The organism is Arthrobacter sp. TWP1-1 (assembly GCF_049897845.1).
GTDB lineage: Bacteria > Actinomycetota > Actinomycetes > Actinomycetales > Micrococcaceae > Specibacter.
This window is the reverse complement of sequence record NZ_JAFCXC010000011.1, coordinates 81,048-128,640: the sequence shown is the minus strand read 5'-3', so window position 1 is coordinate 128,640 and position 47,593 is coordinate 81,048. Positions and strand designations below refer to the sequence as shown.

The following is a 47,593-nucleotide window of genomic DNA, read 5'->3' as shown; positions in this document are numbered from 1 at the left end:
CGAAACTCAACCGCCGGCCCCGCCCGACCCTCAACCTTGAGACGCCTGCCAACCGACTCAACCAGCTGCTGCAAACAGCAGCATAACCCCCGCGTTGCTACGACCACTTGACTTTGCCGCGTCAACATCGACGTCAACTGTACTTTCGCGGGATGGAAGCGTCAGGTTTCGCCAGGGCTGCCAGGCGTTCCCGTGTGGGGGTCCCGGCCGTGGGAACGTACATGACAAAGTGCAGATCCGGGACATCGGACGGCACCAAGCGGTGCTGGTCAAAGGTCAGCTCACCCACGCTGGGATGAACAAAGACTCGCTGCCGTGAAGAAAAGTTCAGCACCACGTGTTCGGCCCAAATACTGGCAAATTCCGCACTGGCCTCCTGCAATTTCTGCACGAGTGCCGTGTGCGCCGCCGAGCCCAGCCGCGGCCCGGCCTCGGCACGGAATTCCGCCACAAAGTTCCGGGAGGTGATGTCCCAATCGGGCAGCATCTGGCGCAATTGCGGATCGGTGAAGACCAACCAAAGCAGGTTGCGCTCGGCAGGAGCCACCTCGGCTATCCGCGAATACAAGTATTCGTAAGCAATGTTCCACCCTGCGATCCCCCAGTCCGGGGCCACTGCGAACGCCGGAAAATCCACCGCGTCCAGCAGCGCCTGCAAGTGCGGCGGGACAGATTCAATGGCGGCATGTCCGCTCACCGGCACGACAGCGTGACCGCCAAGCGCCAGCACATACGCCTGCTCGGCAGCGGTGAGCCGCATGACCCGGCCAATGGATTCAAGTACCTGGCGGGAGGCATTTATATCCCGCCCTTGTTCCAGCCACGTGTACCAAGTGACGCTGACGGCGGCGAAGGCCGCAATCTCCTCCCGCCGCAATCCCATGGTGCGGCTGCGCCCAATAGGAGGCAAGCCCTGTTCGGCCCGTACCAGCCCCGCGCGGCGATCACGGAGAAACTGGCCCAGCTCACGCCGTCGTTCTTCATTCATGCGAACAAATCTAGCACTGCCACTACTAGTATTAGCGCCGTCTTTCATCGCGGGCCCGAATGCTGGTTAACTAGCCTTATGCCTCCATTACGTTCACGCACAGTCACCCACGGCCGCAACATGGCAGGCGCACGCGCCCTCATGATGGCCTCCGGCGTTGCCAAGTCAGACATCGGCAAGCCGATCGTCGCCGTCGCCAACTCCTTCACCGAGTTCGTCCCCGGCCACACCCACCTCGCACCCGTGGGCCGCATCGTCTCCGACGCAATTCACAAGGCCGGCGCCATCGCCCGCGAATTCAACACCATCGCCGTGGATGACGGCATCGCCATGGGCCACGGTGGCATGCTCTACTCGCTGCCCTCCCGCGACCTGATCGCCGACTCCGTGGAGTACATGGTCAACGCACACTGCGCCGATGTGCTCGTGTGTATCTCCAACTGCGACAAGATCACCCCCGGCATGCTCATGGCCGCCCTGCGTCTGAACATCCCCACCGTGTTTGTGTCCGGTGGCCCCATGGAAGCCGGCCGCGTCACCATGACCGACGGTTCCATCCGCTCCTTGGACCTGGTCAACGCCATTTCCGACGCCGTGGATTCCTCGGTTTCGGATGCCGACATTGACCTCATCGAGGACAACGCCTGCCCCACCTGCGGTTCCTGCTCGGGCATGTTCACGGCCAACTCCATGAACTGCCTCACCGAAGCCATCGGCCTGTCCCTGCCCGGCAACGGCTCACTGCTCGCAACCCACACCGCGCGTAAGGACCTGTACGAGCGTGCCGGTGCCACCGCCGTCGCTCTTGCCAAGCGTTACTACGAGGACGACGACGCCTCCGTACTGCCGCGCTCGATCGCCTCCTTCGAAGCGTTCGACAACGCCATGGCCTTGGATATTGCCATGGGCGGCTCCACCAATACGATCCTGCACCTGCTCGCCGCAGCGCAGGAAGCCGGCCTGAAGTACGATCTGGACGACATTGACGCCAAGTCGCGCCAGGTTCCGTGCCTGGCCAAGGTTGCCCCGAACGTTGCAGGCAAGAAGACGTTCTACATGGAAGACGTGCACCGCGCCGGCGGCATCCCCGCCCTGCTGGGTGAGCTGAACCGTGGCGGCCTGCTCCACACCAACGTAAAGTCGGTCCACTCCGAGGGCCTCACGGATTGGCTCGACGACTGGGATATCCGCGGCGGCAAGGCCACGGACGAGGCTCACGCTCTGTGGACCGCTGCTCCCGGTGGCCAGCGCTCCTCCACCGCGTTCTCGCAGTCTGCCGAGTGGACCTCTCTGGACACCGACCCGGCAGAGGGCTGCCTGCGCGATGTTGAGCATGCCTTCTCCAAGGACGGCGGCTTGGGTGTGTTGCGCGGCAACATCGCGCTCGACGGAGCTGTGGTGAAGACCGCAGGTGTGGACGAGTCCATCTGGACGTTCGAGGGACCCGCCGTAGTCTGCGAATCCCAGGATGAGGCCGTTGAAAAGATCCTGTCGAAGATCGTCAAGGCCGGCGACGTGGTCGTTATTCGCTACGAGGGTCCCCGCGGTGGCCCGGGTATGCAGGAAATGCTCTACCCCACCTCGTTCCTGAAGGGACTGGGACTGGGCAAGGTCTGTGCGCTCATCACTGACGGCCGCTTCTCCGGCGGAACCTCCGGTCTCTCCATTGGCCACGTCTCCCCCGAGGCGGCTGCCGGCGGCACCATCGCCCTGGTCCAGGACGGGGACCGCATCCGCATCGACATCCCCAACCGTTCCATGGAACTCCTGGTCAGTGAAGCCGAGCTGGATGAGCGGCGCGAGCTGCTGGAGACCACCACTGGCTACCAGCCGGTGGGCCGTGTGCGCGAGGTGTCCGCAGCCTTGCGCGCTTACGCGTCCATGGCAACGAGCGCCGACAAAGGCGCTATCCGCCAGGTCCCGGCCGACGAGGTCCTGATGCGTGCGCCTCGGACTTCGGTGCCCGTGGCCTAACTGGCGGTTTTCCAGACCCGACGCTGATCCGTTCTGAAAATGCGCCCGTCCCCCAAAAATGCGCCCCGTAGAAGAGGCGCATTAATGGGGGGCGGGCGCATTTTCGTGTTGCCATGGTTCTAAGCCACCCGTTCTAGGCCACCCGTGTTCCCTTCGGTAGCTTTCCGGCGGGCGTGCGCAGGGCCCGCCAGCCCAGGCCGAGAATTCCGGCCGTCACGAGCAACTGCAAGACCAGCCCGAGGGGCCACAACGGCGCCTGCTTATCGAGGTACGGCGAGGACACCTTCCCGTTGGCGCACTGGTACGTCGCGTCGGGACCCGCCTGGACGTAGCGAGCTCCCTGGCTGATGGATTCAAACATCCCCGTCGAAGCGTACATCTGCTCCTGGTCGGTTCGGTCGGGATAGGGAATGGCATCTGCCACCACCACAAAGGGATTCATGCTCAACATCCACGCCACCCGCTCCGAGCGCTGTGCCGACTGCTCCCTTAGCGGCCCGTAGCAGGCGTACTCGTCGTTTTCATCCGTAATATCCGAGGGCAGGGACGGCGACGGATAGATCTCTGGCTCATCGACGCCTCCCTCCTTCTGATACATCTCGATGCCCTTGTAGTACGTCTCGTTTGCTTGGACGGTGCCATTGCTGAGCATCATGCCCAGCCCAAAGGCAATGAGCGTCCCAAACGTCAATGCGGCCACGGTCAAGTAGGTCACCACAATGGAAAACAGGGGCCGGTTGGCCAGCGCGGAAATCCCCACACCTAGGGCACACACAACACCTAGCTCCACGGCGAACATGAGCAGGGCAACCAGAATGTGCCACACGCCCAGACCACCCTGTGCAATCCCGAAGATCAGGAACGGAACGCTCACAACAAGGAACGCCAGAGCAGCAATCCATGAGGCAAGGAACTTTCCCCACAACATCTGTCCGGGCTGCAACAGGGTCACCTGCATAATGGCGAGGGTTCCCGCTGCACGATCCCCGCTGATGGCATTGGCCGAAAGCGCCGGCGCCACGAGCAAGCCAAAGAGCAGCACAAATGCCAAAACTGCCTCAAAGATCAGCGGCCCCGGGCCCGGCACAACCATGTCCGAGCCCATGCCACCATACTGATTTTGGTACCGGTACTGCGCGTTCCAGCTAAACCAGGTCAATGTGGTCACGAGCCCAATGAGCGCAAACCAGATGATCAGCATGATGTACCAGCCACGCGAACGCAGCCGCTGCCGCAGTTCCATGGCAACCACGGCAATGATGCCGGATGAATACTGGTTCACGGTCATGGCTGTTCCACCTTCATGCTCATGTAGGTCTCTTCCAAGGCTCCCGTGGCCGGTGCAAAGGAGCTTACGTCCACACCCGCCTGGACCAAGTCACGCAGCAGCCGTGCAGCGTCCGCCTCGGTCCCCACAGATACCGACACGGAGTCCCGGCGAGAAGTTCCAGCAGCAAATGCCACACCCAGGGTCTCCAATGCGCCCGCCAGCACGGCCGGATCAAGTGCCGCTATCGAATACCGCCGCCACTGCCCGGCCGCCTGGTCCACGGATTGGGCCAGTACCGAACGTCCTTGGTTGACGAACACGGCGCCGTCGGCAATTTCATCAAGTTCGGCCAAAACATGCGAGGAAACTAGCACCACTTTTCCGCGGCCAGCCAAGGTCCGCAGAATGCTGCGCAGCGCAACTCGCGACCCTGGGTCAAGTCCGGATGCGGGCTCATCCAGCAGCAGGACCTCGGGATCGTGGATCAGCGCCCTGGCCAAACTCAGCCGCTGCTGCTGCCCTCGAGAGAGCACCCGCGCTTTCTGATCAGCCAAGGAGGTCAGGTTCACCAGCTCCAGCAATTCCTGCACGCGGGCAGGAATCTGCGCTGCCGGCAGGTGGTAAAACTTGCCCATGGTGGTCAGGATTTCCCGTGCCGTCAAGGCATCCCAGACGCCCAAGGTGTCGGGCATCCAGCCGATCTTTGCCCGCGCCGCGGAGGGATTCGTCACCGGATCGATCCCCATGACACTGATGGTTCCCGCATCCGGGGCCAGCAGCGACGCCAACATAAGCAATAGCGTGGTCTTGCCGGCGCCATTGGGCCCAATCAGCGCCGTCACCTGCCCTGCCGGGGCGTGCAGATCCATATGTACGACGGCGTGGACCGAACCAAAGCTGCGGGAAAGTCCCGTGGCAGTCAGTCCGGGAGGTTGATCCTGGCGCGGTGAATCTTGCTCTGCTGGCTGGTGCTCAGTCATGGTTCCCTCCCGGATGGCCCGCATACACGGTCATGGCATCAGCCTAGGCCTCGCGGGGCACGAAGAACATCATCCTGCCGTCTGATATTCATTGCTTTTTGGTGACGGGCGTGGACGTCATTGACCAACATGTGGACACATCAATTCCCTGTTAACGCGCCACCACGCTAAACTTTCCTCAACTGCCTTCCGCGCTGATGATGCCGCACTGGCCCTGCGCGACGGCGCGGCACCGGCGCGAGCGGCAGCAAATTTCCTTTTCCTAGTGTTGCGTTAGGTAAGTCAATGAGTGTGCACCCATGAGTCTGATTGTTCAAAAATACGGCGGTTCCTCGGTATCTAACGCCGAGGGCATTCTGCGGGTTGCCCGCCGGGTTGTCAGGACCCAGGCAGCAGGCCACGAAGTGGTCGTGGTGGTTTCAGCCATGGGCGACACCACCGATGAACTGCTGGATCTGGCTGCACAGGTATCCGAGCACCCCCCGGCCCGCGAGCTAGACATGCTCATGACCGCCGGTGAGCGAATTTCCATGGCCCTGTTGGCCATGGGCATCAGCGCACAGGGCGGCGTGGCCCAGTCCTTCACGGGCAGCCAGGCCGGCATGATTACCGATGGTATCCATGGCAAGGCCCGCATCATCGATGTTGATCCGCACCGCGTACGCACGGCCCTGGACAAGGGCAAGGTTGCCATCGTTGCCGGATTCCAGGGCATGAGCCGCACAACGCATGAGATCACCACCATGGGCCGCGGCGGCTCAGACACCACTGCCGTTGCCTTGGCCGCAGCTCTGGACGCTGATGTGTGCGAGATTTACACCGACGTTGACGGCATTTATACAGCTGATCCGCGCGTCGTTCCGAACGCCCAGAAGATTGACAAGATCTCCAGTGAGGAAATGCTGGAGATGGCGGCCTCAGGCGCCAAGGTCTTGCACCTTCGTTGTGTGGAGTACGCTCGGCGTTTTGGACTGCCCATCCATGTGCGGTCATCCTTTAGCGACAATGAGGGAACCTGGGTCCTGCCCAGCCCCGATGACAAAATCAAGATCTCAGAAGGAGTTGCTTTGGAGCAGCCAATCATCTCCGGCGTGGCTCACGACCGGTCAGAAGCTAAAGTCACCGTTGTTGGTGTCCCCGACATCCCCGGTAAGGCTGCGATGATCTTCGGCATCATCGCCGGCGCACATTCAAACATTGACATGATTGTGCAGAACATTTCCACCAAGGGCTCCGGCAAGACGGACATCTCCTTCACGCTGCCCATGGTGGAGGGCGAAGATGCGCTCAATGCCCTGCGCGCCAAGCAGGACGACGTCGGCTTCGAGGACCTGATCTATGACGACCAGATCGGCAAGCTCTCGCTGATTGGTGCGGGCATGCGCTCGAACCCGGGCGTTTCCTACCGCTTCTTCCAGGCTCTGTCCGACGCCGGCGTGAACATCGATCTGATCTCCACCTCCGAGATCCGCATCTCCGTTGTGACCCGGGCAGATCTGCTGGACGTCGCCGTGCGCGCTGTCCACCGGGCCTTTGATCTGGATTCCGACGACGAGGCAACTGTTTACGGCGGCACCGGCCGCTAACGCGTTTGGGCGGCTACGCCCACATCACCTCCGATCGAAAAAGGCGGTACCGATTCCGGTACCGCCTTTTCTGCGTCTACTAGGCCTCGCTTTTACGCTCTGCGTAGTGATGGCCTTCTGAATCCGTGTGCTCGTCATAGTGAGAGAGCTGCTCTTGCCCGCTCTCCTCGAGGTCATCATGGTGATGCTCCACCGGAGCACTCATGTCACCTTGATCGGCAGGGCCAAAAACCTTCTGGGCCCGGTCGGTGGCGTGCATGAATTTGTCCAAGAACTTTTCACCGCTCGTCATCGTCAACTCCCCCTCTCCTGTCGAGTACCATCAAGTGTTCTGCGTCACTTAATTTTACTCCCGGGGTGCCATAAAGGCGCCGGGCATTCCAACAGTGGACTAGCGACGCGATTGGTCATTGGGGTCCCTAGGGACCAGATACGTGCTACCGTCGGCCCGCTTGACGGTGACAAATTCCTGCGCTGCCGCCTGCTGCTGGACAAGCAGGTCCTTATTTTCCGGAGTCATCTCGTGATCGAGGGGGCTACTGCTGGCCGGGCCAAAAATATAGCGCAAACGACCCGTGAGGCTCATCAATTTCTGGACGAAAGGCGTCTTGGCCATGGTTGGCTTTCCTTGCAGCGCGAGGGGTCGAAACAACCCGGTTGATAAGCGGAACACTATCCATAGTACCCTGTTAGTTAGTGCACTAACTAAACGAAAGGGTGTGTCCGTGAGCACCGCCGAGAACGATCTCCTGCTTGAACGGCAGCTGTGTTTTGGACTCAGCGTTGCTTCCCGCAGCGTCATCGCCGCCTATAAGCCCGTCCTGGCACCCATGCAGCTGACCCACCCGCAGTATCTGGTCATGCTCACGTTATGGGAGCAGGCCCCGCGTCGCGTCAAGGACATCGGCGCAGCCCTCTTGCTGGAATCGGCCACGCTCTCCCCGCTGCTCAAGCGCCTCGAAGCCCTCGGCTACATCACACGCGCCAAGGACGCCGCGGATGAGCGTGCGCTCTGCGTTGACCTCACCGCCGAGGGTGCGGCCCTTCGCCAGCAGGCCCTCGCGGTGCCCGGCACCATGATGGCCCGGCTGGGACTTGACCGCGAGGGCGCCATGGCCCTGCACCGCTCCATGATGGCCTTGATCGCCGCGGCTTCCCAAACGGACGACGGCGCAGGCGCAGCTACCAGCCCGGCTCATGGCAGACGGGAAATGGCGGATAATTAAGGACATGACGCCAGCGACTCCTCCACTCCTCGCCACCTTGGCCGAGGATGCTTGGCAGGGCCGGGCCGCCGCACACCGTGCCCGCGTGGACCGCTACGCCGCTCCATATCTTGCCCGACGTTCGGCCAACAAGAAGCACCCCGTCGAGGATTTTCTCTTCACCTACTACACGCAAAAACCCGGCCAGCTCTCACGATGGCACCCTGGTGCCGGCGTGGTGCTCGCCGGCGAAAGCGCCACCGAGCGTCTGGGCTGGAAGTTCTACCGGGAAGCCAGCGACGCGGAGCGCGAGGCGGCCGGGGCATCTGCGCAAGGTCCCGCCGTCGTGCTTGATCGGGAAAAGTTCTTGGAGCAACGCAAGGACGCCGTGGATTTTGCGGCCATCATCCTGGGCCGGACCCAGGCACGACCAGCGCAGTTTGGCTGTTTTGGGCTGCATGAATGGGCCATGGTCTACAAACAGGAGGCCAATGCGGTGCGGCACGAATACCTGGAATTGAGGCTCGGCTCCGGCGGCACGGACCAAGTCGTCGAGGAAAACCGGATCCGCTGCACGCACTTTGACGCCTACCGTTTTTACACTCCGCAGGCGACGGGCCTCAATGAGTTGCGCCCCACCCGGGAGAATCAGCGCGATCTGGAGCAACCGGGCTGCCTGCACGCCAATATGGACCTCTACAAGTGGGCGTACAAGCTATCGCCGGCGCTGCCGAGCGAGCTCGTCATGGATTGTTTTGAGCTGTCGTGGCGCATCCGGGCCATGGATATGCGCGCCTCGCCCTACGATCTGGCCGAGTGGGGTTACCCGCCGATTCAGATTGAGACCGCCGCCGGCAAGGCCGATTATGTGGGCCAGCAGAGAGCGTTCAGCGCGGAATCGACCGTGCTGCGTGGCCGGCTGCGTGCGGCCCTGGAAACCATCACCCGTGAGTAAGGGCGGCGGCCAACCGCGGAGCTAGGCGCTGTGCCATGATGGCGTATCCGGCCGTGTCCGGGTGCAGGGTGTCGGGAAGCCTGTCGAGTGCTTCCTGTTCGGTCAGCACCGTTGAGCCGTCGATGAGGTGGAGCGCGGTGTCTCCCTTGGCTTGCATGGCCGCAACAACGCTGGCGGTGGCCCGACGGTAGTCGACCAACGTCCAGCCCACCTCATTGACCTTTTGTTCGCGTGGCAGCGACAGCACCGGGGAAATGACCACAACAGGCACACCGGGGTGGGCGCGGCGAATCGTGGTGATAAAGCCCTGCAATGCTGGGCCATAGCTACGCTCGGAAAAGACAGCCGCGTTGTAGCTGTTGATGCCAACACACAGGGAGATGAGATCGGCCGGGGTTTGGGCAATCGTGTCCGCGGCGATCGGATCAAGCTGGCACTCGCCCGCAAGGCCAAGATTCGTCAGCCGCCAGCCATTCTCACGCGCAACGACCGCGGGCCACGTCTGGGTAGGACCGTCTGCCTGTTGGCAGTGCGTAATGGAACTGCCGTAGGTGATCCACCGAGGACCGTCCTCCCCCGCGGAGGTGACGAACTCGCCGTCGAGCGTTGCTTGTCCAATGGTGAAATCGCCAAAGTGGGGCAACCACAGCTGCACCAGCGAATTCTCCGCGAGCCCATCCAGCACCACCTCATGCCGGTGAATGCCGACGGCGGGCAGGCGGTGGGTTCGTTCGCCGTTAATCAGGACGTCATAAGGGGCACAATCCGCCGCGCCGTGACCCTCGAGCGTCAACGTTCCACCGTTGCTGCGCCATGCCGCGCGGATCCCCGCCGCCATGCGCGCACGGTTGGCTAGGTTGTCCGTAACGGGTGGCAAATACCCGTTTGGATCCAACCTGGAGAAGCTCTGCACACCATCTCCATCGATGTGTTGTGCGAACATTCCGGACCACTGGGCAGCAACTGAAACCATTGGGCAATCCTATCGAATTTTGGCCCCGCCCCAGCTTGGGCGGAGCAGAAGAAAACGAGGGGCCGCTTCCACCCAAGGTGAAAACAGCCCCTCGTTTGTACACGCTCGTTACGGTGTTACATGGAAGCTGCCGAAGGACAGGAACTGTCCATCCTTGTCAGAGACCACCAGGTTGTCCTTGCCATTCTTGGTTCCTGCCGGAACTGTGAAGGTGACATTGCCCTGCGCGTCGGCCAGGAACCAGCCGATGCGGGCGCTGTGTTCGTTCAGGTGAACGTAGGCCCATTCATTGGCCGTAAGGTTCTTGACCGTGACGGTGTCGCCGACCCTGTACTTGCCAGCCTTCAGGCCTAGGCTGATTGGGGCCTGCCCCGTCAACTCCAGAGGCTTGATGGACGGCTCAAAGTCAGGCATCGGAGGAAGCAAGGGCAGTTCAATGCCCTGCACGGCAACATCCGTGGACGCATCCTTGGCGCCGTTGGCGGCGGCGAGCGCAATGGAACGCTCCGCTACGGCACCTGCGGCAAGTTCCGCCGTCGTGAGTTCACGAGTTTCCGTGAAGTCTACCGAGGCACCGACGGCCAAGGTGCCGTGGTCGGTGCCGAGACCGGCAACACCGGTCAGGGTGACGTTGCCCGAGTTGGTGGCCGTAACGGTGGTGGTGACGGTGTCGCCGGTGCCGGCCAAACCGTTGCCGTCGACATCGTTCCATACAGCAGCCGCCGTTGCCGAAAGCTCGGGATTGCGAACCAGCAGGTCAACTTCGCTGCCCGTAATGGTGTAGTTGACCGTAGTTGCGCCCGTGCCAGCTACCTGCCACGTAGTGATCGGCACAAAGAAACCCTGCTGTGCCTCATCCGCGGTGACAACATGTTTCGGCGTGGTGCAGTTGTAGCCGCCCCAGACCGCGAGCGTTAGGAACCGGCAGTTGCCCCCACCGTCGGCCGGCACAAAGGGTTTCAGATTGCCGGTTTGCGGGACCACGGATTCAGGGATGTTTCCGGTGCTGGCCACTGTGAAGGCATACGGTACGGACTCCCCGGCCGCATAAGGGTTGGTCGACAGATTTCGGTTGGCATCGTAACGGTACCCGGCGATCGTGGCACCGACGATGCTCTCCGTTGCGCCACCGGTAATGGTGACTGGAACCGCCGCGTTCAACACATGGCCGTCCACGGTGACGCGTGCTGTGATGCTGGTTGCGCCTGCCTTGGCGTAAGCCGGAATGCCAACGGGAACAGAAAGCTGAGCCTGACCGTGAGCGGGGATGGTAGGAACCGTCACAGTGCCAAACTCCCAGCCTGACAGTGGAGCAAAGGTAGCTGTCCCACCAACAAGTGGTGCATCTGAGGTGTTTGAAACCGTCATGCTGGCAGAAACGGTAGCGCCATTGGCTCCAGTAAGTGCAGCGGTAGTGAGGGTGGCGTCGCAAAACGCGCCAATCCAGTCGGCGTTGAGATTGGCGAACGTCATCGTGTTGGAGTCGCCTTCATAGAACAGCCCGAACGTGCCATCGGAAAGCGCCGTGATGGTGGAGTAACTCATCGCCCCGGTCTTGAAAGTCTTACCGGCGCTCCATGTGGCGCCGTCGTCGCACGAGTAGCGGATGGCGCCATTGCTGCGAGACGAGCGGTTATTCGAGTTGGAGAATAGGAGCGCCTTGGCTGCGGCGGAGGACTCGGGCGCATCAGGGAACATTCGGGTCAGGCCCGCATTATTGGTGGGGTCCACGAGTGAGGAATCATAGCGAACAGGCCCGTATGTGAGGCCACCATCGGAGGAAATGGCCACCTTGCGGCCACCGCCGACGGCGTTGTCACGCGAATTGAGCATGACGCGTCCGTCAGAGAGCTCGACCACCTTGTTTTCATCCATCCGAGTGCCAACAAAGGCCCCGCGCTGCCAGGTTTTTCCGTGATCGTCGGAGTAAACGCTGTAGGCCTGAATGAGCGTACTGCCGTCGGCTTGCTTAACTTTGCCAGCATATTGCTGGATTAACCTGCCCTTGAACTGACCGTACTTGAGCTGAATACCTTCTCCAGAAGAGGCGAACATGCCGGCAACCCCGCCCACATTGGTTACACCGTTGACGGTATCCCCCACCGGCTTCGCGACATTGGTGACCAGCGGGCCAGCAAAGTTGGCAAAGGGTGACGACGCCGGGTAGCTCGCCTCGACCGGCAGCGCTGGTCCATGCTCCGGGTCGGTTGACCAGCTAATTCCACCATCGGTTGAGACAGAGACTTCGGTGCTGATGACCTGCCGGTTGGCATCGTCATTGCCGAAGATGCTGCCAACGAAGCCCTGTTCCTTGGAATAGACGTGGAAGTTGAAGACCGTGCCGGTTTCCTTGTCCACCACATAACTCGGATCGCTGAAACCGTAGCGCTGGACTCCGGTTGCCGCGACCTGGCCCCGCGCAATAAACGTCGGCGCGCCCCACGTCTTGCCGCCGTCGGTGCTGCGACGCTGCACAATCGAGTTTGCCGACGGAGAATCTGCACCATCGGGACGGCCATCGTAGGAGGCCAGCAGCACTCCATTGCCCAAGTCAGCCAGGGCGGGGATGCGATAGTTCTTGCCAAGAACCGGATCTATGGCGTTGTCACCGTTGCTGGCGAGTACCTGTTCCAAGTAGCTGGGTGCCGAGGTGGAAGTCGGTTGCTCCTGCGCGACGGCGGGAGCAACGGCGGGAGCGAGCAAGGCTGTAAGCAGCCCCGCGGTAAGCGCCCCTGCGGTGAGAGCAACTCTCCCGGATCTACGGCTTCTAAGGTGCGTGGACGTTTCGATGGAATTCATGCGTTCCTTTCAAACGGCCGGTACGGCCGGTAAATGGTGTGCGAATGACGTTTGGCGCCTGCCGGAGCAGCCGCATCAGACATGGGACAACCCATGACCCATATATGACGTGAATCACCCTACCGTGTTTCGACTCACATAAAAAGGGTTGGCAACACTTCTCTTGACGGCACCAACGACGGCGCTAATTACGGCATCAACGAGACGTGAACCACTAGAGTTCATGAGTTCGCTAACACTTACGTAGAATAGGAGAGCAAGCTCGCGGAGCGCCCATACGTACAGGTTTTCAGGTGGAACAGAACCTGGCCCACAACATGGCGTAAGACGGCACCTCCGCGGCCAACCCCTTTTACAACCAGGAGTTCCCGCGATGCCTCGGATCGTTGTCGACGTTATGCTCAAGCCCGAAATTCTGGACCCGCAGGGAAAAGCCATTGTTGGCGCACTTCCCCGCTTGGGCTTCACCGCATTCTCCGCTGTCCGCCAGGGCAAGCGCTTTGAACTGACGGTTGACGGCGAGGTGACCGACGAGATTCTGGCCCAGGCCCGCGAAGCCGCCGAGACCATGCTCTCCAACCCCGTCATCGAAGATGTAGTCAACGTCGAAGTTGTGGCGGACTAACCATGAGTGAAACTCCCTTGATTGGTGGTCTCACCCAGACTCCCGTTGATTCCCGCCTTGCGGGAGCTCGCATCGGCGTTGTCACCTTCCCGGGCACGCTCGATGACCGCGACGCAATCCGCGCTGTCCGCCTTTCCGGCGCCACCGCCGTCGAACTGTGGCATGCCGACACCGAACTTGCCGCAGTTGACGCAGTCATCATCCCCGGCGGATTCTCCTACGGTGACTACCTGCGCGCAGGTGCCATCTCCCGCTTCGCCCCGCTGATGTCCAAGATTGTTGACGCCGCGAACTCAGAGGCATTGCTGCCTGTTCTGGGTATTTGCAACGGTTTCCAGATCCTGACCGAGGCGCACCTGCTGCCCGGCTCCATGATCAAGAACGATCACCTGAAGTTCCTCTGCCGCGATCAGGTCCTGCGCGTTGAGAACAACAGCACCGTCTGGACCAACGCCTACTCGGCCGGTCAGGACATCACCATCCCGTTGAAGAACCAGGATGGCCAGTACATCGCCGACGAAAAGACGCTCGACGCCCTTGAGGCCGAGGGTCGCGTGGCTTTCCGCTACGTTGGCGGCAACCCGAACGGTTCACGCCGTGACATCGCTGGCATCTCCAACGCCGCCGGCAACGTGGTGGGCCTCATGCCGCACCCCGAGCACGCCGTCGAAACCGGTTACGGCCCCGGCCACACGGGCACCGACGGACTGGGTTTCTTCACCTCAGTTTTGAACACGCTTCTGGGAGGCAAATAAATGTCCGAGATCTCCGCTGACACCACCAAGAAGTTCAACATCGACACCGTTGCCAACGCCGCAGTGACTCCCGAGGTTGAACTGCCCTGGGCCGAGCTGGGCCTGAAGCAAAACGAGTTCGACGACGTCGTGAAGGTTTTGGGCCGACGCCCCACCGGCGCCGAGCTGGCCATGTACTCCGTCATGTGGAGCGAACACTGCTCCTACAAGTCCTCCAAGAACCACCTGCGCCAGTTCGGCGACAAGGTGACCGAGGAAATGAAGAAGGACATGCTGGTCGGCATCGGCGAAAACGCCGGCGTCACCAACTTGGGCGACGGCTGGGCCGTAACGTTCAAGATCGAATCCCACAATTCGCCGTCGTTCGTTGAGCCCTACCAGGGTGCAGCAACCGGCATTGGCGGCATCGTCCGCGACATCATCTCCATGGGCGCACGCCCCGTGGCCGTCATGGATCCGCTGCGTTTCGGTGCAATCGATCACCCCGACACCGCCCGCGTCATGCACGGTGCAGTGGCCGGCATTGGTGGTTACGGCAACTCGCTGGGCCTGCCGAACATCGGTGGCGAGATGGTCTTTGACTCTGTTTACCAGGGCAACCCCTTGGTCAACGCGTTGGCTGTTGGCGTCATGCGCCACGAGGACATCCGTCTGGCCAATGCTTCGGGCAAGGGCAACAAGGTTGTCTTGTTCGGCGCACGCACCGGCGGCGACGGCATTGGCGGCGCTTCGGTGCTGGCCAGTGAATCCTTCGATTCCACGAAGCCGTCCAAGCGCCCCGCCGTTCAGGTGGGCGATCCTTTCGCCGAAAAGGTACTCATCGAGTGCTGCCTGGAACTGTTCAAGGGTTCCCTTGTTGAAGGTATCCAGGACCTTGGTGCTGCGGGTATTTCCTGCGCCACCTCGGAGCTGGCCTCCAACGGCGACGGCGGCATGGAAGTTGAACTGACCTCCGTGCTGTTGCGCGATCCCACCCTGACCCCGGGCGAAATCCTGATGTCAGAGTCGCAAGAACGCATGATGGCGGTTGTGACGCCGGAGAACATGGCCGCGTTTGAAGCTGTCATGGAAAAGTGGGCCGTGGAGTACTCCTGGCTCGGCGAAGTCACCGGCACCGGCCGCCTGATCATCAAGTGGGAAGGCGAGGTCATTGTTGACGTCGACCCGCGCACCGTGGCCCACGACGGACCTGTCTACGACCGCCCGTTCGCCCGCCCCGAGTGGCAGGATGCCTTGCAGGCTGACACGTTTACTGGATCCGTCCAGGACGCGGGCCGCCCGGCTACCGCTGACGAGCTGAAAGCAGCAATGCTGGAACTCATCGCCTCCCCCAACATGTGCTCCAAGGACTGGATCACCAACCAGTACGACCGCTACGTTGGTGGCAACACCGCCATGGCATTCCCCGACGATTCCGGCGTTGTCCGAGTCGATGAGGAAACCGGCCTAGGCGTTGCCTTGGCCACCGACGCCAATGGCCGTTACACCTTCCTTGACCCGTACCACGGCGCACAGCTGGCCCTGGCCGAGGCTTACCGCAACGTCGCCACCTCCGGCGCCGTCCCCATGGCCGTCAGCGACTGCCTGAACTTCGGCTCCCCCGAGGATCCGGACGTCATGTGGCAGCTAGCCGAGTCCATCCGCGGCCTGTCCGACGCCTGCATGGTGCTGGGTATCCCGGTCACCGGCGGTAACGTCTCGCTGTACAACCAGACCGGTTCCACCCCCATCCACCCGACCCCTGTGGTTGCGGTTTTGGGTAAGTTCGACGACGTCGCTCGCCGCACGCCGTCGGGCTGGGCCGAGGACGGTCAGGCAATCTACCTGTTGGGCACCACGGCCGCTGAAATGGATGGTTCGGAGTGGGCCAACATGCGCGGCCACTTGGGCGGTCTGCCGCCGAAGGTTGATCTTGAGCTCGAGCGCGAATTGGGTGAAATCCTGATCAACGCTTCACGTGACGGCATGATCGATTCCGCTCACGACCTCTCCGAAGGTGGCCTTGCGGCTGCTCTCGTGGAATCAGCATTGCGATTCAACACCGGTGCCCGCGTGGCACTGGATGAGGTTGCCGCCCGCGATGGCGTTGACCTCTTCACCTTGCTGTTCTCCGAAACTCAAGGACGCGCCATTGTGGCAGTTCCCCGCAGCGAAGAGGTTCGCTTCAACGACATGTGCACGGCACGCCGTTTCCCGGTGTCCCGCATCGGTGTAGTTGACGCGGCCGGCGCAGCCCTGGATATCCAGGGTCTGTTCACCGCTCCGTTGGACGAGCTCCGCGAAGCACACGAAGGAACGCTGCCGAAGTACTTCGGCTAAGGCTTCCTGTTCCTCGACCCGTCAGGTAACGCCGCTAAGCCCTTTGGTTAGCGGCGTTACCTGACGGGTCGTCGTTTTAAAGGCGCCTAGAACCCGCCAGCCAGGGTGAACGGCGCAACATCAGCGGCCCCGGCCAACGCCGCATAGCCTGCAGGATTCAGATGGATCCTGTCCCCGCCGTCGAAGGCGGGAAGAATCCGTTCGGGGTCGGCGGGATCGGCGACCGACGCCGAGAAGTCTGCAACGCCGTCGTACTCGCCACTGCTGAGAATCCAATTGTTGACGGTGGTCCGGGTCAGTTCACGGGCGGTTGTGAATGATGCTGTGTCCTTGGTTGGCGTCATGGTTGCGCCATAGACTTTCAGGCCTGCAGCCCTTGCCTGCGCAATGATGTTTCGGTAGCCCTCGATGATTCGGTCACTGCTTGCACCATCGGGAATGTCATTAATTCCCTCGAAGAGGAACACGGACGTGACGCCCGGTACGGCGGCAACATCGTAGGCGAAGCGTGTGGTTGCGGCCATTCCACGGCTCTTGGCACCACCGGCTTCAAAGGTCACACGGTTGGAGCTGATACCGGCGTTGACCATGGCAATCGATTTATCGCGTGCGTTGATCTTGTCGGCCAGCTGGGCCGGCCAGTTGTTAAAGCCGTTGAGGCTTGAGCCATATCCATCCGTGATTGAATCGCCTAGCGCCACCATGGAACCCTTGGCCGTCGCGGAGATGACGTCGATGCTTTTAAGGAAGTAGTACTGCGATGAACCCTGGGTAAAGCTGGCATTGGAGGTGTCGGCGGCATGGTTCCCGTCTGCAATGCCATTCGAGACGTTGCCAAGGTTGTGGAAGGTGGACACCGGGATGGAACCGGCAACAAACACGCTGACCAGTAGCTTGGCATCCGTCTTTACCGGCACGTTCAGAGCATCACTGACCACCTCGCCGCCCACGGGAATGGTGACGGTGCTTTGCCCGCGAAACGTGAATTGGGACGGGGCGCCCGACGCCGAGAGTCCAGTCCCTTGGTAGGCCACAGTTGCCGAACCGACCACCAACGGCGTGGTCCCAAAACGATTGGAAAGCGTCACGCGTTGAGCGTTTCCGGCAGTGTTGGGGCGCACCACCATCCGAATGGTCTTGTCTTGCAGCGAAGGGCCACCGTCAGTCAGTGCTACGCCCCACGCGGCGACGCGCGCGATGCTATTGGCGGATAGGACCCAGCGCTGGGAGGCGGCAGAGCTGGTCTGCGCAGACACCACCTTGGCTCCAGCTGACGCATCGGCGACCCGCCCGGAGCTCGCGCTAACTAGTGCGTACCCATCCGGCCCGGCCACCAAATTCCAGTCTTGAGACGGAACGGCAGCACAATCCTCCTGGGTCAGCGGCGCCCCGGAGGCACCGGCGTCCTGCAGGCACAACCCGCTGTTGTTGTTGCGGAGCGTATAGACACCGGGTGACCTCTGCGCCACCCACCAAGACTGGCCGGCCGTGGCACGGGGTGCGTTCTGCACGATGCTGGTACCCGCCGTGATCGAAACCCCCTGAACATGTAGGTTCTTGGCACTTGCGGCATTGGTCAGAGAATAGGCGCCGGGGACGATCACTGCGGGCGCATTCACGGCAGCGGGCGTTGCTGCCTGGACTGGCTGGACATCTACGGGGGCGAACACCGCACCCGTCAACACGAGGGCGGATACGGCTAGGGCAGCGGACAGTTTATGCATCAATTTCTCCTGGTACGGGACAACAGATTGATCGAAAATATCTTCGCCCAGCCCCCAGTATCGTGACTTGCGTCACCAGACGATGCACTCATGTTATCCGTCACATCGACGGAAGTCCTATGTCCCATGAATTATGACGCGATATTCCTTGCGCGCAGCTAGAAACCGCCAGCCAAGGTGCGCGCCGCCTGCTGATAAGAGCGCGTCACTCCTGCTTGGGTCAATTTAGTCACGGGCGAGCCGAGCGTATAGATCAAGCCGGCCGGTTTACTGAACGCGAGCAGCCTAAAGTGGACGCCGCCATCGGGCATCAGCATGGCGATAAACGCCTCCTCGCCCAAGGCCGGATGCCCAGGCAAGGTACCGTAGCCAAAGCCAGCCATCTGCATCTCCCGCCCGTCGGGTCCGGCTAAGAGCGTTGGTTCCATGGCCCACACAACTTCGCACGGAACGGGGAGTCTGAGGTTGCCCACACCAAAGCCGCTCACAACGTGTGCACCAACGGCTGCCCGGGGCGGAGCCTTGACCTGTAGGCCGGCGAGGCGCTGAATCTTCCACGTCATGATGCCCTCGGCTAGAGCGTTGAATACGTCTTGGCCGTTTCCAACGTTCAGCGTCTTGTCTACATGGGCAAACCCTTTGGGCCACTGCTCCGGGTCAGCTGGCTTCTGGGCCGCATCCCGGGTCAGTCCCAGATACGGATAGTCCAGGCGGCCACGGCTAACTCTTGGCGACATACGCGCTCCACTCCAATGCTTCCTGCTGTTTCTTGGGCAGCCCCGCCACCACAAGATCGTACGAATCTTCCACCATTTCCAGCACCATTTGCCGCTCCACGCAGGAGGTGTCCACGGTGTTCCAATGGCGTTTATTTAGGTGGTAACCGCCGGTGATGCCAGGGTTGGCCACCCTCAGGGCCGGCGCCAACTCGGGATCGCATTTGAGGCTGACTCGCAGCGGCTCGGCCTCAAGATCCACGAGGGCGAAGACCTTGCCGGGGCGTTCCGTTCCACCGCTGGGCGCCTTGACCTTGAAAACGCTGGTCTCCGGCCCGAAAGGGAAGTCCTCATAGGAGCCGGGCATGGCTAACGCGGCAGCGCGAAGGTCTGCCGCCGTAATACTCACGTGGCACTGCGGACGTCGTAGTGCAACATGGCAAAGGGGCCATGCTGTTCGGCGCTGCGCAGCGACAGGCGATCCGAACCAACGGTGCGCGGCAACAGAGCCGCCCCAGAGCTAAGCGTGGCCGGGGCAAAGGTGACGACGAGTTCGTCCAAGGCGTTCAGGTCCAGGAACTGCCCGGCGAGGTCGCCGCCGCCAACAACCCACACGTCCAAGTCTCCGGAGGCTTCCTTGATTTCCTCGAGCACACCAGCCACAGGACCGTTAACAAAGCGCACGTCGGCTCCCTCGGGCACAGGCAGCGTCCGTGAGGAAAACACATAGGTGGGCTTATCGCCGTAGTACTGCTGCCATTTGACCGGTTCCGCTAGCAAGTTCTCGTGCTTGAGGACCCACTCATAGGTGGAAGAACCCTCCACGAAAACACCCATGGTCTCCATGAACGAGGCGATGTCCGGACCACCCTCACCTTTGACAGCAAAGAGCCAGTCGAGGGAATCGTGCTGATCTGCGAGATAGCCGTTGAGCGTTGAAGCCGTGTAGTAAACAATGCGCGTCATGACATCCACGCTACCCGTTACGCCGTCGCGAGGTAATCCTCCAACAGCACAACCTTCAACCCGGCAGCCTCCTGCGCTTTCAAGAAGGCCGCAAGATCCTGCGGGAATTCCGGGCGGAAGTGCATCAGGACGATCTCGCCCGGGCGCAGCCCGGCTCCCACCTGGTAGTCCATCCCACCCGCATTGGCCTTTGCTTCCCAATCCACGATGGCCTTGAGCCCGCACGCCGCAACGGCCTGCCGGGTCGCCTGCGTATAGGGGCCGCCGGGAGGTCGGAAGAAGACCGGACGCCGCCCATATTGCTGTTCGGCAAAGTCGGCCATGGAGCAAATCTCCGCCTTTTGCTCTTCGTAGCTCAGCTGAATAAACCCCAGATTGTGGGTCATCGTATGGTTCTCGATCAAGTGACCGGCCGCGGTGTACTTCAGGTAAAACGCAGGTTGGTCCGCAATGTACTTATGGGCCAGAAACAGCGAGGCCTTGATCCCGCTCTGCTCCAGCAGCGCCAAATCCGAGTCACGCTGCACGGCGCCGTCGTCAATGGTCAGGAACACGACCTTTTGCTCCGTTGGCACCTTGGTCAGCACCGGTGCCAACCCGTCCACGATGGGCGGCAGCACGTAATCGGGAATCAACCCCTCAAGGGTATCCACTCGCCCAGTGGCCGGATTCGTCGGGATGGCGCTGGGAACCAACGACGCCGGAGCCTGGGTTGGCGCGGTCGTTGCAGCCGCCGTCGCGGTTAAGTCCGTCGAGGTTGAGGCCGGACTTTGCCCAGCGGTGCCAACAACTGCGTCTCCGGCCGCATCAGGTGATGTTGTTGAGACCACCCACCACGTCCCGGCCACTACGAGCGCAACCACAAAGCTAAGGATCAAGAGGCCTATGCGGCGACCGTCGTGACGTGAAGGGGAAAAATGGCGTGGCATCTCTTCTTTTCTGGCTCGTGGCTTTTCTTGCTTGCAGCGCAAGAACGCGGCACGTCAAAGCTCGGGCTTAAAGGCCCAGTTTGGCGGATTCAATCTTGGGGCAGGTGTTCATGACAACATCGAGTCCGGCAAGCAACGCACGTTCCGCGGCGTCCTCATCAATAACCCCGAGCTGCAGCCAGACGGCCTTGGCGCCAATGGCTATGGCCTGGTCAACCACAGCTCCGACCCTGGCAGAATTTACAAAACAGTCCACCACGTCCACTGCTCCTGGGATCTCCGCCAGGGTCTTATAGCCTTTGGCGCCGTGAACATCGTCGCCCTTGAGGCTCACCGGAATGATCTCGTGGCCAAGACGTTGCTGGAGAAAAGCGGAGACATCCACCGCAGGTCGCAGAGGGTTGCCGGAAAGGCCCACAACGGCCCACCGCCCGGGAGTGGTCAGCAGGCGCCGGATGACCTGCGGATCATTTATTATTGCCATGTCTCGAGCCTAATCGCATGGCAGGCCGAATCCCCCTTCGACGCCGGGCTGTTACGCCCAGGTCATGCCGCTTGTGACTCCACCTTAGGCATCGACAAATGACGCGTCACTGCTGGGCCGGTCGTTGTCCCCCGAATCGGATTCCGGCTCCTCTTCCTCTTCCGCTTCATCGTCGAGGTCCACGTAATCATCGCTCGTCAACTCGTCCGTGTAGAGGGCCCAAAATTCGTTGGCGGCGGCTGCGGCCGGATCCAAGACCGTCAGTTGCTCCTGAAAGGACTTCTTGACGGCCGAAAAATCATCGTCGTCCTCAGGCCCCACGGTGTCCCGGTCAATGGAGCCCCACGCGGCAACGATGGCCGGCAGGACGTCAAGGGTTGAGGCGATCAACGTTTCCTCGTCCTCGCAGACGTACTGCACGGCGCGGCTTTTCCGGTTCACCACAACGAATTGGAAATCACCGTCGTTACACACAATGGCACGGCCGGCGGCGTCGTTGGCAAAGGGCGGTTTGAGCCACTGCCCGTCCAACGGCACATCCTCAAGTGCCACCGGGTACATCGGCTCCAGCACTTCCCAGATCTTGGCATCATTCATGATTTCCTCCTGATCCCGACACTAATCACAGGCTGATTCCACGTCAACGGCGACTTTCTATCCGGCCGGGGTAACCACCGGATTGCTGTCGAAGCGACGGTTGCTTAGAACCGGCAGAAATTCCCGAACTTCCTCGACGCGCCGGTGCGTCACATCCGCGGTGGCGATCCCTTCGGCTTCTTCATTGAGGAAGTCGATGGGAATGCCCATGGGGTCAAGAATGGCGGAGTGGCCAATGCAGTGGCTGCTGGACGTCCCCGCGGCCGCCACCCAGCAGGTATTCTCAATGGCGCGCGCCTTCAGCAGCGTCTCCCAGTGGTCCACCTTGTGTTCGCCCTTGAACCAGGCGGCAGAAACACAAATCAGATCCACCCCTGAAATCGCCAACGCACGCGCCAACTCCGGGAAGCGGATGTCGTAACAGGTCATGATGCCCACCTTGAACCCGCCAACCTCCACCACTGTGACGCCCTTGTCCCCAGGCTTGATCCGGGTGGACTCCTGGTAGGAGAACGCGTCGTAAAGGTGCAGCTTGCGGTACGTTCCCAAAATTTCGCCGTCATCACCCACCGCCACCAAGGTGTTGTACGGGCGGGGCTCGCCACTGGATTCGTATCCGCCGGCGATCACTGCGATCCCGGCATCGGCGGCAATCAGGGAAAGTCCCTGCACAAACGTGGTCCACTGGGCATCGACCGCGGCCGAAAAGTCACCGTCCACCTGCCCCACGGAGAACATTGCCTCTTCCGGGAACAGGATCAGTTTGCTGCCCTCTTGGGCCGCCGATGCGGAAAGCCTGCGCATGGTTGCCAGGTTCGCGGTAACATCCCCGCCTGGGTTGAATTGTCCAACACTGACTTTCATGGCCATGGGTCCTTCCATCGGGCTAACGAGTAAAAACAGCCTAGCCCGTCTTGCACACGGCTGCGTCCCAGGCGAGTAACGCAAAGGTCGGCAACGCAAAAAGGCGAGTTCGACGCCGGAACTTACGTTCCGGCGTCGAACTCGCCTTCCGAGGTACTGTGCTGCGCTGTGCTGCTAGTCGTTGATGAGGTCGAAGCGCACGATCGTCTGGTCACGGGCAGGGCCAACGCCGATGGCGGAGAGCCGGGTTCCGGACATGCCTTCAAGTGCCAGCACGTAGTTGCGTGCGTTCTCCGGCAGATCATCCAAGGTGCGGGCACCGGTGATGTCCTCGGTCCAGCCCGGGAAGTACTCGAAGATCGGCTTCGCATGGTGGAAGTCGGTCTGCGTCATGGGCATTTCATCGAAGCGAACACCGTCCACGTCATAGGCGACGCACACAGGGATCTGCTCGATGCCCGTGAGGACGTCAAGCTTGGTGACGAAGTAGTCCGTGAAACCGTTGACGCGGGAAGCGTGGCGGGCCAAAACGGCGTCGTACCAACCGCAGCGACGCGGGCGGCCGGTGTTGACACCGAACTCGCCACCGGTCTTTTGCAGGTACAGACCCATGTCGTCGAACAGCTCCGTGGGGAACGGTCCGGCGCCAACACGGGTGGTGTAGGCCTTGATGATGCCCACGGCGCGGGTGATGCGGGTGGGGCCAATGCCTGATCCAACCGAGGCGCCACCGGCGGTCGGGTTGGAGGAGGTAACGAACGGGTAGGTGCCATGGTCAACGTCCAAGAACGTTGCCTGGCCGCCTTCCATGAGCACCACTTCGCCGCGATCCAAGGCTTCATTCAACACAAACGTTGCGTCGATGACCATGGGGCGCACGCGCTCGGCGAAGGCGAGGAAGTACTCCACGACTTCCTCAACCTCGACGGCGCGGCGGTTGTAGACCTTCACCAGCAGCTCGTTCTTCTGCTTGAGGGACCCTTCCACCTTTTGGCGCAGGATGGACTCGTCGAAAAGGTCCTGAACGCGGATGCCCAGGCGGGCCACCTTGTCCATGTAGGCCGGGCCGATGCCGCGGCCGGTGGTGCCAATGGCACGTTTGCCAAGGAAACGCTCGGTGACCTTGTCCAGCACCTGGTGGTACGGGGCCACTAGGTGGGCGTTGGCGGAAATGCGCAGCTTGGACGTGTCCGCACCGCGGGCCTCTAGGCCCTCGATTTCCTCAAACAACGCCTCAAGGTTCACAACGCAGCCGTTGCCAATAATGGGTGTTGCATTGGGGCTCAGAATACCGGCAGGAAGGAGCTTGAGCTCATACTTCTCACCGCCTACGACTACGGTGTGCCCGGCGTTGTTTCCACCGTTGGGCTTCACTACATAGTCGACCAAACCACCCAGAAGATCTGTGGCTTTGCCTTTACCTTCGTCACCCCACTGGGCGCCGACGATTACGATTGCTGGCATGGGACCCTCCCCTTGCTCATAAGTTGAGCCGGACGCTGCAGAGACCAGCGGTTGTTCCGCCGTGCGGTGTCCGGGCACGAAAATACCCCTTGGGAACCACCGGCGTTCCTCAGCAATTACCGAGCCCGCAGGTGATCAAGGGGGTCTTACCCACTAAGTTTACCGGAATGCCGTAGCTCACGCACATTAACGCCACCACATGGAAGAAGCCCGTACACCGACCCGTCACATAATGCCGCTTAGATGCTCCTAAGCGGCATTATGTGACGGGTCGACGGGAACGCCAGACTGCCGTCGCACTTTATGCTGTCTTGAGGACACTAAAAGGAGTAGACTGCGTTTAGGACACTTCAATTGATATCCGGGAAAAGGGGAAATACCATGCTTTCCAACACCACCGACCAGGCTGCCGCAACTGCCATCCCGGCTTCTCAGCAAGCCACCGGCCTAGCAGATGGCGCAGCGCTCATCGCTTCCCTGACCCGGGTGCTAGCCGAATGGACGGCTCCGGAATTTCTCACCGCCGTTGCCGCACGCGAGGGCGTGGCCCTCGATCCAGGCGCCATCACCATGATCACCATACTCTCGCACAACGGGCCACTGCGGCCTTCTCACTTGGCTACCAACATGGTGACCGGAGCCTCCAATATCAGCAAAATTGTTGGCCGACTTTCGAGCGCTGGCCTGGTGGAGCGAGTTGCTGACCCCACCGATGCCAGGGCGCAACGGGTGCAGTTGAGCACTGCTGGTCACAAAGTTGCCGCTTCGTTAGTCCGCGCCGGCAATGGTTTGGTTGACCAGCTGCTGGACGGCTGGCCGGAGCGGGACTGCGCAGAGTTCACGCGCCTCCTGGCGAAATTCGAGAAATCCACCATCGTGTTGGCCGCACAGCTGGGCAACAAGCCCTAATTTTTATCCACGCAACAACTCCCAAGGAGTTTTGAAATGACAAGCACCACCACTCCCCGCACGTACATTGTCACCGGTGCAGGATCTGGCATCGGCGCCTCAACCGCTGCCCTGCTGCGTGAACGCGGCGAGACTGTTATTGGCGTTGACCTAAAGGGCGCCGAAATTGAAGCCGACCTCAGCACTGCTGCGGGCCGAAAGTCCGCCGCGGAAAGTGCCATTGACCTGGCCGGAGGCAGCATTGACGCAGTCATCGCCTGCGCCGGCATCGCGGCACCCATTCCATTGACCGTCAGCGTAAACTACTTCGGCGTCACCGAATTCCTGGAGTATCTGGCACCGGTCCTGGCCAAGAGCGCGGCGCCGCGTGCCGCCGTCGTCAGTTCCGCTGCGTCCTTGCAGGTCAACTCCCCCGAGCTCGTCGAGGCGCTGCTGTCCGGAGACGAGGCTGCCGCTCTGGAAATCGGAGCCGCATTGGCCGCCCAAGGGCCACGCGCCGGTTACCTGAATTACCCCTCAAGCAAGCGAGCATTGAGCCGCTGGATCCGCCGGGAATCCATCACTGCACGGTGGGCCGGGGCAGGCATCCCGCTCAACGCCGTTGCTCCGGGCACGGTCATTTCGCCGATGACTGAGAAAATGCTCGCCACCGAAAATGGCCGGAAGCTTGTTGATGACAACATGCCGATGCCGCTGAACTACCACTCGGAATCAATCGTTTTGGCCCGGCTGCTCGCCTGGCTGACCAGCGAGGAAAACACGCACACCACGGGCCAGACCATCTACATCGACGGTGGTGTTGACGCGACCCTGCGCGGAGACAATATCTGGGACTAATCCAATCAGGTTTAGCCGGCGTTGGCGGAGAGTGCAGCCTCCACCAACGCCAACCACTGGTCTGCTGAGGCTAGTGGGACCAGCACCCAGTCCTTGAACGGTCTGCCCATCCCGGACGGATCAAAAAGTGCCGCTTCGGGCAGAGCGAGCGCCGCAGCGTGGGTAGCAGAATCACGACCCAGTTTGAACGCCACTCCGTCTCCGTGGAGACAGCCAACGGCCTTGCCTCCGGCCATCAGCGAGATGGCCCCGAACATTTTTCCTACAGTGACGCCGGCATTGGCGATGTCGGCGGCAAGCACGCCAAACGCTTCGAGGGCGACCGGCGATGAGACTGGTTTCTCCATGCCCACATTATGACTCATGGTTGCTCCCGCGCCGAGGTCCACCGACGCAAAAATGCCGCCGCTCCCGCAAAATGCGGTAGCGGCGGCATTTGCCGTAAACGCTAGAGAGCGGCTTCGATCGCGGCCGTGGCCAACGGGTCGGAGTCGTTCAGGAACGTGGCAATGCGGGCGGCTTCATCGGACTCGCCGATGGCACCTGCCGCACGGCCCAGTGCGTAGAGCGCACGCAGGAAACCGCGGTTTCCCTCGTGTGAGAACGGTACCGGACCGGTTCCGCGCCAGCCATTGCGACGCAGCGCGTCCAGTCCACGGTGGTAGCCGGTGCGAGCGTAGGCGTAGGACTCAATGGTCCGGCCTTCCGCATACGCCTCGTCTGCCAGGATGGCCCACAAGAGCGACGACGTCGGGTTACCGGCGGCCAGATCAACGGCCTCATCTCCGGCATCCAAACGCGCCTGAACATCTACCTCAGCCGGGAGCAGTGTTGGCTCCGGGCCGAGGAGGTTCTTGCGGAAATCGTCAGACATTTACTTGAACGTCTTGCCTGCGGAGCCAAGCTGCGAGGCAGCTTCAACAACGCGTGCTGCCAGACCCTTTTCGGCCGAGGCGCCCCAGACGCGGGGATCGTAGAGCTTCTTGTTGCCAACTTCGCCGTCAACCTTCAGGACGCCGGAGTAGTTGGAGAACATGTGGTCAACAACCGGACGCGTGTAGGCGTACTGGGTGTCGGTGTCGATGTTCATCTTGATGACACCGAAGGAAACAGCGTCAGCAATTTCCTGATCGGAGGAGCCGGAGCCGCCGTGGAAGACCAAATCGAACGGGTTTTCCTTGCCGATCTTGGCACCAACGGCTGCCTGGATTTCCTTCAGGAGTTCCGGGCGCAGCTTGACGTTGCCAGCCTTGTACACGCCGTGCACGTTGCCGAAAGTCAGAGCCGTGATGTAGCGGCCGTATTCGCCGGAACCCAGGGCTTCAACGGTGGCCAGGCCGTCTTCAATGGTGGAGTACAGCTTGTCGTTGATGGCGTTCTCTACGCCGTCTTCCTCGCCGCCAACAGCACCGATTTCAACTTCGAGGATCATCTTGGCAGCGTGGGTGCGGGCCAGCAGTTCGCGGCCGATGCGCAGGTTCTCTTCGAGGGTTTCGTGCGAGCCGTCCCACATGTGGGAGTTGAAGATCGGGTCGCGGCCGGCCTTGACCTCTGCCTCGGAGGCTTCCAGCAGGGGCAGAACGAAGCCGTCCAGCTTGTCCTTGGGGCAGTGGTCGGTGTGCAGAGCCACGTTGATCGGGTAGTTCTTGGCAACTTCGCGAGCGAATGCTGCGAAGCCCAAGGAACCGGCGACCATGTCCTTGACGCTGGCGCCGGACCAGTAAGCTGCGCCACCGGTGGAAACCTGGATGATGCCGTCGGTTCCGGCATCGGCAAAGCCCTGAAGGGTTGCATTAAGAGTCTGTGAGGATGTCACGTTGACCGCGGGGTAGGCGAATCCGCCAGCCTTGGCGCGGTCGATCATTTCGGCATACTTGTCCGGTGTTGCAATGGGCATGAAAAGCTCCTCTGGGCTGAACGGTACAAAGGGGCTGACGACACGTCAGTCCCGCATGGCTAGCTCCATCTTAGCGATTGCACTCAAAGTGGCGAACAAGATGAAGCCATGGTTCAGTCTGTGGACATTTTTCCAAGCACGACGCCGGGCGGCAGTGGGTGGCGAGCGCCCGGAACTAGCTGACGCTCTGGTTAAACACGTGGCGGCGGATCCAGGCGTGCATGGCGATGCCGGCCGCGGACGCGGCGTTGATGGAGCGGGTGGAGCCGAACTGTTCAATGGACAACGTGGTTTCCGCTGCAGCGTGCACCTCGTCGCTCAGGCCGGGGCCCTCCTGGCCAAACACAAAGACGCAGTTGCGGGGCAGCTCATACGTTTCCAGCTGCTCGGAATCCGGGAAGATGTCAATGCCGATGATCGCCAAACCTTCGCCCTTCGCCCAGATAACAAAATCTTCGACCGTGGGGTGGTGGCGGACGTGCTGGTAGCGGTCGGTGACCATGGCCCCGCGCTTGTTCCAGCGCCGTCGTCCGATGATGTGCACTTCCTTGGCAAGGAACGCGTTGGCCGTGCGCACCACGGTGCCAATGTTCATATCATGCTGCCAGTTTTCGATGGCGACGTGGAATTCGTGGCGGCGGGTGTCCAGCTCGGCCACAATGGCGCCCATGCTCCAGTACCGGTACTCATCGAGCACGTTGCGCCGGTCCCCGTTGGCCAGCAGCTCCGGGTCCCAATGATCGCCTTCCGGCAACTCGCCTTCCCACGGACCAACGCCAACTTCATGGTGCAGCTCGGGGTATTCGGGCGTCTCCGCGGGGGCGCCAGCGTCCGGCGCGGGGGAAGTGTTGTTGGAATTGCTCACCGGTTAACTTTAGCCGTTCCGTCCCCGCGCCATTCCCGTGCCCGCGGGCGCATCTGACAGACTGGGGTTGAACACCTTATGTCCCATCAGGAGGAACCATGAGCAACGTGCAAAAACGCCAGCCCGCAGACATCGAGTGCTGGCTCACAGACATGGACGGCGTTCTGGTCCACGAAAACAAGGCCGTACCCGGGGCCGCAGACCTGATCCAGCGTTGGGTGGACACCTCCAAACGGTTCTTGGTGCTGACCAACAACTCCATTTACACCCCGCGCGACCTCGCTGCCCGGCTCAAAGCCTCCGGTTTGGAGATCCCCGAGGAGAACTTGTGGACCTCGGCCCTGGCCACCGCCCAGTTCCTCAAGTCCCAGATGCCGCACGGCCGCGCCTACGTTATTGGCGAGGCTGGATTGACGACGGCGCTGCACGAGGCAGGCTTCATCCTCACCGATCAGAAGCCCGATTACGTGGTGTTGGGTGAGACCCGGAGCTATTCCTTTGAGGCAATCACCAAGGCCATCCGCCTCATTGGTGACGGTGCCCGGTTCATCGCCACGAACCCGGACGCCACGGGCCCGTCCATGGAAGGTCCGCTGCCAGCCACGGGAGCCATCGCGGCGTTGATTACCAAGGCCACCGGCAGGGACCCCTATATTGTGGGCAAGCCCAACCCGATGATGTTCCGATCGGCAATGAACCGGATTCAGGCACATTCGGAAACCACCGCGATGATCGGTGACCGGATGGACACCGACATCATCGCCGGAATGGAGGCCGGGCTGCACACGGTGCTGGTCTTTACCGGCATCACTCAGCCCGAAGACATCGACGCCTACCCGTTCCGCCCCAACCAGGCGCTGGGTTCCGTGGCAGATCTGTTGGACCACCTCTAAAAATGTCCACCGCGGTGGCGGCCATCAAGGCCGCCACCGGGAACAAGGAGTGCACCACGAGTACCGTCACCAGATTGCTGCAATTATCCGACGTGGAAGAGCTGACGGCGCTCTTCACCAGCAATCGGGAATTCCTCCGACCTTGGGATCCGGTGCGCGAGGATGTTTTCTTCACAGAGACCAAGCAAGCCGAGCTGGTTCGCGTTGCACTGGATGCCTATCAAGGCGGCACCATGGTTCCGCTGGTGATACTGAACCCGGAAGGCCGTCTTGCCGGGCGCCTGAACATCAACGGGATCGTTCATGGGGCGCTCCAATCAGCCGCACTTGGCTATTGGATATCTGAATCTGAGAACGGTGCGGGACTTGCCAGCGCCGCCGTTGCCGAGGCAGCTGACTACGCGGCACAGCAACTTGGCCTCCACCGACTACAGGCTGAAACGTTGGTGCACAACATTCGCTCACAAAAGGTGTTGGCGAAGAACGGCTTCACGCGCTATGGTCTGGCTCCCAAATACCTGAAAATTGCTGGGCAGTGGCAGGACCACATCCTGTTCCAGCGAATCCTCGAGTCCGAGGAATAACAGCCGGAGGCGTGACGTCGGCCGGCGCTCCTTATGCTCCGGAGCCCAGCTGTCCCCCGGACGCCTCGAGGTAACAGTTGCCGCACAGTGATTCGTACCAGACGTCGGCACCCTCGATGGCGACCTGATCGCCGTCGAACACTATGTCATTGCCAACCCGGCGGGTGTTGAACATAGCTTTGCGGCCGCAGCGGCAGATGGTTTTCAGTTCCTCGAGGGAATGTGCGATTTCGAGCAGCCTGGCCGCTCCAGGGAAAGCGCGGGTGCGGAAGTCGGTCCGGAGTCCGTAGGCCAGCACCGGCACTCCGTCGAGGACGGCGATCCGGAAGAGGTCGTCAACCTGGGAGGGGTCCAAGAACTGGGCTTCATCCACCAAGAGGCAGGCCACGGGCGCCATGTCTACATGCTCCAGCAGCGCGTCGGGATCATCGCCGGCCACCTGAGTGGCAAAGAGTGCCCGGGCATCTGCGCCCGGAGGGATGACGAAGTCAACTTCCCTGCTGACGCCCAAGCGCGAAACAATGGAGCTTTCGCCCTTCGTGTCCACACCGGGCTTGGCCAACAGGACTCGTTGGCCGCGTTCCTCATAGTTGAAGGCTGCTTGCAACAGGCCCGTTGACTTGCCCGAATTCATGGCGCCATGACGGAAATAGAGCTTCGACAAAACTGTCCTCTCCCTGCCTTGAGCAAGGTTGTTAATTCTGGCTAAGCAGAAGTTACGAATCGGTACTTCTACCCCGGCAACAGCTACAGCCTGTCCGAGGCCTCGTCAGCGGATGCCGTGTTGCGCGTTCATGAGCGCACCGGGCACGCCGCCGACGAGATTCACAACATCACCTTGGCGGTTTAGGGCAGCTGGTTCAGGCCAGGCCGAGCTCGTCCTTGCCGAAGATGAACAGGTAAGGCACGTTGGCTTCTGCCTCGATGCGCTCCTTGGCTCCGGTGTCGCGGTCAACAATCACGGCGACGGCCACGATGTTGCCGCCTGCCTTGCGCACACCTTCGACGGCGGTCAGAGCGGAGCCACCCGTGGTGGAGGTGTCTTCCAGAACCACGACCTTGCGGCCATCGACTCCGGGGCCTTCAACCTGACGGCCCATGCCGTAGGACTTCTGCGCCTTACGGACAACGAACGCGTCAATGGCGCGGCCGGCATCACCGGCGGCGTGCATCAAGGCGGTACCAACGGGATCGGCGCCCATGGTCAAACCACCGGCGGTTTCAAATTCGATGCCGGCGTCATCCAGCATGGCCAACATGACGCGGCCGGCGAGGCGTGAGGCCTCGTGGTGGAGCGTGATGCGGCGCAGGTCGATGTAGTAATCGGCTTCCTTGCCGGAAGACAGGATTACCTTGCCGTGAACAACGGCCAGCTCCTTAACAAGTTCGAGTAAGCGGGCGCGGTCAGCAGCAAGTGTTGAGGTCATGGGATCCATTCTAAATGGATCCCATGACCTGCGCCGATCACCAGTCGTGAACCGTTCCATCAACAAGACGGTTGTACGGCAGGTACGCCTGCTGGTACGGGAACGCCTTAGCGGCTTCCTCGTTGAATTCCACACCGATGCCGGGCGCATCACCGGGGTGGAGGTAACCATCCTTGAACGTCATGGACTGCTGGAAGACCTCGTTGGTCTTATCCGAGTGCTGCATGTATTCCTGAATACCGTAGTTGTGGATGGCTAGGCCAACGTGCAACTGCGCGGCGAAACCGATAGGAGAGATATCGGTGGGGCCATGGAAACCGGACTTGATCTGGTACTGCGCGGCGTAGTCCATGACCTTCTTCAACGGCGAGATGCCGCCGAAGTGAGTCGAGGCAGCGCGCACGTAGTCAATGAGCTGTTCCTTGATCAACGTCTGGAAGTCATAGACAGTGTTGAAGATTTCACCAATAGCCAGCGGTGTGGTGGTGTGTGAACGCACCAGACGCAACGCTTCCTGGTTCTCTGCCGGGGTGCAGTCCTCCAACCAGAACAAGTCATACGGCTCCAACGACTTGCCCAACTTGGCGGCCTGGATCGGCGTCATGCGGTGGTGACCGTCGTGCAGCAGCGGGATCTCCGGACCAAATTCGTTCCGGACAGCTTCGAATACTGTGGGCAGGTGACGCAGGTACGCGCGGGTGTCCCAGTCTTCTTCCTGCGGGTACGTGCCACGACCGGCGGGCTCGTAATCGTAACGCTCCCCCGAAGCCTGAGCCTGGGCAGCAACACCGTACACAGCCTTGATGCCCGGAACAGCTGTCTGGATACGGATGGACTTGTAGCCCAATTCCAGGTGCTCACGCACGGAATCAAAGAGCTGAGGAAGATCGGCACCGGAGGCGTGGCCGTAAGCGCGCAAACCGTTACGTGAAGCACCGCCGAGGAGCTGGTATACCGGCAGGCCAGCGATCTTGCCCTTGATGTCCCACAACGCCATATCGACGGCGGCGATCGCGGCCATCGTGACCGGGCCGCGGCGCCAGTACGAGCTGCGGTAGATGAACTGCCAGGTGTCCTCGATGCGGTGCGGATCGCGACCGATCAGCAACTGAGCAACATGCTCCTTCAAGTACGCGGCCACGGCGAGCTCGCGCCCGTTCAGGGTCGCGTCACCAATACCAACAACACCTTCATCGGTGGTGACCTTCAAGGTCACGAAGTTACGGCTGGGACTAGTGACAAATACTTCTGCGGAAACAATTTTCACGCGATAATTCCTCTCTTGTGAGAGCGCCCGGTATTTACGCCCAGCAGCTCAGCGTTGCGTGCTTCCCATTTCTTGCGAGCCCAGTAGACCCAGTTCTTCTCGAGTCGGCAGGCCTTCCCAGTCACCCTTGGTGCTCACCGCGAAGGCCCCCATGAGGTTGCCCCTACGGAGTCGGGCCTCGATAGGCTCACCGTCTAAGAGCCCTGACAAATATCCGGCGGTAAAGGCGTCGCCCGCTCCCACCGTGTCAACGGAGCTGACGGGCAAAGCCGCCACATGAAAACGTCCCGCAGCTGTGTAAACCTCCGCGCCGTCGGCACCAAGTTTCACCACGACCTCTTCGACGCCTTGATCCAGCAATTCTGCTGCCAGAGTCGGTATCGCCAGATCCTGCGTGGACTCGTTGGGGCGAGCAGAAAGCAGGCCCAGTTCGTCCTCCGAGGCGACCACTATTTTCACGTGCCGGGCTACCCGCGAAAGTACATCGCGGGCTTCCTGTCTCGACCACAGCTTGTTGCGATAGTTCACGTCCAAAGAGAGAATCATGCCTCGGCCGGCAGCCTCGGCGGCCGCGTAGTCAAAGGCCTCACGGGCATGAGGTGACAGCGCCGGCGTAATCCCCGTCAAATGCAGCAGCCTCGCGGATGCTGCCAAAGCGGGCTCGACATCCGTGAGGCTGACTTCCGATCCTGCCGAACCTTGGCGGTAGTACAGCGCCCTGCTAATGTCAGCCGTGCGTTGTTCGAGGAACATGACGCCCGTGGCCCGGTCTGGATCCACCGAAATTTGCCCATCAACTGCTTCAGCTCGAAGCTGGCGCCGGATGAACTCTCCGTGCGGATCCTGTCCTATCCGGCCTACCCATTTGGTGGCATGCCCCAATCGCGACATCGCAACAGCTACATTGGCCTCGCTGCCGGCCATGTGCGTTGTCAATGGTCCCCCCTGCGCCAACGGCCCCTGGGACCGCAATGAGACCATTGCCTCACCGAAAGTCAGCAGCTCTACCGCCGTCATTGCAGCCGACTTTTTGCCCCGAAACGACTGGCCGCCGCGAGATATTCACGAGCGCGTTCTCGCAGTGGTCCCAGATCTCCTCCCGCCGAGGCCGCATCACCAACGAGCGGCCCACCCGGCCCGACCGCGAGCGCACCGAGGTTCCAGTACTCCTCGGTTTCCTTCAACCCGACGCCGCCAACGGCGATAAACGGCACCTGCGGGAATGGATCCCGCAGCGCCTTCAGGTATTTTGGGCCACCCGACGAGGCGGGGAACAGCTTGATTAGCGTGGCTCCCTGGATCATCCCCGCGTTGATCTCCGTTGGCGTCAATGCCCCAGCTACCACGGGCAGGCCCTGCCGGACACCTTCGGCAACAGCCTCACAAATTGCGGGGGTGACGATGAACTGGCCACCGGCGGCAATGACGTCAGTAACGTTTTGCACGGTCAGTACGGTGCCCGCTCCCACCTGCGCTCCGACGGGCGCCTTGGCTCGGATCTCTGTAATCGCAGCGAGCGCATCGGGCGTCGTGAGCGCGACCTCCACATAGCGAAAACCTTCCTCCATGAGCGCCAGCGCCGCATCAGCCGCGAATTTTCCGCTGCTGCCACGAACAATGCCAATCAATCCGGCCTTTTGCACACCGGCCACAAACTCTTCAGGAGTTTCCATTGCTTCCATCACCATTCTGCAAATGAGCCGTCGGAGTGTCGCCATACGGGGCCGCGCCACGCATGGCCGCGCTTGTCGGCTTCCCGCACAGCGTTTTCATCTATTTCAATGCCGAGCCCGGCCCCGGTGAGACGTTCAAAATGACCGTCAACAAACTTCAGAGGCTCGGTGTTGGCGACATAATCCAGCACCTCGGCACCCTTGTTGTAGTGGATACCAATACTTTGCTCCTGGATGAGGTAGTTCGGCGTCGAAAAACCAACCTGCAAACATGCGGCCAGGGCGAGCGGACCCAAGGGGCAATGTGGTGCCAACTGGACGTCATAAACTTCCGCGAGAGCCGCAATCTTGCGTACCTCCGTAATGCCACCGGCGTGGGACAAATCTGGCTGGGCTACCGCGATTCCGGCCTGAAGCGCCGGCAAGAATTCCTGCCGGTTATAGAGCCGCTCACCTGTTGCCACGGGAATCGTAGTGGACGAGACGAACTGTGCCAGCAGATGCGAGTTCTCCGGAACTACTGGCTCCTCCAAGAAGAAGGGACGGAACGGCTCTAACAAGGGCGCCACTTTTCGGGCGTTCGCCAGCGTGAAGCGACCGTGAAAATCGACGGCGACATCCCGGTGTTCCCCCAACACTTCGCGAGCCGCGGCGACACGGCGCACAACGCCGTCGATCTCGGCAACTGTCCCCAACGGACTCATCTTGCCACTCGCGTTCATCTTTACGGCGGTCAGTCCGACTTCCAGCTGAGCTGCAATGGAATCGGCAACCTCATCCGGTTCGTCACCGCCGACCCACCCATAAGCGCGGATCCGGTCCCGGACGTGGCCGCCCAGCAACTGGTGCACTGGGGTGTTGAAGTGTTTCCCGGCGATATCCCACAAAGCCTGATCCAGTCCGGAAACGGCGCTCGAAAGGATCGGCCCACCCCGGTAGAACGAGCCCTTGGTCATAACCTGCCAGTGGTCCTCGATCCGGAGAGCATCCTGCTCCATGAGAATTTCGGACAGCTGATCCACGGCGGTCCGAACCGTTTCGCTTCTGCCTTCGCAGGTCGCCTCGCCCCATCCAACGATTCCGCTGGAGGTTTCGATCCGGACAAACAACCAGCGCGGCGGCACCAGGAATGTTTCAATCTTGACGATCTTAGTCACCGACGGTACCTATCCCTTGGTCGCGCCGGCGGTCATACCGGACACAATGTACTTCTGCGTGAAGAGCGCAATGATCATAATCGGCACGGTCACCACGGTGGCCGCAGCCATGAGTCCACCCCAGTCGATACTGGCGTAAGAGACAAAGTCAAAGATGGCTACCGGCAGAGTTTTTGTCTTGGATCCGGAAAGAACCAAGGCGAACATGAAGTTGTTCCACGAGAAAATGAACGACAGGATTCCGGCGGTGGCCATGCCTCCCACCGACAAGGGCAAGGTGATCCGCTGGAAAGCGCCAATCGGTGTCAATCCATCGACCTGTGCCGACTCTTCCAATTCCAACGGCATCGAGTCGAAGTAGCTCATCATGATGTAGACAATCAATGGCAAGGCCACAAACATGTGGCTCAGGATCAAAACGGTGAAGCCGCCAACCATTTTCATGTTGGAGAAGACGTAGTACCAAGGCACGAGCAAGGAGATACCCGGGATAACGCGCGCCATAAGAACCACGAGCGCCGAACGATGCATGGTGAATCGGCTCATGGCATACGCGGCAGGTACACCGAGGACCAGGGACAAGATGGTGGAGACTGTGGCAACCCAGAAGCTATTGAAGATGAAGACGAAATAGTTATTGCGGGTCAACACATTGGCGTAATTTTCCCATGTGGGGGTGAAGAAGAAGGTCTTCGAGGAATCGTAGATATCCACATTTGTCTTCAAGGAAGAGGCTACGAGCCAGGCCAGAGGCGCTAGCAGGAAGAGAACAACGAGCGCCAACGCCACAAAGCGAAAACGCTTATACGCAAGCGCCCCTAGCGGACGGCGCCTGGCCGTATTGGCTCTCCGGCCGGTCACGGTTGGCTGACTATTCGGCGTACTGATTGTGCTTGACATCTACTTGCTGCCTTTCTTACGCCGGGTCAGGATCCACATGACGCCAATGATGATGAAGAAGAAGATCATGAGAACGGCGGATGACAAGCCATACTCGTTGTAATCGAAGCTGAGGCCATACGCGTAGACGTTCAGGGTCTCAACCTCATGGAATGAACCGCCGCCCTTGCCCTTGGTGGCATAGAGGATGTCGAAGGTCTTCAGCGCATCAATGCTTCGCAGGAGAATAGCGACGATCACGGTGGGCATCATGAGCGGCAGCGTTACATAGATGAATCGCTGCCAGGCGTTCGCGCCGTCCATTCGGGCGGCCTCGTCCGGCTCATCCGACAGAGAGGTCAGACCCGCGAGCAGGATGAGTACAACCATGGGGGTCCACTGCCAGATATCCATAAAGATGGTGGTGGGAAGTGCTGTGTGTTGGCCCGAGAGCCAGGGCTGAGGGGGAATACCAACCCAGCCCAGCATCTGGTTGGCGAAGCCAATGTTCGGATCGAAAATGAGCCGCCACATCATGCCAACGGCAACCGGGGTGGCTACCAGGGGTAGCAGGATAGCGACACGGACCCACTTTTCACCGCGGAATGGACGCCACAACAACAGGGCGATCATCATTCCAAGAACTACCTCAACAACCAAGGCCGTGATAGTGAAAAATGCGGTGCGTCCAGTAGCCGGCCAGAATCGCTCGGTATCCGAGAGCACCTCAAGGTAGTTGGCGAAACCGATGAAGTCGGATGGTGCACGAACGGATCCGTGCGAGTCAGTCAGACTCAGGTAAACGGTCCACACGAGGGGAAAAATGATCAACAGTCCGACAAAAATCATGGCGGGGGCGGCAAACAACCATTTTCTATGATGGTTGGCCCAATCCGAGAAATTCTTCGGCTTCTTTGTTCCCCTGGCAACGGTGCCGGGGCTTGTGGAAACAGACATGGTTCACCTAAGGAGTTGGCGTGATGGGCTGATGTGGGGCGCTGAATGCACCCCAATAAGATTCAAGGAGTTTGCCGGGAGCGGCGGCAGCACGCCACCGCTCCCTACAAACTAGCGACCGTCAGAGTCGAGGAACTCCTGGAACGCCGTGTTGGCCTTGTCTGCGGCAGCCGCCGAATCGCCGCCAGTAATGGCGGTGACGATGGGCTCACCCACGATTTCACGAGCCTTACCAACAGTCACAACGAGCGGGCGGTCATGCCCTACGCCGTTCTCGGCGCTGACAGCAATCGCCGCAGCCAAATCCTTTGGGTAGGTAGAGGTGCCCTCAGGATCTGCCCAAACGGATGCGCGCGGACCGGGAACGCCAGCCTTCTGCGCCGCAAGGGTACGTTCCTTCGTAGTTGCCCACTCAATGAACTTCCAGGCGTTGTCCTGATTGCCCGAGGCCGAGTTGACTGCCAGGCCCCAGGAGGGAATGTTGTATGGCTTGGAACCGGCGGGCCCGGCGGGGATGGGCGCGAAGCCAACCTTGTCGGAAACCTTCGACTTGGCCGGGTCGGTTGCATTCTTGTAGAGCGAATCGGCTTCCGTGTAGAAAGCAGCACTTCCCTGAGTGAAGATAGCCATGGCTTCCGGCCAGCTCATATCCGTGCTGACATTTTCGGGGCCATAGTTGTGGATAAGCCCACCGTAGTATGCGTAGGCCTTCTTGGCAGCGTCGGAAGAGACGGCCGACTTTCCGGCCTCATCGATGAAGTCTCCACCAAAGCTGTAGAGGAAGCTTGAGAACTGAGTCACCGCAGCCGACTTATTGGTGCGGGCAACAAAGCCTGCGACGCCGGCGTTTGCCTCGGAAATAGTTTTGGCTGCCGATTCCAGCTCCTCCATAGTGGCCGGCACCTTCAGGCCAGCTGCCTCGAGGAGATCCTTACGGTAGTACAGGACTTCGCGCTCGGTAATGATGGGAACTCCAACTACTTTCCCTTCAAACGTCGTAGCCGACTTGGGCCCATCCTGGTAGTCGGCCCAGTTCCAGTCGGCATTGCTGGATACGTGCTCAGTGAGGTCGGCCAGGTACGTGTTCTGTGCAAATGACTTACCTTCCTGAAGCGGGCGGTACATCATGACGTCAATCTCGTCGCTGCCGGCGTTGAGCTTCACGTTGTACTGGTCGGAGAGCTGATCTTCACCAAGTTGTGTCAGCTCAACCTTGAGGCCACTAGCCTTCTCAAATTCGGGGATGGCGGCCTTGATTCCATCTGTCCAAACATGGTTGGCCAGCGTAACCCGGACAGTTCCGGAGGCTTCGGCGTCACTGCCAGAACCACATGCCGTGATACCAAACGGTACGAGGGATGCAACAGCCATGAGCTGAAGTACAGAGCGTCGCTTCATTACGACTTCCTTTGCGTTGTAAGGGAAAACCAGAAACAGACTCGTGAAGAAATTTGATTAAGTCTGCGTTATTAGTGATCTTAGACACATAAGGACTACATAATCAACTGTTTCTGAAGATATGTATGACAGCTACACTTTCCTCATGACAACTCCAATGGCGGAATCAGGGCACCCAAAGGCAAACGACACCCTTAAACGTCGCCCTGGCCCGGCTGGCTCCGTCATCAACTCCTTCATCAAGGAGGATCTTCACTCCGCACTCGTGGACAAACTGGGACTTGCAATTGTCACGAAGGAATACCCGCCGCAAAGCTTGATCCACATGGCAGATCTCGAAGAGCGCTTCGGTGTGTCGCGCTCTGTTGTCCGTGAGGTTATTCGTGTGCTCTCCTCCATGGGCCTGGTGACGTCCAAGCGGCGCTTGGGCACGGTGGTCCAGCCGGAGCGCGATTGGAACTTGTTTGACGCAGCCGTGATTCGGTGGCGGCTTGCCTCGGACCAGCGGTTGGAACAACTCAGGAGCTTGAGCGACCTACGGGTTGCCATCGAACCTCACGCTGCCCGGCTGGCCGCACAGCAGGCACCTTCATCCTCCGCCAGTGAGCTTGTCGGCCTCTCCGCAAAAATGTGGGCCGCCGCGCAGGTTGGTCACATCGAGGAATTCCTGGAACTGGACATCAAGTTTCATTCGCTGGTCTTGGAGGCTTCAGGGAATCCCATGTTCGCCCAGCTTCACTCCCTTGTCACCGAGATATTGGTGGGGCGTACGGAACATGGACTGATGCCTCTCACACCTGACCACGAGGCTTTGCAATTTCATGTTGATGTGGCGACTGCCATCCAACACGGCGACGCCGACGGAGCGCAGGCGGCAATGACCAAGATTGTGTACCAATCGATTGAAGAATCATCGACCATCTGGGATCGCGCCCATCCTGGCAATCAGGGCTGATTTCTTTTTCGGTTTCTAAATGGGCGCAGGCAACACAGCCGAAATACGCACAAGCTACGCTAGTCACATGCGCGAACTACAGGCACAGATCATTGCAGAACTCGGCGTCCAGCCCACGATTGACCCGACGGTGGAAATCGCTCGGCGGGTGGGGTTCTTGAAGGACTACCTCAAGAGCACCGGCACAAAGGGCTACGTGCTGGGCATCAGCGGTGGGCTCGATTCTTCGCTGGCCGGCCGCTTGGCGCAGCTGGCCGTTGAGGAACTCGCAGACGAAGGAATCGACGCGAACTTCATCGCCGTACGCCTCCCCTATGGCGTCCAACATGACGAAGATGACGCCCAGGCGGCCCTGAAGTTCATCAACGCCAAGACCGAATGGACGTTCAACATCGCCCCGGCCGTTGATGGCTTTGAGGCCGAGTTCGCTAAGACCTCAAGGGACGATGTCACGGATTTCAACAAGGGCAACATCAAGGCCCGTTCCCGCATGATCGCCCAGTATGCGCTGGCCGGCCATGACAACCTGTTGGTCATCGGCACCGACCACGCGGCAGAGTCCGTTACGGGCTTCTTCACAAAATTTGGTGACGGTGGTGCAGACATCCTGCCCCTGTTCACCCTGAATAAGCGCCAGAACCGGGCGCTGCTGCAGGAGCTGGGCGCCCCCGAACAGATTTGGAACAAGGTACCAACTGCGGACCTTCTTGACGGCGTCCCCGGCCGCACCGACGAGGACGAGCTCGGCATCACCTACAACGAAATTGACGACTACCTCGAGGGAAAAACTATCCCTGAGGCAGCCGCCGAATCCATTGAAACTAGGTATCTACGGAGCCGACACAAGCGCACGGTGCCTGTGTCCTTGCTTGATTCCTGGTGGAAGTAGCTCCGTTACAACGTCAGTGTTACTTAGTCAGTGAGTCCACGTATTCCTGGTTCTCGCCGATCCACTTCTCAATAATCGCTGTGTAATCCGTGGTCTTCTCGCCGCCAAACATGGCGTTCTCCAAGGAGGCCAGCGTCTTGGAGTCCATCTTGAAGTCCTTGAGCCACTGGTTCAGGGTGGGGTAGTCCTTGTCGAAGTCCAGACGTGAGTAGCTATGGACACCCTCTGCCTCACCCAAAAGACCCTTGGGGTCCTTCAGGTCCTTGACTGGGAAAGCGTCATAGGCCCAGTGCGGGCGCCACAGCGTCACAGCAATGTTCTCGCCCTTGGTGCTGGCTGCCTTCAGTTCTGAAAGCATGGCGGGGGTGGAGGAAGTCAGGTACTCCATCTTGTCCAAGCCATAACCTGGGATGACATCCTCACTGGTGACCTTGGTCAAGCCAGCACCGGGCTCAATGCCAACAATCCTGTTACCAAACGAGTCAGCATTAGCCGCCAGCTCATCGAGAGAGTCGATGGGGGCATCCGCGTTGACAGCGATCGTCAGCTTGGCGTCATCATTCCAGACGCCCAGATCGGTGAGCTTGTCGCCATACTCTTCAATGTAGCTTTTGTGCGTGACCGGCAACCAAGTATCTAGAGCTACGTCGTAGTCGCCCGTTGAAAGTCCGGAGTAGGCAGGAGCCACGTCCGCATTTTCCAGTTCGACGTCGTATCCCTTTTCATCAAGGATCACCTTCCACAGCTCCGAGGCCGCGATGCCCTCATCCCAGCCATTGAAGACGGCAATGGAGACGTCCTTCTTGTCACCATTCTCCAAGGCCGCGCTCGTTCCGGAGCCACAAGCACTCAGCCCCAGGGCTACGGTTGCTGCAAGGGCAGTCACAACTAAGAATTTCTTGTTCATGATTCATTCCTTTCATTGGCAGCACTAAACACATTGCTGCCGCGATTGGTTTGCAAAACTATTTTTCGCAGGCGCCTAGGCGTTCTTCTTGCCGCGCTTTGCTGTGCTGTTAGTGCCGAAACTTGCCGTGACGCGGTCAAGGTAAATGGCCAAAATAACGACGGCGATGCCAGCTTCGAAGCCGAGTCCAGCATCGATTCGGCCCAGGCTGGCAACAACATCTCCACCCAAGCCGCCAGCTCCGACCATGCCGGCAATGACCACCATGGACAGCGAGAGCATGATGACCTGGTTTACACCGGCCATGATGGTGGGGCGCGCCAACGGCAGCTGAATCTGGCGAAGGATGCGGCCCGGGCTGGAACCGAAAGCGTGCCCGGCCTCAACCACTTCCTTGTCCACGCCACGAATGCCCAGTTCGGTGAAGCGGACGCCGGGGGCCATGGAGAAGATGATCGTGGCGACGATCCCTGGGACCACACCAACCCGGAACATGACGAGGGCAGGAATCAGATAAACCATGGCGGGCATGGTCTGCATGAAGTCCAAAATGGGTTTGATGATCGACGACGCCCGGTTTGATCTGGCGGCCAAGATGCCCAGCGGAATGCTGATGGCAACGGCAACAACGGTGGCAATCAGTACCAGAGCGAGGGAATCCATCGCGTTCTCCCACTGGTCGACGCCGACAATAACGGCAAAGCCGATGACTGTTCCAACGCCCAGCTTCCAGCCACTGACCCACCACGCAATCGCAGCCAAAACGACGATGACGACCCAGTAGGGCGGTGCCGCAAACAACCATTCGATTCCGTCATAGGCGCCGACAAGAATGGCGCGGATCAAATCGAAGAAGGCATCCAGCGTAGTGGTCAGCCAATCAAGGCCCACTTCTACCCATTCGCCCAACGGGATCCTAAAAATCGGTTCCATTATGCGTCTCCTTCGGTCAGCGCCAGCGCGGCGGTGACATCTTGTTCGGGGATGGGTGCAACGGCCGTATCAACCACTGGGAGATCACCTGTGGTTGAGGGAACGTTGCCCAAGGCGGCCAACAGCGTGACTCGCGGCAAGGCACCAACGAGCCGTCCGGCGTCGTCCACTACAGGCAGGGGAATAGGGCTCTCAACGGCGCGTCCAAAGAGATCGTTCAATGCGGTGTCGGGGCTGACCGGTTCAATACCAACCCGAACCACGGCGCTCAGATCGGAGCTGTGCGCCTCAACCTGCTTCATGACGTCGCGGTCACGCACGATGCCCAGATAATTGCGACGGCGATCAACAACAAACGCTGCGGAAACCTGCAGGTCACGCATGGTGCGCAGGGCGTTGCGCGGCCCGCCGGAAAGGTTGACGACTGCCAGCGGCGGTTCCATCACGCCACCTGCCGTCAGCACACGGGTCCGGTCCACATCCTGCACAAACTGGGCCACATAATCGTTGGCCGGGTTGGTCAGAATTTCATCCGGCGTGCCGATCTGAACAATCTCGCCGTCGCGCATGACGGCGATCCTGTCACCGAGGAACATGGCCTCGTTGAGATCGTGGGTGATGAAGACTATGGTCTTGTCCAGCTCAGATTGCAGGAGGACCAGCTGTTCCTGCATCTCGCGGCGGATCAGCGGATCGAGTGCGGAAAAGGCCTCATCCATCAACAGAATGTCCGTTTCGGCGGACAGTGCGCGGGCCAGACCAACACGCTGCTGCATGCCGCCGGAGAGCTCGCTAGGGTACTTTTCGCCCCAACCATCAAGGCCAACCAGGGTGAGAATCTTCTCGGCGCGGGCCAGTCGCTCAGCCTTTGCCACGCCCTGCACTTCTAGTGCGTAGGCGGCGTTTTCTAGCACGGTGCGGTGCGGCATCAGGGCGAAGTGCTGGAAGACCATGGATATCTTTTGCTGGCGGACCCGGCGCAGTTCCTTGTCGCTGACCTTGGAAATGTCGGTTCCACCCACCACCACGGAGCCCTGGGTCGGTGCCCACAGCCCGTTGAGGGTGCGGATCAGCGTGGACTTGCCAGAGCCGGAAAGGCCCATGACCACAAAAATCTCACCCTTTTTGACCTCAAAGGAGGCATCGATGACGGCGGCTGTGCCCAGCGCGGTCAATTCATGGCGCTTCTTGCCACCCTTGAGCCGCTTAATGACCTCTGCAGGGCGCTTGCCAAATACCTTGTAAACATTCTTGACGCTCAGTGCGATATCGTTTTCGGCGTTCTTGATTCCGGCGTCATTGGCAACATTTTGCGTTGCATCATTCGTGGATTCGTACACTGTGGATTCGTACACGTAGTACCCATCTACGCAAGCGTTCGCACCCATGGCCAAGGGCCGCGGATCGGGCGAACGGTCGCGATTGGTGTTTTCGTGCTGCAGGCGTTGTTACGCGTCAAACTCTTCGCTTCCCCGCACGCCCCGGCCGGGGCAGCAAGGAAAGACGGCCCCACGGATGGTGAGGAACGGGAAGCTATCCCTGCCGCCAGTTCGACGGCCTGTGTCTGGCTGCCTCGTGCGGATGCAAGGATGATTCGTCATCTTGTGCACCGGCTCATGGCAGTTGCCCGCAGGCTTGTCGGTCTACTGGTTCACCTCCACGCTAACAGAGACATTTTCACTATCAGCGTAATTTTGCCGTTTTTTCGCCTCCATAACCCACAAAGTCAACACATCCCATCGAGCACTGGCGGCTGAGCGGGCGTTACCATTTTGTAACCAAAGTGGAATTATGCGCCTTTTCTGGGCATTTCAATGGTGTCTCTGCCCACAGTTATTCCATTCGCGAGGCATTTCTTGCAACCCGCCTCCGGCATTTCCTTGATAGCTTGGATAGGTGAAGATTGCTACCTGGAATGTGAACTCGCTGCGCGCCCGTGCCGACCGCGTGGAGGACTGGCTGCGCCGTACCGACGCCGATGTGCTGGCCATCCAAGAAACCAAGTGCAAGGACGAGAACTTCCCCTGGGAACTCTTTGAAAACAACGGTTACGAGGTGGCCCACTTCGGCTTTAGCCAGTGGAACGGCGTTGCCATCGCCTCCCGAGTTGGCCTGGAAGACGTGGAACGCACCTTCTCCGGCCAGCCGGCGTTTGGCAAGGGCGGCAAGGACCCCGTTCAGGAGGCCCGCGCCATCGCCGCCACGTGTAACGGCGTGCGCATCTGGAGCCTGTACGTTCCCAATGGCCGTGCCCTTGATGACGAGCACATGCCCTACAAACTTTCCTGGCTGGACGAGCTCAAGAACCAGGCCACCGGCTGGCTCGCGGAGGACCCCAACGCCCAGATCGCCCTCATGGGTGACTGGAACATCGCACCCAAGGACGACGACGTCTGGGACATAGACTTCTTCCGCGCCCAGGGTTTGACCCACGTCAGCGAACCCGAACGCGCGGCATTCTCGGCGTTTGAAGCGGCAGGTTTTGCCGACGTCGTACGTCCCCTGCATCCGGGGCCCGGCGTTTACACCTACTGGGACTACACCCAGCTTCGCTTCCCCAAAAAAGAAGGAATGCGCATTGACTTTGTGATGGCTTCCCCGGCCTTGGCTGCGCGCGTGACCTCCGCCGAGATTGACCGTGAGGAACGCAAGGGCAAGGGTGCTTCCGACCACGCGCCCGTAATTGTGGAGCTGGGCTGATCCATGACGGGCGGGCTGTACTTGGGCGGGGTGCAACTTCCTTTTATCTCCACCCTGCGCGTCTACCTACCGCGTGAGGCCTACGCCCCCGCCGAGTTTGCCTATCTTCAAAGCAGGATGGAGCCGGAACAAAATGCCATCAGCGTCGATGCCAGCGAACTAGCAGACTCATTGGGGCGGGTCAGCCGGAAGCTTCCAAATCCACTTCCGACGGCGGATGGGGACCGGGTGCGCGTGCTCACCATGGGCGAGGACGAACCGACGTTGTACGCGCCTAACCAGGTAGTTGCCCGGTCCATTGCCAGCGCGGCCGAGCTGATTGCCGGAAACATGGAACAGCTGGCTACGCTGATCCTCTCCCAAGAGGAGTGGACATTGGATGTGGAACGCGCCTCGACGAGCCACTACCTGGAGATGCCCCTGCAGACCCGGTCGTCGACATGGGGCATCCCCTTTAGTTGGTTCATCCTGATTTATGCCAACGATCGCATGGAAGTTGTTGAGGCCAACGGCCGGATCCTCACGGTACGGATTCAAGTACCTGTGGCCACGGCCGTTGGCCGGGCCAAACGCACCCTAGACATGCTGGCCACGATGGCTCCCGACCTTGACTTGTTCACTGAACTGACGGACCTGCTCAACTGGCTTTCTGGTTTCAGCGAGGCAGGTGTGGTCGAGCTTGATTATGGTCCCGTGGCCAACAAGGTGCACCCCGATGACTCACCAGCCGATGTGCACATGGGATTGGAATGCTTGGCAGAAGGTGATTTCACCGGCGCGGCGGCCGCGTACCGCAGGCTCGCCAACCGGTGGATGCCGATCAGGCAGCTGGCCCGAGCCAGCTAACCCTGCGGCTGTGCCGTGGATTCGCGGTGGATCAGCCGAAACGGCATAAGTTCTTCTTGGATGGCCCCGATTTCTCCATCTAGCTCCGCAAGGAGCATTTGTGCGGCCCGCCGCCCGTGCTCCAGAGGTTTTTGCGCGATGGTGGACAGGCCGGCAGGTGCCGAGAAATCGTGGTCGTCAATGCCGATCACCGACAAGTCTTCGGGAACGCGAATGCCGCGTCGCCGAGCCTCAAACATCAACCCCAGCGCCATTTCATCGGAGCCACAGAACACAGCCGTGGGGCGCTCCCCCGGCAGGTCAAATAGACGGACAGCCGCCGCCACGCCCTCAGTCACGGTGTAGTCGCCGGCGATGTTCCATTCAGGACGAAGTTCCAGGCCAGCATGGCGCATGGTGGCCTCGAATGCCTCCGAGCGCAGTGCCGGAACGACGAAGTTCTTCTCATCGTTGATGCCGCCGCGCAGATGCCCGATCTTCCGATGGCCAAGGTCAATAAGGTGTTGGGTCGCTGCGGCAGCGGCCGCCGAGTCATCCACGTGCACACCCCGGCAGCCCTCAACCGGACCGCCAACCGAAATCATGGGAACCTGGGTTCGCTGCAGCTCCGTCAGTTCCGTGGCCGTAAGCCCTAGGCAAAGAACCACCAACGCGTCGATCTGCTTACGGACCATTTGTTCGGTAAACCGACGCTGTTGACCGTGCAGGTAGCCGCCAAGACTGAACAGCAGCAAGTTGTAGCCGTGCTCGCGCAACTCCTGGTCAATACCTTCCAACGCATGCGCAAAGTACCACCGGTCGATGAACGGAACGAGCACTCCCACGGTTTTAGTCCTCCCCGTGGCCAATCTCGTGGCCGACGGGGATGGCACGTAGCCCAGTTCCTGGGCCGCGGCCAGAACTCGTTCCCGGGTGGCGGCGTTGACCTTGGGGAGGCCCCGCAGGGCACGTGAAACAGTTGCTGTAGAGACTTCTGCGCGTGCGGCAACGTCATCAATACTGACCCTCATGCCCTGCCTCCTTCACTCTTCCCCGGCCTTGCGCTATTGGGGCCGCCTGCCCCGCCTAGCCGGTAGTTTCCGGCGAAGCCGGATCATGCCCCACAGCCCCAAACAGACCAGCAACAATCCTAACGCCCACATTAGAGCCGGCTGTCCGGTGAGCTCAAGCCATAGCGTCACAGCGAAGAGGACAACCGCCCAAAAACCGAGAAACCCAATGATGATGTCAAAATCCTCGGCACTCTTTTGCTTGCTTGTGGGGATGTGCAGGGCATTCTCAGGCTCGTTCTGCTTGCGCCCCATGGCCTATTTCACCGCCCCTGCCGTCAGACCAGCCACGATCTTGCGCTGGAAGATCAACACCAGGATCACCAATGGAATAGTGACCACAGTTCCGGCCGCCATGACTGCCGTATACGGTTCTTGGTGGGGCTCGGAACCGGCAA

At 60.4% G+C, this 47,593-nt stretch carries 49 protein-coding genes (1 of these 49 running past the window's edge); 15 read left to right on the top strand and 34 right to left on the bottom strand.

From position 1 onward, the window contains the following. Positions 1–133 precede the first annotated feature (133 nt). On the bottom strand, positions 134–988 hold the full coding sequence (locus tag ACP7B9_RS16400) for a helix-turn-helix transcriptional regulator (RefSeq protein WP_425865028.1): 855 nt from the start codon (positions 986–988) through the stop codon (positions 134–136). A 78-nt stretch (positions 989–1,066) separates the two neighbouring features. Here ACP7B9_RS16400 and ilvD point away from each other — a divergent pair, with 78 nt between their 5' ends. Then, positions 1,067–2,962, top strand: a complete 1,896-nt coding sequence (gene ilvD, locus ACP7B9_RS16395; protein ID WP_425865027.1) for a dihydroxy-acid dehydratase — start codon at positions 1,067–1,069, stop codon at positions 2,960–2,962. A 133-nt stretch (positions 2,963–3,095) separates the two neighbouring features. Here ilvD and ACP7B9_RS16390 read toward each other — a convergent pair whose 3' ends face one another. Continuing rightward, positions 3,096–4,250, bottom strand: coding sequence for an ABC transporter permease (locus ACP7B9_RS16390; protein ID WP_425865026.1), 1,155 nt, complete (start codon positions 4,248–4,250; stop codon positions 3,096–3,098). Next, the gene (locus ACP7B9_RS16385; protein WP_425865025.1) at positions 4,247–5,212 is read right to left on the bottom strand and encodes an ABC transporter ATP-binding protein; all 966 of its coding nucleotides are present in this window, start codon (positions 5,210–5,212) and stop codon (positions 4,247–4,249) included. Before ACP7B9_RS16385 ends, ACP7B9_RS16390 begins: the two co-directional genes overlap by 4 nt. A gap of 299 nt (positions 5,213–5,511) precedes the next feature. Between ACP7B9_RS16385 and ACP7B9_RS16380 the strand changes: the two genes are divergently transcribed. After that, positions 5,512–6,798 carry an aspartate kinase gene (locus tag ACP7B9_RS16380; protein WP_425865024.1) on the top strand — a complete coding sequence of 429 codons (1,287 nt, stop codon included), beginning with the start codon at positions 5,512–5,514 and terminating at the stop codon, positions 6,796–6,798. A gap of 79 nt (positions 6,799–6,877) precedes the next feature. Here ACP7B9_RS16380 and ACP7B9_RS16375 read toward each other — a convergent pair whose 3' ends face one another. Continuing rightward, positions 6,878–7,090 carry a hypothetical protein gene (locus tag ACP7B9_RS16375; protein WP_425865023.1) on the bottom strand — a complete coding sequence of 71 codons (213 nt, stop codon included), beginning with the start codon at positions 7,088–7,090 and terminating at the stop codon, positions 6,878–6,880. 99 nt (positions 7,091–7,189) lie between these two features. Continuing rightward, positions 7,190–7,414 carry a hypothetical protein gene (locus ACP7B9_RS16370; RefSeq protein WP_425865022.1) on the bottom strand — a complete coding sequence of 75 codons (225 nt, stop codon included), beginning with the start codon at positions 7,412–7,414 and terminating at the stop codon, positions 7,190–7,192. 103 nt (positions 7,415–7,517) lie between these two features. Here ACP7B9_RS16370 and ACP7B9_RS16365 point away from each other — a divergent pair, with 103 nt between their 5' ends. Continuing rightward, positions 7,518–8,024 carry a MarR family winged helix-turn-helix transcriptional regulator gene (locus ACP7B9_RS16365; RefSeq protein ID WP_425865021.1) on the top strand — a complete coding sequence of 169 codons (507 nt, stop codon included), beginning with the start codon at positions 7,518–7,520 and terminating at the stop codon, positions 8,022–8,024. Between the two features lie 4 nt (positions 8,025–8,028). Beyond that, positions 8,029–8,958, top strand: coding sequence for a 3-methyladenine DNA glycosylase (locus ACP7B9_RS16360; RefSeq protein ID WP_425865020.1), 930 nt, complete (start codon positions 8,029–8,031; stop codon positions 8,956–8,958). On the opposite strand, the gene ACP7B9_RS16355 is transcribed toward ACP7B9_RS16360, so the two are convergent. Both ACP7B9_RS16355 and ACP7B9_RS16350 read right to left on the bottom strand, forming a co-directional pair. Further along, on the bottom strand, positions 8,945–9,931 hold the full coding sequence (locus ACP7B9_RS16355; protein ID WP_425865019.1) for a GDSL-type esterase/lipase family protein: 987 nt from the start codon (positions 9,929–9,931) through the stop codon (positions 8,945–8,947). The two genes, ACP7B9_RS16360 and ACP7B9_RS16355, sit on opposite strands and share 14 nt — an antisense overlap. Positions 9,932–10,039: 108 nt before the next feature. Then, the gene (locus ACP7B9_RS16350; RefSeq protein WP_425865018.1) at positions 10,040–12,730 is read right to left on the bottom strand and encodes an exo-alpha-sialidase; all 2,691 of its coding nucleotides are present in this window, start codon (positions 12,728–12,730) and stop codon (positions 10,040–10,042) included. 373 nt (positions 12,731–13,103) lie between these two features. Here ACP7B9_RS16350 and purS point away from each other — a divergent pair, with 373 nt between their 5' ends. The 3 genes from purS to purL are packed head-to-tail and all read left to right on the top strand — an operon-like array spanning position 13,104 to position 16,429. After that, positions 13,104–13,355, top strand: coding sequence for a phosphoribosylformylglycinamidine synthase subunit PurS (gene purS, locus ACP7B9_RS16345; protein WP_110483480.1), 252 nt, complete (start codon positions 13,104–13,106; stop codon positions 13,353–13,355). 2 nt (positions 13,356–13,357) lie between these two features. Beyond that, complete coding sequence (purQ, locus tag ACP7B9_RS16340; RefSeq protein ID WP_425865017.1) at positions 13,358–14,110, top strand: phosphoribosylformylglycinamidine synthase subunit PurQ; 753 nt, start codon at positions 13,358–13,360, stop codon at positions 14,108–14,110. A 9-nt stretch (positions 14,111–14,119) separates the two neighbouring features. Beyond that, complete coding sequence (gene purL, locus ACP7B9_RS16335; protein WP_425865039.1) at positions 14,120–16,429, top strand: phosphoribosylformylglycinamidine synthase subunit PurL; 2,310 nt, start codon at positions 14,120–14,122, stop codon at positions 16,427–16,429. An 86-nt stretch (positions 16,430–16,515) separates the two neighbouring features. Here purL and ACP7B9_RS16330 read toward each other — a convergent pair whose 3' ends face one another. From ACP7B9_RS16330 to ACP7B9_RS16290, 9 genes are all read right to left on the bottom strand, one after another. Next, positions 16,516–18,153 (bottom strand): GDSL-type esterase/lipase family protein, encoded by a 1,638-nt coding sequence (locus ACP7B9_RS16330; protein ID WP_425865016.1) that lies wholly within the window; start codon positions 18,151–18,153, stop codon positions 16,516–16,518. A 158-nt stretch (positions 18,154–18,311) separates the two neighbouring features. Beyond that, positions 18,312–18,890, bottom strand: a complete 579-nt coding sequence (locus tag ACP7B9_RS16325) for a DUF1990 family protein (RefSeq protein ID WP_425865015.1) — start codon at positions 18,888–18,890, stop codon at positions 18,312–18,314. After that, positions 18,874–19,278, bottom strand: coding sequence for an MmcQ/YjbR family DNA-binding protein (locus ACP7B9_RS16320; RefSeq protein WP_425865014.1), 405 nt, complete (start codon positions 19,276–19,278; stop codon positions 18,874–18,876). The genes ACP7B9_RS16325 and ACP7B9_RS16320 overlap by 17 nt, the downstream gene beginning before the upstream one ends. Then, positions 19,275–19,835: a dihydrofolate reductase family protein gene (locus tag ACP7B9_RS16315; protein ID WP_425865013.1), complete on the bottom strand. Its 561-nt coding sequence runs from the start codon at positions 19,833–19,835 to the stop codon at positions 19,275–19,277. Before ACP7B9_RS16315 ends, ACP7B9_RS16320 begins: the two co-directional genes overlap by 4 nt. A 17-nt stretch (positions 19,836–19,852) precedes the next feature. Further along, positions 19,853–20,764 (bottom strand): polysaccharide deacetylase family protein, encoded by a 912-nt coding sequence (locus ACP7B9_RS16310; protein ID WP_425865012.1) that lies wholly within the window; start codon positions 20,762–20,764, stop codon positions 19,853–19,855. A 67-nt stretch (positions 20,765–20,831) separates the two neighbouring features. Further along, positions 20,832–21,248: a CoA-binding protein gene (locus tag ACP7B9_RS16305; RefSeq protein WP_425865011.1), complete on the bottom strand. Its 417-nt coding sequence runs from the start codon at positions 21,246–21,248 to the stop codon at positions 20,832–20,834. A gap of 84 nt (positions 21,249–21,332) precedes the next feature. Further along, positions 21,333–21,845, bottom strand: coding sequence for a hypothetical protein (locus ACP7B9_RS16300; RefSeq protein ID WP_425865010.1), 513 nt, complete (start codon positions 21,843–21,845; stop codon positions 21,333–21,335). A gap of 57 nt (positions 21,846–21,902) precedes the next feature. After that, entirely contained in the window at positions 21,903–22,709 is an 807-nt protein-coding gene (locus ACP7B9_RS16295; protein ID WP_425865038.1) for a carbon-nitrogen hydrolase family protein, read from the bottom strand. A gap of 174 nt (positions 22,710–22,883) precedes the next feature. Then, positions 22,884–24,173 (bottom strand): adenylosuccinate synthase, encoded by a 1,290-nt coding sequence (locus tag ACP7B9_RS16290; protein ID WP_425865009.1) that lies wholly within the window; start codon positions 24,171–24,173, stop codon positions 22,884–22,886. 381 nt (positions 24,174–24,554) lie between these two features. On the opposite strand from ACP7B9_RS16290, the gene ACP7B9_RS16285 reads away from it, so the two are divergent. Together ACP7B9_RS16285 and ACP7B9_RS16280 are read left to right on the top strand one after the other, a co-directional pair. Continuing rightward, positions 24,555–25,082, top strand: a complete 528-nt coding sequence (locus ACP7B9_RS16285; protein ID WP_425865008.1) for a MarR family winged helix-turn-helix transcriptional regulator — start codon at positions 24,555–24,557, stop codon at positions 25,080–25,082. 36 nt (positions 25,083–25,118) lie between these two features. Beyond that, positions 25,119–25,919, top strand: coding sequence for an SDR family oxidoreductase (locus ACP7B9_RS16280; protein WP_425865007.1), 801 nt, complete (start codon positions 25,119–25,121; stop codon positions 25,917–25,919). A gap of 11 nt (positions 25,920–25,930) precedes the next feature. Here ACP7B9_RS16280 and ACP7B9_RS16275 read toward each other — a convergent pair whose 3' ends face one another. From ACP7B9_RS16275 to ACP7B9_RS16260, 4 genes are all read right to left on the bottom strand, one after another. Then, positions 25,931–26,266, bottom strand: coding sequence for a hypothetical protein (locus ACP7B9_RS16275; RefSeq protein WP_425865006.1), 336 nt, complete (start codon positions 26,264–26,266; stop codon positions 25,931–25,933). A 101-nt stretch (positions 26,267–26,367) separates the two neighbouring features. Then, the gene (locus ACP7B9_RS16270; RefSeq protein WP_425865005.1) at positions 26,368–26,793 is read right to left on the bottom strand and encodes a DUF3151 domain-containing protein; all 426 of its coding nucleotides are present in this window, start codon (positions 26,791–26,793) and stop codon (positions 26,368–26,370) included. Beyond that, positions 26,794–27,816, bottom strand: a complete 1,023-nt coding sequence (gene fbaA, locus ACP7B9_RS16265) for a class II fructose-bisphosphate aldolase (RefSeq protein WP_425865004.1) — start codon at positions 27,814–27,816, stop codon at positions 26,794–26,796. Positions 27,817–27,991: 175 nt separating this feature from the next. Continuing rightward, on the bottom strand, positions 27,992–28,681 hold the full coding sequence (locus ACP7B9_RS16260) for a TrmH family RNA methyltransferase (protein WP_425865003.1): 690 nt from the start codon (positions 28,679–28,681) through the stop codon (positions 27,992–27,994). Between the two features lie 98 nt (positions 28,682–28,779). Between ACP7B9_RS16260 and ACP7B9_RS16255 the strand changes: the two genes are divergently transcribed. Next, positions 28,780–29,574, top strand: a complete 795-nt coding sequence (locus tag ACP7B9_RS16255) for an HAD-IIA family hydrolase (RefSeq protein WP_425865002.1) — start codon at positions 28,780–28,782, stop codon at positions 29,572–29,574. Positions 29,575–29,576: 2 nt separating this feature from the next. Next, positions 29,577–30,158 carry a GNAT family N-acetyltransferase gene (locus ACP7B9_RS16250; protein WP_425865001.1) on the top strand — a complete coding sequence of 194 codons (582 nt, stop codon included), beginning with the start codon at positions 29,577–29,579 and terminating at the stop codon, positions 30,156–30,158. Between the two features lie 31 nt (positions 30,159–30,189). On the opposite strand, the gene ACP7B9_RS16245 is transcribed toward ACP7B9_RS16250, so the two are convergent. The 9 genes from ACP7B9_RS16245 to ACP7B9_RS16205 form a co-directional block, all read right to left on the bottom strand. After that, entirely contained in the window at positions 30,190–30,822 is a 633-nt protein-coding gene (locus ACP7B9_RS16245) for a thymidine kinase (protein ID WP_425865000.1), read from the bottom strand. A 196-nt stretch (positions 30,823–31,018) separates the two neighbouring features. Continuing rightward, positions 31,019–31,585: an orotate phosphoribosyltransferase gene (gene pyrE / locus ACP7B9_RS16240; RefSeq protein ID WP_425864999.1), complete on the bottom strand. Its 567-nt coding sequence runs from the start codon at positions 31,583–31,585 to the stop codon at positions 31,019–31,021. A gap of 37 nt (positions 31,586–31,622) precedes the next feature. Next, on the bottom strand, positions 31,623–32,852 hold the full coding sequence (gene manD, locus ACP7B9_RS16235) for a D-mannonate dehydratase ManD (RefSeq protein ID WP_425862484.1): 1,230 nt from the start codon (positions 32,850–32,852) through the stop codon (positions 31,623–31,625). 48 nt (positions 32,853–32,900) lie between these two features. After that, a complete protein-coding gene (locus tag ACP7B9_RS16230; protein ID WP_425865037.1) occupies positions 32,901–33,833 on the bottom strand; it encodes a sugar kinase in 933 nt (310 codons plus the stop codon). Between the two features lie 32 nt (positions 33,834–33,865). Continuing rightward, positions 33,866–34,525 (bottom strand): bifunctional 4-hydroxy-2-oxoglutarate aldolase/2-dehydro-3-deoxy-phosphogluconate aldolase, encoded by a 660-nt coding sequence (locus ACP7B9_RS16225; RefSeq protein ID WP_425864998.1) that lies wholly within the window; start codon positions 34,523–34,525, stop codon positions 33,866–33,868. Between the two features lie 8 nt (positions 34,526–34,533). Continuing rightward, complete coding sequence (gene dgoD / locus ACP7B9_RS16220) at positions 34,534–35,682, bottom strand: galactonate dehydratase (RefSeq protein ID WP_425864997.1); 1,149 nt, start codon at positions 35,680–35,682, stop codon at positions 34,534–34,536. 9 nt (positions 35,683–35,691) lie between these two features. Beyond that, a complete protein-coding gene (locus tag ACP7B9_RS16215; RefSeq protein WP_425864996.1) occupies positions 35,692–36,582 on the bottom strand; it encodes a carbohydrate ABC transporter permease in 891 nt (296 codons plus the stop codon). Then, a complete protein-coding gene (locus tag ACP7B9_RS16210; RefSeq protein WP_425864995.1) occupies positions 36,583–37,518 on the bottom strand; it encodes a carbohydrate ABC transporter permease in 936 nt (311 codons plus the stop codon). It lies immediately after the preceding gene. Positions 37,519–37,629: 111 nt separating this feature from the next. Further along, on the bottom strand, positions 37,630–38,916 hold the full coding sequence (locus ACP7B9_RS16205) for an ABC transporter substrate-binding protein (protein WP_425864994.1): 1,287 nt from the start codon (positions 38,914–38,916) through the stop codon (positions 37,630–37,632). 145 nt (positions 38,917–39,061) lie between these two features. Here ACP7B9_RS16205 and ACP7B9_RS16200 point away from each other — a divergent pair, with 145 nt between their 5' ends. Then, positions 39,062–39,871, top strand: a complete 810-nt coding sequence (locus tag ACP7B9_RS16200) for a FadR/GntR family transcriptional regulator (protein WP_425864993.1) — start codon at positions 39,062–39,064, stop codon at positions 39,869–39,871. A gap of 67 nt (positions 39,872–39,938) precedes the next feature. Next, entirely contained in the window at positions 39,939–40,760 is an 822-nt protein-coding gene (nadE, locus tag ACP7B9_RS16195; protein ID WP_425864992.1) for an ammonia-dependent NAD(+) synthetase, read from the top strand. Between the two features lie 19 nt (positions 40,761–40,779). Here nadE and ACP7B9_RS16190 read toward each other — a convergent pair whose 3' ends face one another. The 3 genes from ACP7B9_RS16190 to ACP7B9_RS16180 form a co-directional block, all read right to left on the bottom strand. Then, a complete protein-coding gene (locus ACP7B9_RS16190; RefSeq protein WP_425864991.1) occupies positions 40,780–41,667 on the bottom strand; it encodes a glycine betaine ABC transporter substrate-binding protein in 888 nt (295 codons plus the stop codon). Between the two features lie 75 nt (positions 41,668–41,742). Further along, positions 41,743–42,600 (bottom strand): ABC transporter permease, encoded by an 858-nt coding sequence (locus ACP7B9_RS16185; RefSeq protein ID WP_425864990.1) that lies wholly within the window; start codon positions 42,598–42,600, stop codon positions 41,743–41,745. After that, complete coding sequence (locus tag ACP7B9_RS16180) at positions 42,600–43,862, bottom strand: quaternary amine ABC transporter ATP-binding protein (protein WP_425865036.1); 1,263 nt, start codon at positions 43,860–43,862, stop codon at positions 42,600–42,602. The genes ACP7B9_RS16185 and ACP7B9_RS16180 overlap by 1 nt, the downstream gene beginning before the upstream one ends. Before the next feature lie 634 nt (positions 43,863–44,496). Between ACP7B9_RS16180 and ACP7B9_RS16175 the strand changes: the two genes are divergently transcribed. Both ACP7B9_RS16175 and ACP7B9_RS16170 read left to right on the top strand, forming a co-directional pair. After that, complete coding sequence (locus tag ACP7B9_RS16175) at positions 44,497–45,300, top strand: exodeoxyribonuclease III (protein ID WP_425864989.1); 804 nt, start codon at positions 44,497–44,499, stop codon at positions 45,298–45,300. 3 nt (positions 45,301–45,303) lie between these two features. After that, entirely contained in the window at positions 45,304–46,146 is an 843-nt protein-coding gene (locus tag ACP7B9_RS16170) for a hypothetical protein (RefSeq protein WP_425864988.1), read from the top strand. On the opposite strand, the gene ACP7B9_RS16165 is transcribed toward ACP7B9_RS16170, so the two are convergent. Continuing rightward, a complete protein-coding gene (locus ACP7B9_RS16165; protein ID WP_425864987.1) occupies positions 46,143–47,156 on the bottom strand; it encodes a LacI family DNA-binding transcriptional regulator in 1,014 nt (337 codons plus the stop codon). The genes ACP7B9_RS16170 and ACP7B9_RS16165 overlap by 4 nt on opposite strands. Before the next feature lie 297 nt (positions 47,157–47,453). Next, positions 47,454–47,593, bottom strand: the end of a protein-coding gene (locus ACP7B9_RS16160; RefSeq protein WP_425864986.1) for a carbohydrate ABC transporter permease. The gene runs 751 nt beyond the window's last position; the window shows 140 of its 891 coding nt (coding positions 752–891); its start codon lies off the right edge, out of view; the stop codon is at positions 47,454–47,456.

What these genes read in the sequence shown, in the direction of transcription:
- ACP7B9_RS16400 (WP_425865028.1), bottom strand. Translation starts at nt 988, where the DNA reads ATGAATGAAGAACGACGGCGTGAGCTGGGCCAGTTTCTCCGTGATCGC.
- ilvD (WP_425865027.1), top strand. Translation starts at nt 1,067, where the DNA reads ATGCCTCCATTACGTTCACGCACAGTCACCCACGGCCGCAACATGGCA.
- ACP7B9_RS16390 (WP_425865026.1), bottom strand. Translation starts at nt 4,250, where the DNA reads ATGACCGTGAACCAGTATTCATCCGGCATCATTGCCGTGGTTGCCATG.
- ACP7B9_RS16385 (WP_425865025.1), bottom strand. Translation starts at nt 5,212, where the DNA reads ATGACTGAGCACCAGCCAGCAGAGCAAGATTCACCGCGCCAGGATCAA.
- ACP7B9_RS16380 (WP_425865024.1), top strand. Translation starts at nt 5,512, where the DNA reads ATGAGTCTGATTGTTCAAAAATACGGCGGTTCCTCGGTATCTAACGCC.
- ACP7B9_RS16375 (WP_425865023.1), bottom strand. Translation starts at nt 7,090, where the DNA reads ATGACGAGCGGTGAAAAGTTCTTGGACAAATTCATGCACGCCACCGAC.
- ACP7B9_RS16370 (WP_425865022.1), bottom strand. Translation starts at nt 7,414, where the DNA reads ATGGCCAAGACGCCTTTCGTCCAGAAATTGATGAGCCTCACGGGTCGT.
- ACP7B9_RS16360 (WP_425865020.1), top strand. Translation starts at nt 8,029, where the DNA reads ATGACGCCAGCGACTCCTCCACTCCTCGCCACCTTGGCCGAGGATGCT.
- ACP7B9_RS16355 (WP_425865019.1), bottom strand. Translation starts at nt 9,931, where the DNA reads ATGGTTTCAGTTGCTGCCCAGTGGTCCGGAATGTTCGCACAACACATC.
- ACP7B9_RS16350 (WP_425865018.1), bottom strand. Translation starts at nt 12,730, where the DNA reads ATGAATTCCATCGAAACGTCCACGCACCTTAGAAGCCGTAGATCCGGG.
- purS (WP_110483480.1), top strand. Translation starts at nt 13,104, where the DNA reads ATGCCTCGGATCGTTGTCGACGTTATGCTCAAGCCCGAAATTCTGGAC.
- purQ (WP_425865017.1), top strand. Translation starts at nt 13,358, where the DNA reads ATGAGTGAAACTCCCTTGATTGGTGGTCTCACCCAGACTCCCGTTGAT.
- ACP7B9_RS16330 (WP_425865016.1), bottom strand. Translation starts at nt 18,153, where the DNA reads ATGCATAAACTGTCCGCTGCCCTAGCCGTATCCGCCCTCGTGTTGACG.
- ACP7B9_RS16325 (WP_425865015.1), bottom strand. Translation starts at nt 18,890, where the DNA reads ATGTCGCCAAGAGTTAGCCGTGGCCGCCTGGACTATCCGTATCTGGGA.
- ACP7B9_RS16315 (WP_425865013.1), bottom strand. Translation starts at nt 19,835, where the DNA reads ATGACGCGCATTGTTTACTACACGGCTTCAACGCTCAACGGCTATCTC.
- ACP7B9_RS16310 (WP_425865012.1), bottom strand. Translation starts at nt 20,764, where the DNA reads ATGCCACGCCATTTTTCCCCTTCACGTCACGACGGTCGCCGCATAGGC.
- ACP7B9_RS16305 (WP_425865011.1), bottom strand. Translation starts at nt 21,248, where the DNA reads ATGGCAATAATAAATGATCCGCAGGTCATCCGGCGCCTGCTGACCACT.
- ACP7B9_RS16300 (WP_425865010.1), bottom strand. Translation starts at nt 21,845, where the DNA reads ATGAATGATGCCAAGATCTGGGAAGTGCTGGAGCCGATGTACCCGGTG.
- ACP7B9_RS16295 (WP_425865038.1), bottom strand. Translation starts at nt 22,709, where the DNA reads ATGAAAGTCAGTGTTGGACAATTCAACCCAGGCGGGGATGTTACCGCG.
- ACP7B9_RS16290 (WP_425865009.1), bottom strand. Translation starts at nt 24,173, where the DNA reads ATGCCAGCAATCGTAATCGTCGGCGCCCAGTGGGGTGACGAAGGTAAA.
- ACP7B9_RS16285 (WP_425865008.1), top strand. Translation starts at nt 24,555, where the DNA reads ATGCTTTCCAACACCACCGACCAGGCTGCCGCAACTGCCATCCCGGCT.
- ACP7B9_RS16280 (WP_425865007.1), top strand. Translation starts at nt 25,119, where the DNA reads ATGACAAGCACCACCACTCCCCGCACGTACATTGTCACCGGTGCAGGA.
- ACP7B9_RS16275 (WP_425865006.1), bottom strand. Translation starts at nt 26,266, where the DNA reads ATGGAGAAACCAGTCTCATCGCCGGTCGCCCTCGAAGCGTTTGGCGTG.
- ACP7B9_RS16270 (WP_425865005.1), bottom strand. Translation starts at nt 26,793, where the DNA reads ATGTCTGACGATTTCCGCAAGAACCTCCTCGGCCCGGAGCCAACACTG.
- fbaA (WP_425865004.1), bottom strand. Translation starts at nt 27,816, where the DNA reads ATGCCCATTGCAACACCGGACAAGTATGCCGAAATGATCGACCGCGCC.
- ACP7B9_RS16255 (WP_425865002.1), top strand. Translation starts at nt 28,780, where the DNA reads ATGAGCAACGTGCAAAAACGCCAGCCCGCAGACATCGAGTGCTGGCTC.
- ACP7B9_RS16250 (WP_425865001.1), top strand. Translation starts at nt 29,577, where the DNA reads ATGTCCACCGCGGTGGCGGCCATCAAGGCCGCCACCGGGAACAAGGAG.
- pyrE (WP_425864999.1), bottom strand. Translation starts at nt 31,585, where the DNA reads ATGACCTCAACACTTGCTGCTGACCGCGCCCGCTTACTCGAACTTGTT.
- ACP7B9_RS16230 (WP_425865037.1), bottom strand. Translation starts at nt 33,833, where the DNA reads ATGGTCTCATTGCGGTCCCAGGGGCCGTTGGCGCAGGGGGGACCATTG.
- ACP7B9_RS16225 (WP_425864998.1), bottom strand. Translation starts at nt 34,525, where the DNA reads ATGGAAACTCCTGAAGAGTTTGTGGCCGGTGTGCAAAAGGCCGGATTG.
- ACP7B9_RS16215 (WP_425864996.1), bottom strand. Translation starts at nt 36,582, where the DNA reads ATGTCAAGCACAATCAGTACGCCGAATAGTCAGCCAACCGTGACCGGC.
- ACP7B9_RS16210 (WP_425864995.1), bottom strand. Translation starts at nt 37,518, where the DNA reads ATGTCTGTTTCCACAAGCCCCGGCACCGTTGCCAGGGGAACAAAGAAG.
- ACP7B9_RS16205 (WP_425864994.1), bottom strand. Translation starts at nt 38,916, where the DNA reads ATGAAGCGACGCTCTGTACTTCAGCTCATGGCTGTTGCATCCCTCGTA.
- ACP7B9_RS16200 (WP_425864993.1), top strand. Translation starts at nt 39,062, where the DNA reads ATGACAACTCCAATGGCGGAATCAGGGCACCCAAAGGCAAACGACACC.
- nadE (WP_425864992.1), top strand. Translation starts at nt 39,939, where the DNA reads ATGCGCGAACTACAGGCACAGATCATTGCAGAACTCGGCGTCCAGCCC.
- ACP7B9_RS16190 (WP_425864991.1), bottom strand. Translation starts at nt 41,667, where the DNA reads ATGAACAAGAAATTCTTAGTTGTGACTGCCCTTGCAGCAACCGTAGCC.
- ACP7B9_RS16185 (WP_425864990.1), bottom strand. Translation starts at nt 42,600, where the DNA reads ATGGAACCGATTTTTAGGATCCCGTTGGGCGAATGGGTAGAAGTGGGC.
- ACP7B9_RS16170 (WP_425864988.1), top strand. Translation starts at nt 45,304, where the DNA reads ATGACGGGCGGGCTGTACTTGGGCGGGGTGCAACTTCCTTTTATCTCC.
- ACP7B9_RS16165 (WP_425864987.1), bottom strand. Translation starts at nt 47,156, where the DNA reads ATGAGGGTCAGTATTGATGACGTTGCCGCACGCGCAGAAGTCTCTACA.